Consider the following 47,288-nt stretch of genomic DNA (forward strand, 5'->3'; position numbering starts at 1 on the left):
ACAACACAACACAACACAACACAACACAACACAACACAACACAACACAACACAACACAACACAACACAACACAACACAACACAACACAACACAACCATCTAATCTAATATTTCTATTTTTCAATAAAATCAATCTTTATTTTTTAGCTATAAAAACATATTCCCATAATATTATCTTTATTAATATAGAAAAACACTATTTATTAATATCTTATATAAAAATAATTAATATAAATATTTTAGGAGAATAAATTATGAAAAAATTACTATTTATTATTGTATTGATTATAAGTTTATTTTCTTTATCCTGTAATCATAATAAGTTAAACTCTTCATTAACCAGTTCTATTGGTAAAGTTGGTGAAATAACAGTTAATCCACTTGGGGTTACACCATTATCAGCAGTTTATACAACAGCAACGGTGAATGCTACGCCCATAACAGTAACAGTTAAAGGTCTTTATGGAGAGCCAGACATAATACACACTTATCCAGCAGGTTATGGTACAGAGTTCGAGATACATGGTATGTTTCCAGAGTCTCAAAATACTATTGAAGTTAATGACGGTGGAAGAATTATAACTAAAAATGTTTATGTAGAATCTTTACCAAATGGAATACAAAAAAAATATGATGTAGCAGTTAATAATTTGCCAGAAGAAAAATATCCTAATAATCCTGAGTTATATTTTGTTAGTCCTAATCAAAATTGGAGTGGTTGGAAAGGTGTACTAGGAATATCTGATAATGGATATATAAGATATGCTAATACAATTATTACATATTTTTCAAAAATACATATTAACAATTCAAAAATATCATTTTTTGATACTTATGAAGGAGGAGATACAAATCCTGGCTTATATGATTTGTTTGGTAATAGAATTATAAAATATCCAACTATTGCACACCATGATGTTATAAAAGTTGATAATAATTACATTTACTTATCAATTTCAACTTGGGGATCAGGGGATAGATTAGTAGAAATGAATAGTTATGGTTCTAAAGTAATAGAATTAAGTTTTGGTAAATTAATACAAAATACATTAGACTTGAAAACATATCCTGAAGATGAGGAAGTATTTAAAAAGATAGTATTTGGAGATGATGTAAATAATATCTATGTAGATAGTAGTGGACAGCAAAAATTGATAGATTGGTTTCATGCAAATTCTTTAGTTTATGATTCATCAACTGATATTTTATATGTTTCTTCAAGAGAAAGAGGAGTATTGGCTATAAATTATAGTGAATGGAGATTAATTTGGTGGATGGCTGATGATTCTTTATTGTCAACGGGTAATTATAAACCTTATCAAGTTTATTTTAGAGATTTAAAATCATTGGAACCATACAGAGTAAAAGGTGATGTAATAAATGATGGGCCAAAAAATCAGCATGCTTTATTTTTACATAAAAATGGTAATTTAGGTATGTTTGATAATCAGGGAGATAAAGCAACTAATCCTAATGGTTCAAGATATGTAGAATATAAAATAACTGGTACTCATGGAAATTATACAGCTCAAAAAGTTTATGAGTATAGAGATAGTTCTTTATATTCTAGAATAATGTCTGATGTAGATTTTACAGGTGAAAATTATCAAAATTTATTGTTAACATATGCAGATCCTACTGCTAGAATTTTGGAAGTAGAAAAAAATACAAAAAATGTTTTATTTAGGGTTGATTTACCATTTTATACTTACAGAGTAGAAAAAATGCCATTATATTATGATGAAGGCAGAGTTTATTCAGAGGACTGCAACTTAAAAAATCCTAATTGATTTTAATTTGATTAAATGAAATTAAGGCTTGATTACAGTAATGTAGTTGAGCCTTTTTATTTCATTTTTAATATTATTGTACGAGTAAATTTTTGTAATGAATATCCAACTTTTTTAATTAATTCTTTTAGTGTTCAAGTTTACATTATAATAGCAGTTTATTTTTTTTCAATAAAATAATGTAATTTTTTAAATTTGGTATTTTATATGCTAAAAACATTATTTTTATTTTTTAAAAAAGTTTAATATAGGTATGGTATGTATTAAAAAAACATGTAAAAATCAATTGACAATTTATGTAATTTGTGTTATAATCCAAAACTGTAAAATTTTCACCAAAATTTAAAAAATAGGGTATGTGTATGAATTATGAAATATTAGCTGAAAATGCCCGCTTTTTTACAATATCAGCGGCAATACTCACATTGGCTTTCGCATTCTATTTTTATAAATGGATGCGTAAACAGGACGAAGGTAATGAAACTATGAAAGAAATAGCTTCGCATGTACGCTCTGGTGCTATAGCTTATCTTAAACAACAGTATAAAGTTATAGCTTTCTTCTTTGCAGGAGCTTTTATTATTTTTGCTATTCTTTCTTATGCATTAAAAGTGCAGAACCCTTTCATTCCTATAGGTTTTTTAACAGGCGGTTTCTTCTCAACTCTTTCTGGTTTCTTGGGTATGAAAACTGCTACTTATGCATCTGCTAGAACTGCTAATGCAGCAAGCAAATCATTAAACGAAGGTTTAACAATAGCTTTCCGTTCTGGAGCTGTTATGGGACTTACTGTTGTAGGTCTTGCTTTGCTTGACATCTCTTTATGGTTTATAGTGTTAAATTTATGGCTTGATAATAGTCTTTTCGGTACAGACTTCCTTAATTTGGCTTCTACTGGAATAACCAAAGGTACTGCTGAATATACTGCTGCTAAAATGCACTTTGTAACTACTACAATGCTTAGCTTTGGTGTAGGTGCTTCTTTCCAAGCATTATTTGCACGTGTTGGAGGCGGTATATTTACTAAAGCTGCTGACGTTGGTGCTGACTTGGTTGGTAAAGTTGAAGCTGGTATACCTGAAGATGACCCTAGAAACCCTGCAGTTATAGCTGACAACGTAGGCGATAACGTAGGTGACGTTGCTGGTATGGGTGCTGACCTTTACGAATCTTATGCTGGTTCTATACTTGCTGCTATGAGTTTGGGTTCTGCTGCTTTCGGATATATTAACCCTGATGTAAGCCCAATATATGCTGTATCTCTTCCTATGATACTTGCTGCTATTGGTACTCTTTCTTCTATAATAGGTGTATTCTTCGTTAAAACTAAAGAAGGTGCTACTATGGGAGAATTATTAAAATCTTTAAGAGTTGGTGTTTATATAAGCAGTGCTATTATTATAGTTGTTTCTTTCCTACTTGTAAAAGCACTTCTTCCAAACAATTTGGGATTATTTGTTTCTATCATTGTAGGACTTATAGCTGGTAACGTAGTTGGTTTCTTCACAGAATATTATACAGCTGCTGAATACAAACCTACTCAATGGGTAGCTGAACAATCTAAAACTGGTCCTGCTACTGTTATTATAGGCGGACTTGCTGTAGGTATGCAGTCTACTTTAATACCTGTTGTTACAGTTGTTATCTCTATAATGTTAGCATTTGGTTTTGCTGGCGGTTTCGGTGCTGAAGCTTCTTCTTTCTCTCAAGGTTTATACGGTATTGCTTTGGCTTCTGTTGGTATGTTATCTACTTTAGGTATCACATTAGCTACTGATGCTTATGGTCCTATAGCTGACAATGCAGGCGGTAATGCTGAAATGTCTGGTCTTCCAGAAAGTGTTAGAGAAAGAACTGATGCTTTAGACTCTTTAGGTAACACTACTGCTGCTACTGGTAAAGGTTTCGCTATATGTTCTGCTGCTTTAACTGCTATGGCTTTGATTGCTGCTTATATTGAGGAAATTAAAACTTCTTTGGGAAGAATGATTAACTCTGGTAATCTTACTTCTATAGATATAGGTACTGTTCAATATACTGCTAACAGTGCTAAAGAATTATATGACAAAGTTGTTTATAGTTTGGGTATGAATGAGTTTATGAATGCTTTCAATATTCACTTGATGAACCCTAAAGTATTAATAGGTATATTTATCGGTGCTATGTTAGTATTCTTCTTCTGTGCTTTAACTATGAAAGCTGTAGGACGTGCTGCTGCAGGTGTTGTAGAAGAAGTTAGAAGACAGTTCAGAGAAATTAAAGGCTTACTTGCCGGTGAAAAAGGCGTAAAAGCTGATTATGAAAAAGCTGTTCAAATCTGTACTAAATCAGCTCAAAAAGAGATGATTGTTCCTTCTGTACTTGCTATAATAGTACCTGTTGTAGTTGGTTTCTTATTCGGAGTACCTGCTGTTATAGGTATGTTAGTAGGCGGTTTGACTGCTGGTTTTGCTATGGCTGTTATGATGTCTAATGCCGGCGGTGCTTGGGATAATGCTAAAAAATACATTGAAGCTGGTAATTTAGGCGGTAAAAAAATCATAGATCCAAAAACTGGAGAAAAAATTACTAACCCTAACCATGCTGCTGCTGTTATAGGTGATACAGTTGGTGACCCATTCAAAGATACTTCCGGACCTTCAATTAACATTCTTATCAAATTAATGAGCTTGATAAGTGTTGTATTTGCTGGTGCAATAGTAGCTTTCTCACCAAAAATTCAGGCTTTATTAGGTATAGCTGATCAAATTATTAAGTAATTAATTTATTTAATATACAAGCTGTCTGACTTTAATTAGTTAGGCAGCTTTTTTTATTTAAATATGAACTATAATTCTTTTTATTATACAATAATTATTAAATAATGGTAATTTCATATTTATTTATTTATTTATTTATTTATTTATTTATTTATAATACTAATCGTACTTAATATTATTAATTTTGAGGTAATTTATGAAGTTAATATGTATTTTTATGATTATTTTAACATTATTCAATTTATCAGCATGTACAAAACATGAATACTCGGTATATTATCCAAGCACTCCAGAAACTCCAAGCACTCCAGAAACTCCTTCTATTTATGAAGATATTAATTTTATGTATTTAGATAGTAATTATACCTCTGTAGAAAATAAAACAGATATTATGTGTATATTTTTTAAAGATATTGAAGATATGGTAATTTTTTCAGAAAAAGAAAATGATAATGAGTATTTAGTTTCTGTAATATTAAAAAATAATACTTCTGTTTTAATGAGATATAAAAATAAAAAAATATTTCCTGAAACAATTAGTTTTTATAAAAATAGTACCATAATAAAAGGATTGGTAAAAATGGATTTAGTTAAATATAATAATATTGATGTTACATTTTATATGAATGATACAATGGAGTTAATATCCTGTATAGAACTAAAAAATGATATAAAAAATTATAAAGAAAATTTTAATTTAGATAAAGATGAAAATTATAATCTTAATATAATGATGAATAGTTTATTCATATTAAATTCAATTAATAATCATATTACTAATAATGGACAATTTCAAGCAAGAGCTGGATTTGGTCTCATATTTCAAGCATTAGGTACAATAGTAACAGGTATAGCAGAAGGGATAATGGCTGCTGTTGGAATTCTGGTTGGATTAAGTATAGTAACTGCAATTATTGTTGTTCCATTAATTAGTTTAATTACGGATTCTGCTAAAAAAGCTTTAGAATCAAAAAAAGTTGATGAACAATTTGTTATAAATTATAGAAATAGTTCTGCTGTAATATTGAAAGATAATCAGGATATTGTATTTGATGGTGATTCATTTATTGTTAATAATGTTCTTAATTTGGTGATCCCCATAAAATCTGATTTAGCACCTATAAGATGGTATATAAAACACAAGCCTGATAGTATGAGTTATGCACAAATTGGTCAATATTTTTTGTTTAAAAATTATAATAATAATCCTATATCAATTAAACCAGATGGTTTGATAGTTAATCTTTTAGTTTCAGGAGGAATGTCAGAGGCTACATTTTATATAAAAAATGAAAAAATACAAAATTTGCCGGACGGAGAATCTATAATTATATGTTTTGAATTTCCAAAATATTCTATAGTTAATGGATATTATACTGATAATTTATGTATTGAAATAAAATAATTATAGTTTAATATATTAATAATTGGAGTGATACTTATGAAAATAATTAAATATTTTTTATTTGTAAATATTTTAATTATAACTATTACATATACTGCATTTGCTAGTTTAGAGATAAATTTTAATGGTCATTATGGAATTGCTTTTCCATTTAATTCTATAAAAGTAAATGATAATTATAAAAATACTATTTATGATAGTGTTGATGGTACTTTAGGTTTTGAAGGAACTTTGTTTTTCCAAATAGGAAATTATTTTAAATTATTTGAAGATGATTATACAAGCATTATTAAAGGTGTGAGTTTATTTGGAGATATTGGTTTTAGTATTAATGCTTTGATGTCTGATTATAAAGAAAATAATATAAAATATACAGAGATACTTGGATTTTATTCTATGCTGGTTGGAGCTACTGTAAAGTTAAATTTCAGTAAAATGTCTATAGGATTAGGTACTGGAATAATAGCTCCTTTATATGCTATGGTTGCTTCAAGTAAATACGGAGGGGTTATGGCAGCACCTGATGATTTGAATAATTGGAATGTTAATGATATGAGAAATCTATTTAAAGTTCCAATAATGCCTTATATAAAACTTACTGTTGAAGGGTTTATATATTTAGTTCCTAATTTTGCTGTTACTCTTGGAGGCTATATGATGTATAATTTTGGTATGCAGTACAAAACAGATGTTGTGAATAATAATTTAGGTAATAATATATATAATAAATATAATTTTTCTTCTCTTTCTATCGGATTAGTTTTAGGTATATCTTTGGGCAGATATAATTGATATATTCTTATTTTAGTTTTTATATGAAATTATTAAAAAAAATTTACTTTATACTCTATAAAAGTAAAAAAAATATATTTTTATTTGACTTTATGTGATTATAATTTATAATATATCTCTAAAATAATCAAAAAGTATTCGCTTCTATTTAGAATACTATTTCAACTATTTTTTATTAAAATTCTATTATTAATAATTATTGTTAATTTTTTATAAAAAGGAAAATATATGAAAAAAATTCATTCTATAAGAGTAAAAATGCCTATAGCAATTAGTATTTTAAGTACAATATTTTTAGTTTTAATAGTTGCTATATTATCATACAGATCTCATATTATTATTAAAGATTCTACATTGAATGGATTTAATAATACAGTTAATGGTTATAAAGATATGCTTGATGTTTGGCTTGATGATAATAGGAATTTAATAGAAACTTATGCTGTATCTCCTATAGTAAGAAGTTATCTTCTAAATAGAAATGTAGATATTAGAAGTACACTTACAGAGTTTGAAGCTATTAATGAATATGTGCTTGATATAGGTATTACAGATATTAATGGCATAATTTTAGATAATGTTAATAATGTAAAAATAGGTGAAAATATAACAACGGTAAGACCTAATATTTTAAATATATTAAAAAACAATAATAATAAAGCATCTTTTGATGATGGTATACAAAGATCAAGTGCTGATAACAAATGGTCACTTGCAGCTATTTCTGGTGTTAATTATAATGGGGAATATATAGGAAATGTGTATATGATTTTAGATTGGGAGGAGCTTGCTGTAAAACTTCAGGATTTGAAATTACCTGAAAGAACTAGAATATTTGCTATTGATGATGACAATACTGTTGTATTGGATACTAAAAATGAAATTAATACAAAGGCAAATGAGGCTTATGGAGAAATTATAAATAGCGGTTTATCTTCTGGTATTATGAATTATATATCTTCTGTAAGTAATGATCCAAGAACAGCAGTTTACAGCAGACTTCAAAATTTATCTTGGTATTTAATTATGGCTATGGACGATAATATTATTTATAAAGATAATAATGATTCTATTATAATATCTATAGCTGTATGTATTTTATCAATTATATTTATCAATATATTTGCTTTTATTTATATTAAAAGAGTTACCCACCCTCTAAAAGTATTAATGAGTCATGCTACTAGTATATCAGAAGGAAATATTAGCATAAATACTAAAAGTACTTATGCTAAAGACGAGTTTGGAGAATTAGAGAGGGTTTTTGATATTATGAGCAGCAGGTTGGCAGAGGTTGTTTATAATGTTAATAATGCCTCCAAAGAGATAATGGCAGCAGCAGAAAATATGATGGAAAGCAGCAGTGAATTATCAGCAAGGACAGATATTCAATCATCTAGTTTAGAAGAAACAGCATCTAGCATTGAAGAAATGGTTTCTAATATAAAGATTTCGGCTGAGAATTCTATACATGGTAAGGATATGATGTCAGAGTCTATTACATTTATTGAAGATGCAGCAAATATTATATCTCAAACTGCTTCAAATATAGAAGAGGTTTATCAATCAAGCGAGAAAATAAAAGACATTACAAAGATTATTGAAGATATTGCTTTTCAAACTAATATACTTGCTCTTAATGCTTCTGTAGAGGCAGCAAGAGCTGGAGATCATGGTAAAGGTTTTGCTGTTGTTGCTTCTGAAGTAAGAAATCTTGCCCAAACTACTCAGGCTTCTGTAAAAGATATTACAGCATTAGTTGATAATACTTCAAGTAAAATAGATGTTGCAACAAATACTGCTAAGCAATCGCAGGATATATTTGCAAAACTTCAAAATAAAGTATTAGAAACTTCAAAGCTAATGGAAGATATTACTTCAAATGCCCTAGAACAGCAGTCTGGAACTAATCAAATAAGTACAGAAGTTAATAATATGGAAACTGCCACTACTCAAAATGCTGCTTTGGCTGAAAACTCAAGTGAAATATCAAAAAGCTTAGTTGAAAAGGCTAGATTTTTAGAGAGCAGTATTGAGTTTTTTAAAATTTCTAATAGTTAATAATATACTTATTGCAAAAAAATAATTAATATTTAACTATTTTTGTTTTTATAATTTCAATTTCGTATTACCAAGTTATTACATAATAATAAGCTTATACAACCAACTTGTCAACTACTTTTGGAATAACTCTATTATAAAGATATCTCTTTTTTACCAGTTAATTTGAAAAATATTATTATAGATATAACTGTTGTAATTGTCAGTATTGTAGCAAGTGCAGCAGCAGGTCCATATGTTCCCTGAACAACAGCCTGATAAATTGCAATTGACATAGTCCTAGATTTTACTACATATAATATAACAGAAGAACTAAGTTCATTGATTATTGTTATCCAGCTTAATACGGCACCTGATAAAACTCCCGGAAGCATCATAATTAATGTTATTTTATAAAATGTTTTGATAGGAGAAGCTCCCAAACTTATAGAAGCCTCTTCATAACTATTATCTATTTGATACAATATTGCAGAGCTAGATCTTAAAGTATAAGGCAGTCTTCTTATAGATAATGCTATGATAATGATAATGGGAGTTCCGCTTAATACTAAAGGAGGTTTATTAAAGGCTAAAAGAAGAACTATTCCCAAAATAGAACCTGATATTATATACGGAAGCATTGATATTGTATCTATTATATCAGTAATAATATTTTTTCTCTTTGTAGAAACATATGCCAAAAGTACTGATATTATAATAACTATTAATATGCTTGCAAAGCCATATAGGTATGTATTTTTTATAGCAGAAGAAAATGAATCAAAAATTGTTTTGTAGCTTTCCAAAGAATAACCTTTAAGAAATATAGTTCTGTTCGTTTTCAAAAAAGAAGTATATATTACAGTAATCTGAGGAAGTATAGAGGCTATTACTATAATATATAAAAAAGCATATAGTAATACAGCTTTTATTCCTTTTATTTTTTTAGGCTTTATTGTATTAATAGATTTCATAGAAAAAGATTTTTTATTAATATAATACTTCTGAGTTAAAAACATTATAGTAGTTATAAATACCATTAATGTTGCCATAGCAGCAGAAAAATTAGCATTTCCTCCAACTTCATTAATAAACTCCGAGTATATTAAAGTAGGTATAGTTCTATATCCTTCTCCAATTAACATAGGGGTTCCGAAATCTGATAAAGCATTCATAAATACTATTAAAGAACCTGCAAGTATTGTAGGTGTTATTAAAGGCAGTATAATACTAGTAATTTTTTTAAAAGAAGAAGCTCCCAAACTCTCTGAAGCCTCTATCAAAGAAGAATCCATTTTTCCCAAAGCACCTGAAACATACATAAATATAAAAGGATATAGTTTTAATGTAAAAACTAAAAGTATTCCTGCAAATCCGTATATGTTTGGTATTTTTATTCCTAAAGTTTCAAATGATTTTGTTATAACTCCGTTTCTTCCTAAAAGCAGTATCCAAGAGTAAGCACCTATAAATGCAGGAGACATCATTGATATTATTATTAATATTTCTAAAAATCTTTTGCCTCTTATTTGATAAATGGTCATAAAATATGCCATCATAGTACCTATTATGATAGTTAATATTGTTACAGATATTGTTACAGTGAAGCTATTTATTAAAGATTTATAATAGTATTTCTTTGAAAAAAATATTATAAAATTTTCTAAAGTCCATTTTCCAGTTTCAGAACTTTTAAAGGCACTTACAAATAAATATAATAAAGGATATACTATAAATATAGAAAATATAACAGCAATTATAATAGTAACAATATTCCAAAAATTAAGATATTTATTCATGTTTATTAGTCCCTATTCATAATACTTATACCATTAATATCAAATATATTTATTTTTTTAATATTTGGCTTTAAATACAGAGTTTCTCCTATATCATAAACTTTTTCATCTGATGATGAGCTTTGAGAATATTCTATTGATGACTGATTATCCAATATTTCATTTTTTTCAAAGTATAATGAATAATTTATATATTTTCCTAAAAATGTTTTTGATAATATTTTCGTTTTTACAGCATTATTTTTATCATCAGATATATAAAACTCTTCTGGTCTTATAGAAACTATTACTTTATCATCATGCTTAACAGTATCAATGATATTATCAATTTCAAATTTATAACCATTTGTAAAGCATACAAATGTTTTTGAGTTTTCTTTTGATATTCTTGCATTAAATAAATTTGAATGTCCTATGAATGTAGATATAAAAGTATTTACTGGTCTTGAATATATATCTGTAGGCTTTCCTATTTGCTGTATTACTCCTTTATTCATAACAGCAATTGTATCTGATATAGCCAATGCCTCTTCCTGATCATGAGTTACATAAACGGTTGTTATTCCTATATGTTTTTGTATCTCTCTTATTACATCACGCATTTCTATTCTTAATTTAGCATCTAAATTTGATAACGGTTCGTCCATAAGAAGTACATTAGGCGATATTATAATTGCTCTTGCAAGTGCCACTCTCTGCTGCTGACCTCCTGATAAATGTTCAGGCAGTCTGTTTTGATATTCTTCTATTTTTACTATATTTAGTATTTCATCAACTTTATTTTTCATAGACTGTTTAGGTTCTTTTCTTAGTTTTAATCCGTATTCCACATTTTCTCTAACAGTCATATGAGGAAATATAGCATAGTTTTGAAATACCATTCCTATATTTCTTTTATATGCTGGTATATCATTAATTATTTCATCATCAAATTTTATTGTTCCGCTTTCTATAGAATTGAATCCTGCTATCATTCTTAATAGAGTTGTTTTTCCGCAGCCTGAAGGTCCGAGCAGTGTAAAGAACTCACCATTTTTTATTTCCAATGATAAATTAGGTATAATTGTTGTTTTATCATATTTTTTTAATACGTTTTGAATAGATATAGATACGCTCATATTATGCCTTATATAAATTTATAACATCATTATACTTTTTTTAAATATAATGATGTTATAACTATTTAATTAATAACTAGTAAATAATTCTTTAAATTTATCAAGCCATTTTTTTGTATTAGCTTCTACTACGGCAGGATCTTCAACTATAATATTTATTTGTTCCATAGGAATCATTATATCAGATTTTTCAGTATCGCCTCTTACAGGTCTTCTATTTAATTCTTTAGCAAGCATATTCTGTGCTTCTAAAGTAAGACAGTAATCTACGAATTTTTTAGCATTATCTATATGTTTTGCATTTTTTACTATACAGATAACATCAGGAGTAGATCTTACGCCCTCTTTCATATATACTATTTTTACAGGTGATCCAGACTGCATATATGTAATTCCAGCTTCTTCATATGTAAGTCCTACAGCATATTCTCCGTCAGCAACACCTTTATAAACTCCTGAAGAACCGCTTGCTAATTTACCGTCTAAGTTAGCACATAATTTGTCTACGTAGTCCCAGCCTTGTTCAGGGTCTCCTTTTCCTATAGCATAAAGTATATTTACTAAATGTTCAAAAGCTGATGAAGAAGCAGAAGGATCAGCAAATATAATTTTTCCTTTTAATTCTGGATTAAGTAAATCTTCATATCCTTCTACTTTTATATTTCCTATTAGATTTGTATTGATTATTAATATGCTAGGTACTTGACCAAATCTTGTTAGCGAACCTTCAGTATTTTTTAAGCCTTCCATAACATTGGCATCATTTGTAGATACATAAGTTTCAAATAAATCAGCTTTGTATCTTACTCCGTTTAATGAAGGCCCCCATAAAATATCTGCTACTGGATTATTTTTTTCAACTTCAATTCTTTTTATTAGCTCTCCAGTTACAGCTGTAATTACATCAACTTTAACATCAGGGTTTTGTGCTTTAAAACCATTAACCATACTATTAATAAGTTTTTCTGGGTGAGGTGTATATATCACCAAACTGTTTTCATCATTTTGAGCAGTGGTATCATTTGCCTTATTAGAGCATGAAACTGATAACATAGCAATCGATACCAATAAAAAGCATATTATTTTACTTTTCATTAGTGTTTCTCCTAAATATTTGTAATTTTGTGATTAATATTTTATTGTTAGATTATTTTTTTGTCAATATAAGTAATAAAATAATATTTCGTTTTTTACATGTTTTACATTTTTTATACATATATTTAAAATATTATTAAAAATTTAATATTTTGATGTTTATTATTTCATACTTTTTTGTTTTTCTTTTTTGTCTATTATAGATCTGTTTGCAAGCTCTTCTTTTATATCATTTATTGTAATATTTTTTTCGACCATCAATACTAGGGTATGGTACAATAAATCGGATATTTCGTATATTGTTTCTTTATTTGAATCGTTTTTAGCACCTATTATAACTTCAGTGCATTCTTCTCCTACTTTTTTTAATATTTTATCTATACCGCTGTTAAATAGGTATGTAGTATATGAGCCTTCAGTCTGATTAATTTTTCTTCCTTTTATGAGTTTATAAAGTTTATCTATAGAAAAATCTTTATAATCTTCTTTTGAGAATATATCATTAAAGAAGCAGGATTCACTTCCAGTGTGGCAGGCTGGACCATCTTTAATAACTTCTACAACTAAAGCATCATTATCGCAGTCACTTTTTATAGCTTGTATATGCTGATAATTTTTTGAAGTTTCACCTTTTCTCCATAGTTCTTGTCTGCTTCTGCTGTAGAAACAAGTTTTACCTTCATCTATACTTATTTGCAGACTTTCTTTATTCATGTATGCCAGAGTTAATACTTCTTTTGTATAGTAGTCTACGACTATTGCAGGTATTAAACCTTTATCATCAAATTTTAATTTTTCTATTTGGTCTTGACTTATATTGTTCATAAATTAAATCCTAAATTTCTGCAAATATTATTGAAAGTAATTATGCTATAATTATATTTTTTTTGCAATATTTATTAATGAAGATTTTTTAATAAAATCAGTGTTTTGGGCAAAAATATTATAAACATTAGATTTGTTTCAAAGATACTTATGTACTAGAGAAGATTAACTGCAAAATTATTTAATTTATACATTATAAAATATAATGTTTAACATTCTGAATAATTTATAGTTTGTTTATACAAATATGCAGTTCTTTTAGTTCTTTTGAGTAAGTACCTAAACAGCAAAAAAGTGTGATTTTTGGAAGTGTGCAGAGCGTTTGTAAAGCCAAAGTATAATTAAAAAATATTAAATTAGAAACATATAAATATTAACAAATTAAGTTTTAAAATAAGTCTAATTATAAGTACAATAAGTTCATTTTTTTGTAAAAAAAAGATAAAAAAGTATTAAAGCCTATTGATTTTTTTGTATAGCTGCTTTATAATGCTAGAACTTTCATAAAAGCGATTAAAGCGTATAGTATGTTTTCTCACTTTATTAATTAGGTTTAATACTATAATTGCTCAGTTTGTGAATACTGTTTCGTTTGAAGTTTTAATTTAATTAAAAAGCTGATGGTGTCAATTCGGTTGGATTGGCTTATAAAAAGAAAAAATAAAAAAATTAGAGGTTTTGTATTTTATGCCTACAATTAATCAATTAGTAAGAAAAGGTCGCAAGCGTATGATAAATAAAACAAAATCGCCTGCGTTAATGAAATGTCCGCAAAGAGAAGGTGTGTGTACTCGTGTAACAACAACTACACCAAAAAAACCTAACTCAGCTATGCGTAAAATTGCCCGTGTAAGAGTAACAAATGGTATGGAAGTTACAGCTTATATACCTGGTATAGACCATACACTTCAGGAACACAACCGTGTACTTATAAGAGGCGGCCGTGTAAGAGACTTGCCTGGTTGTCGTTATCACATAGTTCGCGGAAGCCGTGAAGCTACTGGTGTTGAAAAAAGAATGAAAGCTAGAAGTAAATATGGTACTAAGAAACCAAAGGCTTAATGGAGTAAAATAATATGGCTAGAAGAAGAAGAGCACAAACTAGAAAGATAGATGCTGATCCTGTTTACGGCAGCGTTGTTATTAGTAAGTTTATCAATAAATTAATGTATGACGGTAAAAAAAGTAAAGCTGAAAATATATTTTATAAAGCTATGGATTTAGTTAAGCAAAAAACTGGAAAAGAAGGTTTAGCTGCTTTTGAAGAAGCTATAAATAATATTAAGCCTCTTGTAGAAGTAAAATCAAGAAGAGTTGGAGGTTCTACTTATCAGGTTCCTGTAGATGTAAGACCAGACAGACAAAACTCTTTGGCTTTTACTTGGCTTATAGATGCTTCAAGAAAAAGAGGCGGAAAAAGTATGGTAGAGCGTTTATCAAATGAAATAGTAGATGCTATAGACGGAAAAGGTCAGGCAGTTGCTAAGAGAGATACAGTTCACAGAATGGCTGAAGGTAACAAAGCGTTCGCACACTTCAGGTGGTAGTTTTTAAGGAGAGAGTTTAAGTGGCACGTCAAATTTCATTAGAAAACACACGTAATATTGGTATTATGGCTCACATTGATGCTGGTAAGACTACTTTGAGTGAGCGTATTCTTTATTTCACTGGTAAGACCCATAAAATAGGTGAAGTACATGAAGGTGCAGCAGAAATGGACTGGATGGAACAGGAAAGAGAAAGAGGTATTACTATTACTTCAGCTGCAACTACTTGTTTTTGGAATGGACATAGAATTAATTTGATAGATACACCGGGGCACGTTGACTTTACTGTAGAGGTGGAAAGATCTTTGAGGGTATTAGACAGTGCAGTTGGTGTTTTTTGTTCTGTAGGCGGAGTTCAGCCTCAGAGTGAAACAGTATGGAGACAAGCTAGTAATTATAAAATTCCTAGAGCTATATTTGTTAATAAAATGGACAGAATAGGTGCTAATTTCTATGCTGTTTTAGATCAAACAAGAGAAAGATTAAAAGCTAATAGTCACCCAGTTGTTATACCTATAGGTGCAGAAAGCAATTTTGAGGGTGTTATTGACTTAGTAAATATGAAAGAAATAATTTGGGTTTCTGAAGACGGCATGAAAATGGAAGAGAGAGAAATCAGAGCCGAATTAAAAGAAAAAGCAGAAGGATACAGAAACTCATTATTAGAAGCAATTGTTGAATATGATGATGATGCTATGAATAAGTTTTTTGAAGGAGAGGAAATAGATGTTCCTACTATAAAAAGACTTATAAGAACAGCAACTTTAACAGCAGACTTCTTCCCAATGTTCTGCGGTACTGCATTCAAAAATAAAGGTATTCAAGTATTAATTAATGGAATAGTTGATTACTTGCCTTCTCCAGTAGACAGATCAGAGATAGAAGGTACTGATTTAGACGGAAATGTAGTAAAAAGAAAAATATCAGATGATGAGAAATTCAGTGCATTAGCATTTAAAATAATGACAGATCCTCACGTAGGAAAAATAGCTTTCTTCAGAGTTTACTCTGGTATATTGGAAGCTGGTTCTTATGTGTTTAATGCAACAAAAGGTAAAAGAGAGCGTATCGGAAGAATACTTCAGATGCATGCTAATAAAAGAGAAGAGATTGATACAGTATATGCTGGTGATATAGCAGCAGCAGTAGGACTTAAAGAAACAACAACAGGTGATACTTTATGTCCAGAAAATGCTCCTATAATACTAGAAGCAATCAACTTCCCAGAACCAGTAATTAATGTTGCTATAGAGCCTAAAACAAAAGGTGATAGAGATAAAATGTCAATAGCTTTATCAAGACTTGCTGAAGAAGATCCAACATTCAGAGTAACTTTTGATGAAGAAACAGGACAGACAATCATCGCAGGTATGGGTGAGCTTCACTTGGAAATTATCTGTGATAGAATGAAAAGAGAATATAAAGTTGAGGCAAATGTAGGACGTCCTCAGGTATCTTACAGAGAAGGTATTAAGAAAACAGTTGAAGTTCAAGGTAAATTTGTACGTCAGTCTGGTGGTAAAGGTCAGTACGGAGATGTATGGTTGAGAATTGGACCTAATGAGCCTAATGCTGGATTTAAATTTAATAATGAAATCGTTGGTGGAGCAGTTCCAAGAGAATATATACCTGCAGTAGAAAAAGGCTGTGTAGAGTCAATGAATACAGGTGTTCTTGCTAACTATCCTATGCTTGATGTTATAGTATCAGCTTATGACGGTTCATTCCACCCAGTAGACTCATCAGAAATGGCATTTAAAATTGCAGCTTCAATGGGATTTAAAGAAGGCTGTAAAAAAGCAGACCCTTATTTGTTAGAGCCTATGATGACAGTAGAAGTTGTAACTCCAGAAGATTATATGGGTGATATAATAGGGGACTTAGCTTCAAGAAGAGGTCAGGTTCACGGATTTACAGATAAATCAGGTTATAAATCAATCAATGCTACAGTACCTCTTGCAGAGATGTTCGGTTATACAACAAGTATAAGAAACGTTTCTCAAGGTAGAGCAAGCTACACAATGCAGTTCTCTCACTATGAGGAAGTACCTAAAAATGTAGCAGATGAGATAATCGGTGCTAGAATGGGTAATAACAAATAAGTAACTAAAAAAGTTACAAGTTAGATATAAAAATTAAATTTCCTAAAGGATAAATAATTGGAGGATTAAAATGGCTAAAGGAACTTACGAAGGTAAAAAGACACACGTAAACGTTGGTACTATCGGACACGTAGACCATGGTAAAACAACATTAACATCAGCAATAACAGCAGTATCATCTGCTATGTTCCCAGCAACAGTACAGAAAGTTGCTTATGACTCAGTAGCAAAGGCTTCTGAAAGTCAAGGTAGAAGAGACCCAACAAAAATATTGACAATCGCAACATCACACGTTGAATATGAATCAGACAACAGACACTATGCTCACGTAGACTGTCCAGGTCACGCTGACTACATTAAAAACATGATCACTGGTGCTGCTCAAATGGACGGTGCTATATTGGTAGTATCAGCAGAAGACGGTGTAATGCCACAAACAAAAGAACACGTACTTCTTTCAAGACAAGTAGGTGTAAATTACATCGTAGTATTCTTAAACAAATGTGATAAATTAGATGACCCAGAAATGGCAGACATCACAGTAGAAGAAGTAAAAGACGTATTAAATCACTATGGTTTTGACGGCGATAAAACTCCTATTATTAAAGGTTCTGCTATTAAAGCTATTCAAGCTATTGAAGCAGGTAAAGATCCTAGAACAGATCCAGATTGTAAATGTATATTAGATCTTTTGAATGCTTTAGATACATATATTCCAGATCCAGTACGTGAAGTAGATAAAGACTTCTTAATGTCAATCGAAGACGTATACTCAATTCCTGGAAGAGGTACAGTTGTTACTGGAAGAATTGAAAGAGGTAAAATCAAAAAAGGTGATGAAGTTGAAATCGTTGGTATCAGACCTACTCAAAAAACAACTTGTACTGGCGTAGAAATGTTCAAAAAAGAAGTAGAAGGTATAGCTGGTTATAACGTTGGATGTCTTTTAAGAGGTATTGAACGTAAAGCAGTAGAAAGAGGACAGGTATTAGCTAAACCAGGTACTATCACACCTCATAAAAAATTCGAAGCGGAAGTTTATATCTTGAAAAAAGAAGAAGGTGGAAGACACAGCGGTTTCGTAAGCGGTTACAGACCACAAATGTACTTCAGAACAACAGACGTAACAGGTGTAATCAACTTACAAGAAGGTTCACAAATGATTATGCCAGGTGATAATGCTAACTTAACTATTGAACTTATCACACCAATCGCTATGGAAGAAAAACAAAGATTCGCTATACGTGAAGGTGGTAAAACAGTAGGTAATGGTGTTGTAACAAAAATATTAGAATAATTAAAGTAGAGAAATAAAAGGGTATACCTTTTTTATTAAAGATATACCCTTTAATAAATTAAGAGAAAGCGAGTAATTCAAGCTATGAAAGAACAGAAAATACGAGTTAAACTAAAAGCCTTTGATATTGAGCTTATTGATCAATCAGCTCAGTCTATAGTAGCTAGTGTAAAGAAAACAGGTGCTAGAGTATCAGGACCTATACCATTGCCTGCAAGCATACGTAAGGTAACTGTAATAAGAAGTCCGCATGTAAATATTAAATCAAGAGAACAATTTGAGATGCGTATATATAAGAGATTAATAGATATCTTTGATGTAACTCCTCAAACAACAGAATCTCTTAAAAAATTAGCGCTTCCAGCTGGGGTTGATGTTCAGCTTAAATAAGCGTTTAATTAAATATTAAAGATAAAGCTCTTTACTACGTTTTATCTGTAATAGTTTGAAACAATAGAAAAGTAGTAAGTAAAATCATTATAGAGGATTCGCCGATGGTAGGAATAATTGGCAAAAAATTGGGCATGACAACAGTTTTTGATGAAACTGGTAATGCAATAGCAGTAACAGTAGTAGAAGCTGGTCCATGCACAGTTATGCAGATAAGAGATAATGAGAAAGATGGCTACAGTGCAATTCAATTAGGTTATGGTGCCGTAAAAGAAAAGCATTTGAAAAAGCCACAAATAGGTCAATTTAAAAAAGCAAATTTAGAGCCTAAGAAATATCTAAAAGAGTTCAGAATGGACAATACTAGCTCATATACAGTAGGTCAGGAACTTAAAGCAGATGTATTTCAAGCAGGCGATTTTATAGATGTTAGTTCTTTGAGTAAAGGTCGCGGTTTTGCAGGCGTAATGAAAAGACATAATTACGACGGTGGTCCTATGAGCCATGGTTCTAACTTCAGAAGAAGAGCTGGTTCTATAGGTTGTAACAGTTACCCTGCAAGAGTATGGAAAGGTAAAGGTATGCCTGGACATATGGGTAATGCTTTGACTACTATTCAAAACTTGAAAGTAGTTGAAATAAGACCAGATGATAATTTGATTATGATTAAAGGTGCTATACCTGGTGCAGTTAATAGTATAGTGAAATTAACATCAGCAGCTAAAAAACGCAACAAGAAAAAGAACTCAATGAATTAATTTAGAGTAATAACAGGATGATAAAATGGAAGTAGTAATACTAAATGAAAATGGAGATAGCGTAGGCAATTTAGAGATTGTTGATGAGATATTTAAATCAGAAGTTAACAATAATCTACTTTACGAAGCAATCAAAAATGAATTAGCTAACAGACGTCAGGGAACGCACTCTACTAAAACCAGAGCAGAAGTTTCAGGAGGCGGTAAAAAACCTTGGAGACAAAAAGGTACTGGTAGAGCAAGAGCAGGTTCTACACGTTCGCCAATTTGGGTAGGCGGTGGTAAAACACATACACCTAAACCACGTGATTATAGCTATAGATTGCCAAAGAAAATGAAGCGTAAGGCTCTATTGTCTGTTTTATCTTTAAAATATGGAAGCAATGTTCTTAAAGTTTTTGAGGACTTCACTTTTGATGCTCCTAAAACAAAAAGAATGGCTAGTTTTATAAGTAAGGTTAAAGAACCAAATACAAGAAAAGTGGCATTTGTAGTAGGTAAAGATGAATCTTTAGGTGATAATTACAATAAATTATTATTATCATTAAGAAACATTAAAGATTTAAAGCTTGTAAATGCAGACAGTATGTCTATACATCCTTTATTTTATGCTGATGAGGTATATTTTACTAAAACAGCTTTATCTAAATTAAATGCTAGAATTAAGGGTTAAAAAATATGAGCATGTATTCACTTTTAATTGAGCCTATACTTACAGAAAAAAGTAATATGCTTAGAACTGAGCCTAGAGGAACAGAAAAGCGTTATTATGTATTTAAAGTAAGACAGGACGCTAATAAAACAGAATTAATGAAAGCGGTTGAAAAAATATTCAATGTACATCCGCTAGATTGTAAGATAATAAATGTTAAGCCAAAAAAGAAAAATCGCAGAATGAGCAGACGCGGATACACACGCAGCTATAAAAAAGCGATAATAGTTCTTGACGGCAAAGAATCAATAGATATAGTAAAATAATGAGGGATACCGATGGCTATTAAGAAATTTAAACCGACAACACCAAGTTTACGCTATCGTACAGTAGTAGATTTTTCTGATATTACAACAAATGAGCCTTGTAAATCATTAGTATGCGGAAAAAAACGTATAAGCGGACGTGGTTCAAATGGTCGTATAACTATGCGTCGTCGCGGAGGCGGACATAAAAAACTATTTAGATTTGTAGATTTTAGAAGAGATAAACATGACATAGAAGCTAAAGTGGTTTCTATAGAGTATGATCCTAACAGAACTGCTCGTATAGCTTTACTACACTATACAGATGGCGAAAAAAGATACATAATATGGCCATTGGGACTTAATGTAGGCGATAGAGTAGTAAGCGGTGAAAATGCAAAAGTTAAAATTGGATGCACTTTACCATTGAAAAAAATTCCATTAGGTACTATAATACATAACATTGAAATAACTCCTGGAAAAGGTGGTCAGCTTGTTAGAGCAGCAGGCGGTGGTGCTCAGATAACAGCAAAATCAGGCGGTTATTGTGTAATAAGACTTCGCTCAGGTGAAGAAAGAAGAATACTAGAAAATTGTTATGCTACTATAGGACAAATAGGTAACCTAGATCATTTCAATACTACAGATGGTAAAGCTGGAACTACAAGACATAAAGGCAGAAGACCAAAAGTAAGAGGTGTTGTAATGAACCCAGTAGATCACCCACACGGTGGTGGTGAAGGTAAAAGCGGTCAAGGTAATCCGCACCCAGTTTCTCCAACAGGTGTACCTACTAAGGGTTACAAAACTAGAAAGAAACATAAGTATTCTGATAGATTAATAATCAAAAGAAGAGGGGGTAAAAAATAATGTCTCGCTCTATTAAAAAAGGACCTTTTGTAGATAAGAATCTTTTTAAGAAAATACAAGCTGGAGATAATAAGCACCAAATAAAAACTTACAGCCGTGCTTCAACAATTATTCCAGAAATGATAGGCTTTACTATAAATGTACATAATGGTAAAACATTTGTAGCAGTTTATATACAAGAAAATATGATAGGTCATAAATTAGGCGAATTTGCACCAACAAGAAAATTTATATCTCATGCAGGTGCCGCTAAAGTAGGTAAGAAATAAGGATTTAGACTATGGATTATAAAGTAAAGGTACGTTATTTACGCATTGGCCGCAGGAAAGTATCAAGATTACTTCCTTTTGTTAGAGGAGAGTATGTGAATCATGCTATATCTAATCTTGCAACAATGCCACAGATGTCATCAGTAGTTCTAAGAAAGGCTATTAAAAGCGGAATAGCTAATGCAATATTCCAATCAAGAAATATCAATCCAGATACATTATGGGTAAAAACTGCTTATGTTGACAAAGCACCTACTCTAAAAAGAATACGTGCAGCAAGCAGAGGCAGTGCTGACCCAATATTAAAAAGACTTTCACATATTACTATAATATTAAGTGATGATAAAAAACCTGAAAAGAAAAAATTAAAAGTAAAAAGTGCTAAAGTAGAAGAAGCACCTAAAGCAGCGGAGGTATAAACTATGGGTCAAAAGGTTAGTCCAATAGGTTTAAGACTCGGAATTAACAAAACTTGGTCTAGTAAATGGTTTGAAGATAGCAGAACTTATGCAGACAGCTTGCATGAAGATTTATCTATCAGACGCTATATAATGAATTATTATTATAAAACATTAAAAGAAGAACAAAAGAAAATCGGCGGAAAAAAAGAGTCTTTTGACCCTGCTATATCTGATATACAAATAGTACGTTTCCCAGATAGAATCAATATTTTCATCTCTACTGCAAGAGCAGGTGTTGTAATAGGACCTAAAGGTCAGAGAGTTGAAACTGTAAAAACAGCAGTTCAGAAAATGGTTAAAAAACCAGTACATTTCTCTATTACAGAGATAAGAGATGCAGAGTTAGATGCAACATTAGCAGCACAAAGCGTAGCACGTCAATTAGAAATGCGTGTTGCTTTCAGAAGAGCTATGAAAAGCGTTATAACTCAAGCTATGAAGAAAGGTGCTAAAGGAATAAAAGTTATGTGTTCTGGACGTTTAGCAGGAGCTGATATTGCTAGAACAGAACAATATAAAAATGGTTCAGTACCATTACATACATTAAGAGCTAATATAGATTACGGCACTGCAGAAGCACTTACTACATTCGGTATTATCGGAATAAAAGTGTGGATCTATAAGGGAGAAATTCTTGATAAAAAAGAACATAAGCAAGATGATGCAGGTAAAGTTATCAGTGCCAAAGGAGATAGATAATGTTACAACCATCAAGAATGAAATATCGTAAACATCATAGAGGCAGAATGAAAGGCAAATCAAAAAGAGGAAGTAATCTTACTTTCGGAGATTATGGTTTGATGGCATTAGAACCTGTATGGCTTACAGATAGACAAATTGAGGCTGCACGTATTGCTATATCAAGACATGTTAAACGTGTAGGTAAGATGTGGATAAAAGTATTTCCAGATAAACCTTATACTAAAAAACCAGCTGAAACTAGAATGGGTAAAGGTAAAGGTAACGTTGAATATTGGGTAGCTGTAGTTAAACCTGGAAAAGTAATATTTGAAATATCAGGTGTTCCAGAAGAATTGGCTCAATCAGCTTTTAGATTAGCTGGTTTCAAGCTTCCTATAAAAACTAAGTTCATTAAGAGGGAGGCTATATAATGGCTAAAAATAAAAAAGATTATAAGTCATTGCCTTTAGAAGAGCTTAAAAGTGAACTTCTAAAATTAGAAAAAGAATATCAAGAGCATAGATTTGAAAAAGTAGTAGGCGATGCAAGACAAACACATCAGCTAAAAAAAGCTCGTAAAGATATAGCTAAAGTTAAGACATTTATTCGTCAATATGAACTTGGCATAAAAAAATAGTGAGGTATTACTGTGGAAAGCAAAGCAAAAAAATATAAAAGAGTACTTGAGGGAATTGTAGTTTCTGATAAAATGGATAAAACTATAGTTGTAAAAGTAGAAAGCAAGCAGAAACACCCGCTCTATGGTAAAACTATTAGTAAAAATAAACGCTATAAAGCTCATGACGAAAAAAACGAATGCCATGAAGGCGATTTAGTAAGAGTAATAGAGTGCAGACCTCTTAGTAAAGATAAAAAATTTAGATTGACTAAAATAATTAAGAAAGCAGAACGTCTAGAGAAAGATTCTATAGACAGCGATGTAGAAAGCGTATTAAAACGTGAAAAACATGCTCCAGAAGCAGCAGTTTCTTCACAGGTTGAAGGAGAGTAAGAATTATGATACAAGTACCAAGTACTCTTAATGTAGCCGACAATACTGGCGTGAAAAAGTTAAAATGTATTAAGGTATTAGGCGGAAGCAGACGCAGATATGCTACTTTAGGTGATGTAATTGTTTGCTCTGTAACAGATATAATACCTACTTGCTCTATAGAAAAAGGTAAAGTTGTTAAAGCCGTAATAGTGAGAGTTAAAAAAGAAGTTAGACGTCCAGACGGTTCATATATACGTTTTGATGAGAATGCTGCTGTTATAGTAGATGATAAAAAAGAACCTAGAGGTAAACGTATATTCGGACCAGTAGCACGCGAGCTTAGAGACAGAGGCTTTATGAAGATAGTATCACTTGCACCAGAGGTAATATAATTATGATAAAAAAACAAGATTTAAGTAAGACAAAATATAAAGTAAAAAAAGGCGATACTGTTGAGGTAATAGCTGGAGAGCAAAGCGGCGAACGCGGCGAGGTATTGTCTATAGACAGAAAAAAAGGTAGAGTTGTAGTAAAAAATATCAATATGGTTAAAAAAACTATGCCTAAAACTCAAGAGAATCAAAGAGGCGGTATAGTTGAAAAAGAAGCTTCAATAAATATATCCAATGTAATGGTAGTGGACAAAGGCGGTAAAGCTACTAGAGTTGGAAGAAAAGAAGCAGACGGAAAATTAAAAAGATATTCTAAAAAATCGGGCGATTTTCTTGATAAGTAAGTAGGAGAATAAATTATGTCAGTATTGAAAGATAGGTATGAAAACGAAATTAAACAGTCTCTGCTAAAAGATATGAATTTAAGCTCTACAATGGCTATCCCTAAAATTGAAAAAATTATCATAAATATGGGAGTAACTCAGGCTGTAACAGACAAAAAATATGTTGATTCTGCTGTAGAAGAATTAACTCAAATAGCAGGACAAAGAGCTGTTGTAACAAGAGCTAAAAAATCTATAGCTAACTTCAAATTAAGACAAGGTATGCCTATAGGATGCCGTGTAACTTTAAGAGGCGAGAGAATGTATGACTTCTTAGAGAGATTAATATTCATAGCATTACCAAGGGTAAGAGACTTCCAAGGTATTCCTAGAAGAGGATTTGACGGTAAAGGTAATTACAATTTAGGAATAAAAGAACATACTATATTTCCAGAAATAAGTTTTGATAAAACAGATGCTGTAAAAGGCTTAAATATAACAATAGTAACTACTGCAGATAATGACGATATGGCACGCACTTTATTAGAAAGAGTAGGTTTGCCATTCCGTGCTGCACCTAAAAGTCAGGAGAATAAATAATGGCTAGATTGGCACTTAAAGTTAAAGCTACAAAAAAACAAAAATATAAAACAAGACAATATAACAGATGCCCAATATGTGGTAGACCTCGTGCTTACATAAGACAGTACAAGATGTGCAGAATATGTTTCAGAGATTTAGCTAATAAAGGTTTAATACCGGGCGTAACTAAGTCTAGTTGGTAATTTAAGGAGTTATATAAATGAGCGTACATGATCCAATAGCAGATGCTTTAACTATAATTAGAAACGGATGTAGAGCAAAAAAAGAAGCTGTTACTATACCTTTTTCTACAAAAATGGAAAATATACTTGCAATTTTGAAGAAAGAAGGATATATTAATGACTTCAAAAAAGTAGAAGTAAAAGATAAAAATTTCTTCCGCATAGAAATAGACTTGAAATATTATGAGGGAAGTTCAGTAATAGAGGGCATTCAAAGAGTATCAACTCCTGGTTTGAGAGTTTATACCTCAGTAGACACTATACCTCAAGTAAAAAATGGTTTCGGTATATCTGTAATATCTACAAGCAAAGGCGTTATGACAGATAAAGAAGCTAGAAAAGAAAATGTTGGCGGCGAAGTTTTATGCTACGTTTGGTAATAAATTAAGAGGGTATTAATAATGAGTAGATTAGCAAACAAACCTATAGCGATACCTCAGGGCGTTGAAGTAAAAGTAGACGGACATAAAGTAATCGTAAAAGGTAAAAGAGGGGAGTTGACAAGAGAGTTTTTTGATTATATAATACTTGAACTTGAAAATAATTCTCTTTGGGTTAAACCTCCTAAGATTGAAAGTACTGACGAAAAAGCTATTAAAGAAAATAAAGCTAAATATTCTGCACAATTAGGTTTGGTGTGGAAACTTATTTCTAATATGATAGAAGGTGTAAATACTGGATATAAAAAAGTGCTTCAGTTAGAAGGTACAGGTTACCGTTCTAATGTACAAGGAGATACTATAACTTTACAATTAGGTTTTTCAAGTGATGTTAAAATGAAAATACCTGAAGGTGTTAAAGTAACAGTAGAAAAAGACACAAAGATAGTTATCGAAGGTAATGATAAAGAACAAGTAGGCGAGCTCGCTATGAATATTAAAAAGAGAAGACCTGTTGAACCTTATAAAGGTAAAGGTGTTAGATTTGAAGGCGAGCATGTAAAAATGAAAGAAAGTAAAAAAGCTGCTAAGTAAGGGGTAAGCTATGGGTTTAAGAGAAAAAATTAAAGCTCAACGTGAAAGAAGAAAAAGAAGTATACGTATAAAAATAGAAGGAAGCTCTGAGCGTCCTAGACTTACAGTTTATAAAAGTCTTAAATATGTATCTGCTCAAATAATAGATGATAGTAAAGGTGTTACTTTAGTATCAGCATCTTCTCAGGAAAAAGATTTAAAAAGCGGTAAGAATGTTGATATAGCTAAAGAAATAGGAAAAGTTTTAGCCGCTAGAGCAAAAGAAAAAAATATTAATGAAGTTGTATTCGATAGAAACGGCTATATATATCATGGAAAAATAAAATCCTTGGCTGACGGTGCTCGTGAAGCAGGATTGAAATTTTAAGGAGTATGACCTTGGCACACGATATAAACAACAACGAAGAAAAAAGTATGTACGAAGAACGCCTTATAACTTTAAACAGGGTTGCTAAAGTTATGAAAGGCGGAAGACGTTTTAGATTTGCCGCTTTAATGGTTTTAGGTGATAAGAATGGTCATGTTGGTTTAGGTTATGGTAAAGCAAACGAAGTACCAGATGCTATTAGAAAAGCTATAGAGCAAGCTAAGAAAAACATGATAGAAGTTAACTTAAAAGGTGAAACTATACCGCATAATACAGTAGGCGTATTTAGAAGCAGCAGAATTATTATGAAACCAGCTTCTAAAGGTACTGGAGTAATTTCAGGCGGTCCTGCACGTGCTGTATTAGAATTGGCTGGTGTTAAAAATATTCTTTCTAAGTCTTTAGGTAATAACAATTCAATGAACCTAGCTAAAGCTACTTTTGAAGGTTTGAAATCTTTGAAAACAGTAGAGCATATGGCTAATAAAAGAGGAATTAGTATAGACCAGATTTATGGGAGGGCAGAATAATGGCTAAAGTTGTAATAACATTAGTTAAATCTCCTATAGGCTATGAAAAGTCTCAAAGAGATACTGTTGTAGCTTTAGGTTTTAAAAAGGGTAAAAGAGTTGTAGAACATGAAGCAACTCCTCAAATAAATGGAATGATAAATAAAATATCACATCTTCTTAAAGTAGAGTATAAGTGAGGTTCTTAACAATGGCACAAGAAAATACAAAAATATTAAGAGCTCCTAAAGGTTCAAGTAAAAAACGTCACAGAGTAGGACGTGGTCAAGGTTCTGGTTGGGGCTGTACTGCAGGCAGAGGTGATAAAGGTGCACAGTCTCGTGCTGGATACAGCAGAAGAGCTGGTTTTGAAGGCGGACAAATGCCTTTGCATAGAAGAATCCCTAAAAGCGGATTTACTAATGCAGCTTTCAAAAAATGTGTAAATGTTATCAATGTTGGTGATTTAGATTCTATTGGTAATGAAATAAGCAGAGAAACTTTACTAAAATTAGGTTTCCTTTCATCTAAAAGAGATTACATCAAACTTCTTTCTATGGGTGAAGTTAAAAATGCTGTTACTATTACAGTTGATATGGCTAGCAAAAAAGCTATAGAAAAAATTGAGAAATCTGGCGGTAAAGTTATAATACATGAACGTAAAAAATATATTAGAAAAAAAGAAGATAAAAAATCTTAAGGTAAATAATAATGTTGAAATCATTAGCTAATATATTTAAGGTACAGGAATTAAGAAGCAGAATATTATTCACTGTTATAGCTATTTTAGTTTATAGAATAGGAAGCCATATTCCTACACCTGGTATAGATCCTACAGCCCTTTTAGGCTTTTTATCCTCATCGCAAGGCGGTGCAGGACTTTTGACTATAATGGATTTATTTTCAGGCGGTGCTTTATTTAGATTTTCTATATTGGCACTTGGTATAATGCCTTATATTTCTGCTTCTATTATAATGCAGCTTCTTGGGGTAGTAATACCTGCACTCGAAAGAATGCAAAAAGAAGGTGAAAGCGGTCGTAAAAAGATAAATCAGTATGTTAGATATTTAACACTTGTTCTTTGTATAGTACAATCTGCAGCTATGGCTAGTTGGATACAGAGCATAAATGAAGGTGCTATGATATTTATGAACCCTGGTATAGGATTTATATTATTAGTAGTTGTAACAGCTACTGCTGGTACCATGTTCTTAATGTGGCTAGGTGACCAAATTACAGAACGCGGCCTTGGTAACGGTATATCTGTTATAATTTTTGCTGGTATTGTTGCTCGTATTCCTGCTGGTGTGTATGATGTTATACAGAAAAGAGAAAGTGAATATTTAAACTCTTTAGTTATAGTTCTTTTCTTCATAATTTTCGCAATAGTTATATTCTGTGTAGTTTATGAAGAAAGCGGACAGAGAAGAATACCTGTTCAGTATGCTAAACGTGTGGTTGGAAGAAAAGTATTCGGAGCTCAATCAACTCATATACCTTTCAAAATCAACCCATCTGGAGTTATACCTATAATATTCGCTTCTGCTTTAATGGCAATTCCAGCTCAGATAGCTAGTTTAACTAGAGGTGTTCAATGGAGATGGCTTGATGCTTTACTCAGATTCTTCTCTTATGGAAGCTGGGCATACATTATTCTCTATTGTCTTTTAGTTATAATGTTTGCCTATGTTTATACATCAGTACAGTTTAATCCAGATGATATAGCAGAGAATCTTAAAAAGTCTGGCGGTTTTATACCTGGTTACAGACCTGGTACGCAAACAGCAGAATATCTTAAGACAGTATTAAGCAGAATAACTATAGGCGGTTCAATATTCTTGGCAGCTATAGCAGTATTTCCAGACTTAATGTCTAAGATACCTATATTTGCTCCTTTCAGAGGTACAAATAATTCTCTTGTTTATTTGATGGGCGGAACATCAGTAATGATTAGTGTAAGTGTTGCCGTTGAGTTATTAAAGCAAATAGAATCCTATTTACAAATGCATAACTATGATGGCATATTGAAGAAATCTAAGGTTAGAAGGTAAACAATATGGCTGATAGAGAAACTATAGAAGTAGAGGGTACAGTTGTAGAGCCTCTTCCAAACGCTACTTTTAGAGTAGAGCTAGAGAATGGTCATAAGATATTGGCTCATATATCAGGCAAGATGCGTATGAATTTTATCCGCATACTTCCAGGTGATAAAGTAACTATAGAAATGTCTCCCTATGATTTAACAAAGGGCAGAATAATTTATCGTTATAAGTAATAAATTAATTGGAGATTAGTTACAATGAAAGTAAAAAGTTCTATAAAAAAACGCTGTAATGACTGTCAGATAGTTAAAAGAAAAGGCGTAGTTAGAGTTATATGTAAGAAAAACCCAAGACATAAACAAAAACAGAAGTAATTAATTTAAGGAGATAATTAATATGGCACGCTTAATGGGTGTTGAAATTAGAAACAATAAAAGAATAGAAATAGCCCTTACTGATATATACGGTATAGGTCGCACTCTTGCTCATGTTATTTGTGATAAAGCTAATATAGATTATTCTATTAAAGCTAAAGATTTAACAGATGCACAAATTACAGCTTTAAGAGATGCTATAGAAGCCACTACTAAAGTAGAAGGTGATTTACGTACAGAGCTTTACAATAATATAAAGCGTTTAAAAGATATTCACTCATATCGTGGAATGCGTCATATTAAAAGGCTTCCAGTACATGGTCAGCGTACACGTACTAATTCGCGTAATGCTAGAGGCGGCGGAGCTAGAAAAGCTATTGCTGGTAAGAAAAAAGCACCAGGTAAAAAATAATTAATGGGGGAGAATAGTGGCTACTCAAAAAGGTAAAAAAACTCTAAAAGATAAAAAAATTAAAAAAGATAGAAAAGTTGAAGCTTTTGGTATAGTACATATAAAAGCTAGCTTTAATAATACAATAGTTACTATAACAGATAGAAATGGAGACACTCTATCTTGGGCTAGTGCAGGTTTAGACGGAGATTATAAAAGCAGTAAAAAATCTACTCCTTTCGCTGCACAGGTTGCTAGTGAAAAAGCATCTAAAAAAGCTTATGAAATGGGTGTTAGAGAAGTAGAAGTTTATGTAAAAGGTCCTGGAATGGGAAGAGAAAGCTCTATCAGAGCCGTTGAAGCTTCAGGTCTTAAAGTTAAACTTATTAAGGACGTTACTCCAATGCCTCATAACGGCTGCCGTCCTAGAAAAAGAAGAAGAATATAATATTTGTATTTAAGTTGTATTAAATAGGAGATAAATAATATGGCAAGATATAGAGATGCTAGTTGTAGATTATGTCGCCGTGAAAAAATGAAACTTATGTTGAAAGGCGAAAGATGTCTTACTGCTAAATGTGCTATAACAAAAAAGAGAGAAGTACCAGGTCCTGTTAACCGTAAAATGAAACAGTTGTCAGAATATGGTATTCAGATGAGAGAAAAACAAAAAGTTAAACGTATTTACGGCGTTTTAGAAAAACAATTTAGAAATTATTATCATGAAGCTATACGTGTGGCTGGTGTATCTGGTGAAAACTTACTTAGATTATTAGAATTACGTTTAGATAATGTTGTTTACAGACTTGGTTTTGCTAAAAGCAGAAATCAGGCTAGACAATTCGTAGCTCATGGTTTTATATCAGTTAATGGTAAAAAAATGTCAATTCCTTCATACAGTACAAAAGTTGGAGATAAAATTTCTTTTACTGAAAACGGTAATGCTGTAGGTGAAGTTAAAACTATAGCAGAAGGTTTAAAAAGTGAATATGTTCCAGCATGGTTAAGTTTAGATCTTTCTTCTAAAACAGGAGAAATAGTTACTTTGCCTATAAGAGATCATATAGAGTATCCTATCAATGAACAGCTCATCATTGAGTACTATTCTAAGTAATGGAACTCTTTTATAAGGGGTATTATAAGAATGGCATTAAAAGAAATATTAGAATCTATTAAACATCCTCATAGGGTTACTTTTGAGAAGAAAGATTTAACTCCTACTTACGGCAAATTTATTGCTCAGCCTTTTGAAAGAGGATATGCGGTTACTGTTGGTAATGCTTTAAGAAGAGTATTATTATCTTCTATACCTGGTTATGCTATCACTGCTATAAAAATAGATGGTGTAAGCAATGAATTTGAGAATGTACCCGGCATGAAAGAAGACACTATAGTGATGATTATGCATCTTAAAAATGTTGTAGTTTCGCTTCCAGATCGTTTGGAAACAAAAACTATTCATATGAAAAAAGATGGCCCTTGTACTATTACTGCTGCAGATTTGGTGGCTAATGACAATGAGGCTCAGGTTCATAATCCTGATTACTATATTGCTACTATTGCAGAAGGTTATACCTTTGAAATGGATATTCAGATTGAAGGCGGATACAGTTATGTACCTGCTGATGATGAATTGAGAGAAGATATTAATGCTATAGTTATCGATGCTATATACTCGCCTATTGTCAGCGTTAAATATAATGTTGACCCTATAAGAGTAGGTCAGCGTATAGATTACGGAAAACTTACTCTTGAAATAGAAACTAAAGGTAATATAGCTCCAGAAAAAGCTCTTTCACAAGCTGCTAAAATCTTAAGAGATAATTTAAAACATTTTATGGATCCTGAAGAGGCTAATGGTGATGATGAAAAAATAGAAGAAACCCCTAAAGATTCTGTTCTTGATTCTCTTAAGGGAAAACATATTGAAGAAGTGGAATTCTCTGTTAGAACAGCTAATTTCTTGATGTCTTCCGATCTTAAAACTTTGGATAAGGTTGCTGTAAAAAGTGAATCTGATTTGTTAAGACTTATGGGTTCTAATGAAATGATCATTGAAGAAATTAAAGAAAAACTTGCAGAGTATGGTGCTCATCTTGGTATGAGAGGTTAATATAAAAGGTAATAAACTTTTAAGGATAGTAAAATGAGACATAGAGTTACAGTAAAAAAATTTAATAGAACAAGTGCACATAAAAAAGCTATGCTTTCTAACATGCTTACTTCTCTATTGAAATATGAAAAAATAGAAACTACTAAAGAAAAAGGCAGAGCTATAAAACAATTGGCTGATAAAATTATATATAAAGCTAAAGTTGATAATGTTCACAATAGAAGAATGGCTGCTAAGTATGTTAAAGATGAGACTATACTTACTAAACTTTTTAAAGATATAGCTCCTAGATATGCTGATAAAAACGGCGGTTATGTAAGAAAAATTTTGTCATATAAAAGATTCGGTGATGCTGCAGATATGTGTGTAGTTATGCTTTGTGAATCTGATAGCTCTTCTGTTAAAACTGAAAATAAATAATTAAATAAAAATAAACAAATCGGTTTATAAATCTTAATATAAGCAAATTTTATATAAATAATATCTATAGTTTTGTTATAGCGAATACTCGCTATAACTTTACGTAGATGTTGTTTATGGAGGAATTATTATGCCTTTCCAAAAAAAACGTGTAAAAGTATCTAATGAAAATGAAGAAATGGAAACTCCTGTTTCACAGCCTAAAAAAGTTGTTAGAAAAAAAGTGGTTAAACAAGTTGAAACTGCACAAGATAATAATGATACAGTTTCAAAAGATGAACAAGATATTAATATTAATGAAAATTATAATAATGATATAAGTAATGAAAAAGTGAATAAACCTGTTGAGGATATTCACATTAGTAAATTAAGCTGTTTAACTTTTGAGGAACTTTTAGAATTTGCTGAAGGCTATGGTATAAAAAAGGATACTTCTAATAATATCAGACGTCAAGAACTTATGCAGGCTATAGTTAGAGCTCAGCATGCTATGGAAGGTAAAATAATTGCTGAGGGTACTTTAGAAACTTTGCAAGACGGTTTTGGTTTTTTAAGGTCTCAAAATAGTAATTATTTGGTTGGTCCAGACGATATATATATTTCGCCTGCTCAAATTAGACTTTTCGGTCTTAGAACTGGAGATATTATTACAGGTGAGGTAAGACCGCCTAAAGATAATGCTGGAGAGAAATTTTTTGCTTTGCTTAAAATTTTAACTGTTAATGGGGAAGAACCTAATAATCTTTATAAAAGACCGCATTTTGATAAATTAACTCCGATTTTTCCTAATGAACGCATAGACTTGGAGTTTGCACCAAATAAAATATCTACACGTATTATTAATCTTGTTTCTCCTATAGGTAAAGGTCAAAGAGGTTTAATCGTAGCACCTCCTAAAGCTGGTAAAACTATGATGCTTCAGGAAATCGCTAATGCTATATGCAGAAATTATCCAGACATCAAACTTTTTATACTTCTTATAGATGAACGTCCTGAAGAAGTTACCGATATGAAAAGACAAGTTCCAGAGGCTGAGGTTATTGCTTCTACATTTGATGAAACCCCAGATAAACATTGTCAAGTTTCTGAAATGGTGCTTGAGAAAGCTAAACGTTTGGTAGAAAATAAACATGATGTTGTTATAATACTTGACTCTATTACAAGACTTTCAAGGGCTTATAACTTAGTTGTACCTGCAAGCGGTAAGGTTTTAACAGGAGGTGTTGACTCTAATGCTCTTCATAAACCAAAAAGATTCTTTGGTGCTGCTAGAAATATCGAAGAGGGAGGATCCCTTACTATAATCGCTTCTGCTTTGGTGGATACTGGAAGTAAAATGGACGATTATATATACGAAGAGTTCAAAGGTACTGGTAATATGGAGCTTCATTTGGATAGAAAACTTGCAAATAGAAGACTGTTCCCTGCTATTGATATTGATTCTTCTTCTACTAGAAGAGAGGATTTACTTCTTACTGAAGAAGAGAAAAATAAGATGTGGGCTTTAAGAAAATATATGCAGTCTCAGGGTATAGATGAGGATCAGTTAATAGAAACTGTTATTGATAAAATGAATTCAACTAAAGATAATGCTGAGTTTTTAAAATTATTAAATTCATAATATTATTATTTTAGGATTCATTATATGTCAAAAAAATCTGAAGAAGAAGATAGAAAACTGTTTTTATTTTTTTTAGAACATGGATATTTTCCTGATGATTTTGATTATAAAAAAAATAATGAATACATAAAAAAAGAAAATATATATAAAAAAAATAAAGAAATTTATAAAAATAATAATAAAGAATTAGAAGAAAATAATTTTTTAAAAGAAGAATTAGCTTATACAAAAGAAGATGAAGAAATGTTTTTAAGTGCAATTGAGAATCTCGATTGCACTAATCATTCTAAAAAATCTATTTATGAAAGAAAGATTAATACCAAATTCAAACCTAATATAAAAAATGCCGTTCCAAAAGACAGACTAGATTTACATGGACTTACTAGCGACAGAGCTTTGATAGAAGTCAAGCATTTTATTTATGAATGTAAGAAAAATAAGATAAGCCCTATTCTTATAATACATGGAAAAGGTTTCGGAAGTGAAAATAGGATACCAGTATTAAAAAATTTAGTTGAGTATTATTTAGCAACAGAAGGAAAGAATCATATAAAATATTTTTCTGATGCTCCAATAAATCTTGGAGGAAGCGGTGCTAAGATAATTTATTTGGATATATAGATTTTAAATAATTATGAGTTTATGATATCTTAAATTTTTTAAAAATAAAGTTATATTTTACTCTTAATATATAGAGTTACTGCCAGCAATCATAATAAAATTAGTTTAGAAACAATTATATTGAAAAATATTAAAACCAAAAACTATTTATGCAATACTTTATACAAGAAATCTTTGACTCTTTCATGTTTAGGATTAGAGAAAAACTCATTAGGCTCTTCATCTTCTAGTATTTTTCCGTCATTCATAAAAAGTATTCTAGTAGCAACATTTTTGGCAAATCCCATTTCATGAGTAACTATAAGCATAGTCATACCTTCTCTTGCAAGCTCAACCATAACGTCCAAAACTTCTTTAATCATTTCTGGGTCTAATGCTGATGTAGGTTCATCAAAAAGCATAATGTCTGGCTCCATTGCTAATGCTCTTGCTATAGCTATTCTTTGTTTTTGTCCGCCAGAAAGTTTATTAGGATAAACATCTTTTTTATCTACTAATCCTACCTTTTTTAATAATTCAATAGCTTTTTTTTCGGCATTCTCTTTTGAAATCTTTTTTACTTTCATAGGAGCTAAAGTAATATTGCTCATAACTGTTTTATGAGGAAACAAATTAAAATGCTGAAATACCATTCCTAATTCCTGACGCATAAGGTTAATATCAGTATCTTTGTCCATAATATTTTTGCCGTTTATAACAATGTCGCCTTCTGAAGGCTCTTCAAGACGATTAATGCATCTTAAGAATGTTGATTTACCGCTTCCAGAAGGTCCTATTATGGCAATGATTTCCCCTTTTTTAACATCTACATCTATACCTTTAAGAACTTCCAGTTTACCGAATTTTTTATGTAAATTTCTTATCTTAATCACTTTCTCTTAAACCCTCCTCAACTTTTCTCATAAACATAGCAAATATTGAAGTTAGTATAAAATATATTATTCCTACAGCAATTAAAGGTTCAACTCCTCTATAGGTTTGGCTTGTAATAATATTGGCAGATCTAAGAAGGTCAACTCCTCCTATAAATCCTACAACAGAAGTTTCTTTAAGAAGTGCTATAAACTCGCTTACAAGTGGAGGAAGTATTTTTTTGATGGCCTGAGGTATTATAATTTCTTTCATAGAAAGCGAATAATTCATACCTAAAGCTCTCGCTGCTTCCATCTGTCCTTTATCCAAACTCTGTATACCAGCTCTTATAATCTCAGCAACATAAGCTCCAGAATTAATACCGAAAGCAATGGCCGCTATAATAAGTATAGGAGTATCTCTTAAACTATCAACAAATACCACATTAGCCCATATCATAAGCTGTACAACAACTGGTGTTCCTCTTAAAATATTAACGTATAAAAATGCTATTTTTGAGAGAGGATTAAACTTGCTTAATTTTTTTGAGTTTTTGAATGGATAAAATTCTGAAAGCTGAAGCAAAGCTATAAAAATACCTAATATAATACCTATAACAGTAGCAAGGGCAGTTGTTCCTACAGAAAATATTAATCCCTTTAGAATATAGATATATCTGCCATTGGATATGAATATTACTTTAAGAAGTTCCAAATATTCAAGCATATATGTAAACCTTTATAGAAAATATATCTTCTCTTTAAGTTTTTCAGGTATGTATATTTTATTTATATTATTAAAATTAATTAAAAAATAAAGAGAAGACATATTACTTTTAATTATAATTAATTTTCAAAATACTTACTTAGTAAAGTTTCATAAGTTCCATTTTCATTAATAGTTTTTAGAGCATCATTTACTTTAGTAAGAAGTTCCGTATCATCTTTTCTCATAGCTATAGAATACTCTTCAGTAGCAGAATCAGTTTCTATTAATTTTAATTCTTTATTTTGAGCAACATAATTTTTAGCAGGTTCATAATCTAAAACTACAGCATCAACTTTTTGTGATTTTAAAGCCAATATGGTTTCAGAAGTAGCATTGAATTTTTGAACTTCTACATTAGTCATTTCACTAACCAAAATATCTCCAGTATATCCTAATACAACACCAACTTTTTTTCCTGCAAAATTATCAAAAGTTGTTATATCAGTATTATTTGAAAGTACAACTATAGACTGTTTAGAATTATAATAAGGTTCAGAGAAATTAACAAACTGTTTTCTTTCTTCTGTTGCAGTCATACCAGCTATTATAAGATCTATTTTTTTAGCTTCTAAAGCTGGAAGAAGTCCGTCAAACTGCATATCTACAACTTCAATTTCAGCTCCTATTAATTTAGCAATTTCATTTATCAAATCTATATCAAAACCAACAATATTATCACCTTCTCTGTATTCAAAAGGTTCAAATTCGGCATTTGTACCTACATAGAGTTTATTTTTGTCTTCTTTTTTCTGACAGCCTATAAATACGGTTAGAATAATAGATAAGGCTATAATTATTTTAAAAATATTATTTTTAAGCATAAAGTTCTCCTGTATTATTATAATTTTAATTAATTTTTTACATTAAAAATACTACATGTAAAATTTTTTTATTGCAAATAATTTTATATAAATAATAGAAAAAAGTCAAGGTGAAAATAAAAATACTGATTACAAAATGTATTATTAACTGTTTAAGAGTATATAAATAAAATAAATTTGTATAAAAAAACTATATAGTATATAATTCTAGCAATTTATAAAAAATAGGAGTATTAATGCGTGGTTCTGCTGTAGCAATAATATTTATAGTAGTAAACATAATAGCAGTAAGTATATTTTTAATAGTATCTACAACATCTATTAAGACTTCTATCTTAACAGAAGAGAAATTATCAAGAGAATCTTTAAACACTATTATAGATATATATTATAAAAAAAATATAGCATCTGAGAATTATTATAAAGCAGTATCTGTTATACCCAGAATAGATATATATACGCTTCATTCTTTAAGCAATTATATACAAAGAGTAAAAACCATAGAAGCTGATGCTACACTTATAGAAAAGCCATTAACATTTCAGGAATATCAGTATCTTCAGGCCAGAATAACAGAAAATATTGATAAAATTAACTATACAGCAAGAAATTATCCAGTTCTTAGAACAAATCAGAATTATATATCAGCATTAAGTGAGATGCGTCCTATAATAGAAGATGAAAAAAAATCTATTTCACTTTATAATGATTATGTTGCAGAATATAACAAATTAACTACAACCCCTCCTTCAAGTATAGTAGCTGGAATAATGGGAAAATTTCCTTTTTTAAGATTTGAAACAGGTACCAATATTATAGCACAAACCGCACATATGTTTCAATAATTATTAATAAAATATAAAAAATATATTTATTGATTATTATTGTATTTGCAAAAAATGTAAGTTTTACTATAATATAGATATAATGCAGAGCAAATATATGGAAACATACAAACTTTATGAATATAGACAATATAGAAGATTTGAAAAAACTAAAAAGAGTAACTCAGAAAGAAATAGCAAAAAGACTTGGTATAAGCAGAACTACGGTTGCTAGGGCTATAAATGGCAGTGAGTTCATTAAAGAAGAAACAAAGTCAAAAATACTTGAATTAGCTTCAAAGCTCAATTACGAAAAAAATTATATAGGAAGTTCTCTAGCCAATCAAAAAGAGAAGGTTGTTCATTGTTTAGTAGCATATTCTTTTAATGAGTTTTATACCAGTGAAATTATACGGGGATTAAATACAGTATCGAAAGAGTATTCAATATACAATTATAATCTAAAAATAACAGCTACAGAAATACATTCTCCTGATAAACAGATAGAACTCCTCAAAAAAATATTAAAAGAAGATGATGATATAGAGGGACTTATAATAACTCCTTTAAATAGAGATGTTATTTATGATATTTTAGAGCCTTATTTTAATAAGATAAAAATAATATCTATAGGTACAAGGCTCTCTGAAAGTATTGCCCATGTTGGTCCTAATCATATAAAACAGGGTGCTATGGCGGCAGGTATAGTTTCTAATCTGCTTAGAGATGATGAGGGACTTCTTATAATAGATAACGGCGATGATAAAATATCTTCTAGAATGTATTTAGAAGGTTTTTTAGAGAGAATAAAGCATACAAATATAAGTATATTAGGTCCTATACTATGCGGTAATATAGAAGATAGTATTCATACAATTAAAGAAATGTGCGGCAAATATGATATTAAAGGTATTTATATAAACAGATATGCTCAGGAAATATACGATATAATAGATAAAAATATATTAAGGGGTAAAAAAATAGTTACGCATGGTATGGCTAACAGTATAAAATCATTGATAAAATCTGGTATAATATCATTTACTGTTATGGAAGAGGTATTTATGGAAGGATATGAAGCTGGTAAAATGATGTTTGAAATGATATATAAAAATCATATAACTAATAATTGGAAAGTATCTGATTCTAAAGTGATATTTTTTGAGAATTTGAATATTTTATAAGTTATGTATTTATCTATTTATACATTATGCTTCTTGTAGGCAGAAAAATTTATTTGATAATTTCACTTGATAAAATTAACATATTATGCTAAAATAGCACAACTATATTATATGATGTTATATTTGTTTATTTTTTTAAAATTAGAAATTAAATAATATTAATAAATTTATTAGGAGATATAAAAATGGATCAAAAGATAAGACTAGTAGAAGCAAAATATAAAAAAGAAGCTATTTTGCCTTTTGAAATAGGTGATACAGTAAAAGTATGGGTAAAAATCATAGAAGGCGACAGAGAAAGATTACAGGCTTATGAAGGTACTGTTATTTCTATACGCGGCAAAGGTATTAATAAAAGTTTTATAGTAAGAAAAATCTCTTACGGAGTAGGTGTTGAGAGAATATTCCTTCTTAATTCTCCTAGAATAGATCATGTTGATATTATACGTAAAGCTAAAGTAAGAAGAGCTAAACTTTACTATTTAAGAAAGAAAGTTGGTAAAAAAGCACGCTTAGTAGAAAGATTGGGTGTTAAAATTCCTAAACATTCAGATTTGATTAAAAATACTGCAGAAGAAAATAAAGCTGAGGAAACTGATTCTTCAAAAGCAGAATAATATTTTTTAATTTTGTTATTTTTAAGGAGAATTTTTATGGGTTATAAAATAGTTGCCAAAGAGCAATGGTCAGAAAAAGTATTTATGATGAAAGTTGTAGCTCCTGATATAGCTAAGCATCGTAAAGCAGGTAACTTCATTATTTTTAGATTAGATGAAAAAGGCGAAAGAATACCTCTTACTATAGCCGATGCTGATACAGAAGCTGGAACTATTACTATAGTAACTCAAAGTATAGGATATTCTACTTCTAAACTTATGCAGCTTAAAGTGGGTGATGAAATATTAGACGTTATAGGACCTTTAGGTCAGCCTACTCATATTGAGAAAAAAGATGGTATAGTTTTGGGTGTAGGCGGCGGTGTTGGTATTGCTCCTTTACATCCTATCATGGAAGCTCATCATAAAGCTGGAAATAAAGTTATATCTATATTAGGTGCCAGAGATAAATCACTTATCATTATGGAAGATATGATGAGGAAAATATCCGATGAAGTACTTATTTGTACTGATAATGGAAGCTATGGAGAAAAAGGTGTTGTTACTAACATGATAGAAAGAATCTATGACAGAGGAGATAAAATATCTGAAGTTATAGCTATAGGACCTGCTATTATGATGAAATTTGTAACTATACTTACTAAAAAATATAATCTTCCTACAGTTGTTAGTTTGAACCCTATTATGATAGATGGTACTGGTATGTGCGGATGCTGCAGAGTTAAAGTTGGTGATCAGACTAAATTCGCATGCGTTGAAGGTCCTGAATTTGACGGACATTTAATTGATTTTGATCTTCTTATGAAAAGACAGGCTATGTACAAAAAAGAAGAGCATGAATGTAATTTGAAATTAGCTAATTAATTTTATTATTAGTTTATTATTTAATAATAAGTTATAACTTAATTTATATTAGGTTATAACTTTTTTATTGCATTTTTATAAGTTTTGATATATTATAATAAAGAATTATTAAAATATTGGATAAATAATTATGGATATAAAAATTAAAACAAGTATAAACAAGGTTGGGCTTGAACATTTTTCTTGGGACTTCACAGATTTAAATATAAGTGTAAGTATTTATAATGGATATGGTTTTAAAGTTAAATTGAAAAATATAGATGTACGTATGCTTAATATTAAAAGAAATAATGAATATTTCGGTCATGGAGTTTGTAAAGATACAATAATAGTTCCTGCCAAAAGTTATTATAATTTTACACTTAATACAACTTTATTTAATAATGAGATGTCAAAATTTTTTTGGGGCAGTGTATTTTCTTTTGATTCTAGATTTGAAGCTGATATAAGCTGTAATGTATATTTACTATCTATAATTCCTATAAAAGTAAAAATGAGAGATATGATGAAAATTATATAATAATATTAACTTTACAAATATTGTTTTATGTTTCGGTGTTAATAAAAAAATATTTTATTTAGGGTATAATTGTGAAATTACCAGTACATATATTAGAATGGAATATTAAGAAAAAGAATTTTGAGTGGGACAAAACACATTTAGAAGTACTTCTTTATGTGAAAAATAAATATATCGTTCCCATTTCAGCAGAAAATTTGAATATTCATCTTATAAGTAAAAAAAATAAAATATTAGTTAAGGCATCTATTAATAATATAAAAATATCAGCGTTAGGTACTGAGAATATCATTATAAATGTGTTAATAGAAAATAAAGAAACTGCTGAGTTTATATATGATTTTTTTAACTTAAAAAAGTCTTTTGTTACATTAAAAATGTTAAGCGGAAAGGTAAAAATATTTTCTATATTAAAGATAAATCTTGCTAATAAAACAAAAGATTTGGATGTTTTTAATCTTATAAAATCATTATCTAAATAAATACTATACTTCTATCAAAACTATTTTAATAATAATTCTAATAAGCTGCTGTATTTTTGCAGATGTATATAGATGTATTATTATATAATAAATAATATTAAAACAAAATATAAAAAAATCATAATATATTTTAATACCTGAACCGTATAAAATACGAAATTGCAGCATTTTAATATATAATTTACAGTGATATATACTTGGTTATTTAATTGTAAGGTCTATAGTTTTACATAGATACTTCTGATATTATCAAACATTTATATCATTCTTAAAAATATTACTATTTATATTTATATTTGTTTTATAAACATAATATATAAAAAGGTATGATCTATGGTAAAAAATACAGTATATTTTGCATTAATATTGAGTATAATGTTTTTTGCATCATCTTGCGAAACATTACAGAAGTCAGCAACAGAAATTACAAGAAGCTATATAGAGGAGCATAAACCAGATATAAAAATAAAAAAATCCTCTATTTCCGAAGTTAAATTAACGGATATGACTTTAACTACACTTGTAGAAATAAAAAATAATCTTCCTCTTGAGGTTCCAATAGATAAAGTTCAGATAGATTTAGTTAATACATCTGGTAAAACATTTGCAACAGCAAATTCAGTAGAAACCTTAATAATACCAGCGAATGAGGCTAGAGAAGTCAATATTGATTTTAATGCTAAATATTTAGATGTATTTACTACAGCATTTAGTGCCGTAAAAAGTAAAAGTTTTAAATGTACTGCTAAAACCACTTTAACATTTACAATATACGGAATGTCATTTAATTTCCCTTATGATAAAGAAATAACATTTGTAGAATAAATTTTGTAGAATATACTGGAATGATTTCATTTTGTCAACTAATGCACTTTATATAGAATTAATTAACTATTTTCCGCACAAAAAAGTTAATAAAGATGTAATTGATAGAACTTTATATTTTAAATATATGTATTAAATGTATGGTAATATCTGAAATTTAGGCTACACCTAAAGGTGGACTTCGTCAATGCAGTCTTTTTGCTTCTTTGGGTCACCAAAAGAAGTGGGGGGCGGGGGCTAGTCCCCGCAATTATAAAAAAATAGTTTTAAAACAAGTATAATAAATTTTGTAAATAAATAACAAAAAAGAGTGCTATTTTTTAGCACTCTTATTTATATTTGTTAATATAATTAATTTTTTTAGCTCATTTTTTTGTTATCAAGCCAATTTTCATTGATTTTTATTACTTCCATAACAGCATTTTCATTAGGGCTGCCCAACATATTTTTATTAGCAATCTGTGCTTCTGGAGTTATAAAAGAATATATATCATCTTCAAATAGACTGCATTCTTTTTTATACTCTTCTATATTTAGAGAAGAAAGATTTTTGTTATTATTAATGCAGTATACAACAAGCCTTCCAGATATACCATGAGCATCTCTGAAAGGAATACCTTTTCTTACAAGATAATCAGCGACCTCTGTAGCATTCAAAAATCCTTCATTAACAGAATTAAGCATATTTTCTTTATTAATCTTCATAGTTTTTAATACATTAGGAAGTATAGATAAACAGTTTTCAACATTTTTTAAAGAGTCAAATATTCCCTCTTTATCCTCCTGCATATCTTTATTGTATGCCAAAGGTAGAGATTTCATTACTGTTAGTATAGAAAATAAGTTTCCATATACTCTTCCAGTTTTTCCTCGAATAAGTTCAAGTATATCTGGGTTTTTCTTTTGAGGCATAAGGCTGGAACCTGTTGTAAACTCATCATCAAACTCTATAAACTTAAACTCAGAAGTGGAATATAAAATAAGCTCTTCAGAAAATCGGCTTAAATGCATCATAATTATTGATAAATCAGCTTCAGTTTCAATAACAAAATCTCTGTCAGATACAGCGTCCAAAGAGTTGAGCATTACATTTTTGAAGTTTAATGTTTCAGCAGTTTTTTTATTGTCTATATTGTAAGTAGAACATGCCAAAGCACCAGCTCCAAGAGGCATTATATCTATACGTTTATAAGTGTCATTTAATCTTTCAAAATCCCTTTTAAACATCTCTACATAAGCCCCTAAATAATGTGCAAATGTAATAACCTGTGCCCTTTGAAGATGAGTATAGCCGCTCATATATGTTTTTGTGTTTTCTTTTTGAATGCTTATTAAAACAGAAATTAAATTTAGTATAAGAGATTTTATATTTTCTGTTTCGTTTTTTAAATACATTCTAAGGTCAAGGGCTACCTGATCATTTCTGCTTCTTCCAGTATGTACTTTTTTACCAACTTCGCCTACTTTTTCTATAAGCCATTTCTCTATCTGAGTATGTATATCTTCAAGTTCAAAATCAAATTGAAGTTTATTATTTTCTATTTCTTCTAAAATTTGTTTTAAGCCGTTTATTATAGTTACGCTTTCATCAAGAGGTATAATAGAGCATTCGCCAAGCATTTTTGCATGTGCTATGCTTCCTAATATATCCTCTTTATACATCTTACAGTCAAAAGATAATGATGAATTAAAATCATTAGCTTCTTTATTAAGAGCTTTTGAAAAACGTCCCCCCCATAATTTTTCTTTCATAAACTAATTATTTAACCCCATTTATTTTATTTTGTTCTTTCATTAAGGCATTAACTTTCAAAGGAAGTCCGTATAATGTTATAAAGCCTTCAGCATCTTTGTGATTGTATAATTCGCCTGTAGTAAAGCTAGCCAAACTCTGATTATAAAGAGAATAAGGAGAAGAAGCTCCTGCAGGTATAATATTGCCTTTATATAGTTTTAATTTTACTTTTCCAGTTACAGTTTCCTGAGTTTTATCAACAAAAGCACTCAAAGCCTCACGAAGAGGAGTAAACCATCTTCCGCTATATACAAGGTCTGTTAATTTGTTTGCAACTATAGCTTTGAATGATAAAGTTTCTCTGTCTAAGCATAGATGTTCAAGCTCTCTATGTGCAGCATAAAGAATAGTTCCGCCCGGAGTTTCATAAACACCTCTTGATTTTATACCTACTACGCGGTTTTCTACCAAATCAACTATACCTACTGCATGTTTTCCGCCTATTTCATTTAAATATTTTACCAAATCAGCAGGGGCAAACTCTTTCCCGTCTGCTTTAACTGGTATTCCTTTTTCAAACTCTAATTCTACAAATTGTGCCTCATTAGGAGCATTCTCAATAGTATTTGATAATTTCAAAAGTTTTTCGTAATTAGGCATATTAGCAGGATCTTCAAGCTCTAATCCTTCATGTGATAAATGCCAAAGGTTTTTATCTCTGGAATAAGAATCATCTTTTTTCATAGGTACTGGTATATTTCTTTCTTCCAAATATTTTATTTCATCTTCGCGTGATGATATATCCCATATTCTCCAAGGGGCTATTATTTCAAGATTAGGTGCCAATGCTTTTACTGTTAATTCAAATCTTACTTGGTCATTTCCTTTTCCTGTAGCTCCATGTGCTATTGCAGAAGCTCCTTCTTTTAATGCTATTTCAACAAGTTTTTTTGCTATTAGAGGACGTGCTGCTGAAGTACCTAAAAGATATTTATCCTCATAAACTGCATCAGCTTTTAATATAGGATAAATATAATCTGTAACGAATTCATCTTCACATTTTACTAGATAATATTTTGAAGCTCCTGTTTTTATAGCTTTCTCTTCTAGTCCGTCTGTTTCTGTTCCCTGACCTACATCCACACATGCAGCAATGATATCATAGTCATAATTTTCTTTAAGCCATGGTATAATAACTGTAGTGTCTAATCCGCCTGAATAGGCTAGTACTAATTTCTTTTTCATAGTTAATTTCCTTTTTTATTAAATAAAATATTTATAAAATTTTTTAAATTATAATATTTTCTATTATTTTTTATTATTCTTTTATTATGCTGCTCATTATAGCCATTTGGGCATGCATTCTGTTTTCAGCTTCAGTATAAATATATTCAGAGTTTATCTTAAATATATCTTCATTTATCTCTTCGCCTTTATGAGCAGGAAGACAATGAAGTGCTATAGCATTTTTATCTGCAAGAGAAAATAATTCTTTAGTGAGTGTAAAACCCTTAAAATCATTAAATCTCTTTTCCTTTTCTTTTTCTTTTCCCATAGAAGCCCATACATCAGTGTATACTATATTAGAACCTTCTACTGCTTTTTTTACATCATTAATAATATCAACAGTGCATCCATTTTCTTTTGCATAATTTTTGGCTAGTTCTGTGATTTTTGAATCAGGTTCATAGCCTTTTGGAGTTGCTGCTTTTATATTAAGCCCAAGCATAGAACAGCCTATTAAAAGACTATTGCATACATTATTACCGTCTCCTATAAATGAAAGAGTTAAGCCTTTTAGCTTTCCAAAATGTTCTTTGATGGTAAATAAATCGCCCATAATTTGGCAAGGGTGCGAAAGATCTGTCAATGCATTTATAACTGGTACTTTTGAATATTTAGCGAAATCTTCTACATCGCTATGAGCAAATGTTCTTATCATAATTAAATCGCAGTATCTTGAAATAACATTTGAACTGTCTTCAATACTTTCTCTCTCTCCAAGTATAATTTCATCTTGTTTTAATACAAAAGCATCTCCGCCCAATTTTTTCATTCCTATTTCAAAGCTTAAACGTGTTCTTAAACTAGGTTTTGAAAAATACATTACCATAGTTTTATTTTTCATTATATTTATTTCTTCATTATTTTTTATTTTTGCTTTAAGTTCAAAAGTATAATCAATTAATGCTGATAACTCTTCAGGTGTGAAATCTTCTAAATTGATAAAATGTCTTCCAGATAAATTTACTTTTTTTGTACTATTCATAATTTTTACCCATAAATAAAATTTAAACATTATTTTTTTAAGTAATACTATATACCGTTTTTGTAATATTGCAATAATTTATGAGTAAAAAATAATATAGTTGTTTTGACAAAATATAATTGTTTAAGTATATACTGAAAATTTTTAAGTTTGTTAACAGCGAGTTGCTGCACCTTCCCGCACGGTATTATATACATTTATCAAATGTCAACGATACGTGCGGCTGATTATCTATTATTATAGTAAATAAGTAATCTATTATACATCTAAAACATATTTTATTGATTGATAAAAATATCTTATATTATAAATAATAACTACATTCATAGACAACTAAAATTTGAAAAAAATATAGTTATTTACCTATATACTGAAAATTTTTAATTTTAACGAATTTTCTAAGACTTTTGAAAGCGGTACGAGTTTTACAATCTTCGTTCATAATAAAAATCGACACAATAAAAAATCTAGTATGCGTAAAAAGCATACTAGATTTAAAACAACAACAATCTTTAAAAATCTCGATAATAATTGCAACTAAAAAGTTATGCTTGACTTTTTTAGATAAAGAACAGAGTTTATTTCATCAATTAGCATTCCTGCTAAA

At 30.2% G+C, this 47,288-nt stretch carries 58 protein-coding genes; 48 read left to right on the forward strand and 10 right to left on the reverse strand.

The features are described 5' to 3' along the window. The 6 genes from F811_RS16860 to F811_RS0107240 form a co-directional block, all read left to right on the forward strand. Positions 1-250, forward strand: a 250-nt coding sequence (locus F811_RS16860; RefSeq protein WP_211216976.1) for a hypothetical protein, incomplete at its 5' end; no start/stop codon positions are given. A gap of 3 nt (positions 251-253) precedes the next feature. Then, positions 254-1,789: an aryl-sulfate sulfotransferase gene (locus F811_RS0107220; protein WP_020004598.1), complete on the forward strand. Its 1,536-nt coding sequence runs from the start codon at positions 254-256 to the stop codon at positions 1,787-1,789. Positions 1,790-2,151: 362 nt separating this feature from the next. Further along, entirely contained in the window at positions 2,152-4,548 is a 2,397-nt protein-coding gene (locus F811_RS0107225; protein ID WP_020004599.1) for a sodium-translocating pyrophosphatase, read from the forward strand. A gap of 196 nt (positions 4,549-4,744) precedes the next feature. Beyond that, complete coding sequence (locus F811_RS0107230) at positions 4,745-5,953, forward strand: hypothetical protein (protein ID WP_020004600.1); 1,209 nt, start codon at positions 4,745-4,747, stop codon at positions 5,951-5,953. Positions 5,954-5,989: 36 nt separating this feature from the next. Further along, entirely contained in the window at positions 5,990-6,745 is a 756-nt protein-coding gene (locus F811_RS0107235) for a hypothetical protein (RefSeq protein ID WP_020004601.1), read from the forward strand. Between the two features lie 228 nt (positions 6,746-6,973). Further along, on the forward strand, positions 6,974-8,806 hold the full coding sequence (locus F811_RS0107240; RefSeq protein ID WP_020004602.1) for a methyl-accepting chemotaxis protein: 1,833 nt from the start codon (positions 6,974-6,976) through the stop codon (positions 8,804-8,806). A gap of 134 nt (positions 8,807-8,940) precedes the next feature. On the opposite strand, the gene F811_RS0107245 is transcribed toward F811_RS0107240, so the two are convergent. The 4 genes from F811_RS0107245 to hisIE all read right to left on the reverse strand — a co-directional run bounded on the left by F811_RS0107245 (position 8,941) and on the right by hisIE (position 13,622). Continuing rightward, positions 8,941-10,584: an ABC transporter permease gene (locus F811_RS0107245; RefSeq protein WP_020004603.1), complete on the reverse strand. Its 1,644-nt coding sequence runs from the start codon at positions 10,582-10,584 to the stop codon at positions 8,941-8,943. A 5-nt stretch (positions 10,585-10,589) separates the two neighbouring features. Then, positions 10,590-11,702 (reverse strand): ABC transporter ATP-binding protein, encoded by a 1,113-nt coding sequence (locus tag F811_RS0107250; RefSeq protein WP_020004604.1) that lies wholly within the window; start codon positions 11,700-11,702, stop codon positions 10,590-10,592. A gap of 69 nt (positions 11,703-11,771) precedes the next feature. After that, positions 11,772-12,797, reverse strand: coding sequence for an ABC transporter substrate-binding protein (locus F811_RS0107255; protein ID WP_020004605.1), 1,026 nt, complete (start codon positions 12,795-12,797; stop codon positions 11,772-11,774). A 162-nt stretch (positions 12,798-12,959) separates the two neighbouring features. Further along, positions 12,960-13,622, reverse strand: a complete 663-nt coding sequence (gene hisIE, locus F811_RS0107260) for a bifunctional phosphoribosyl-AMP cyclohydrolase/phosphoribosyl-ATP diphosphatase HisIE (protein WP_020004606.1) — start codon at positions 13,620-13,622, stop codon at positions 12,960-12,962. A gap of 687 nt (positions 13,623-14,309) precedes the next feature. Here hisIE and rpsL point away from each other — a divergent pair. From rpsL to F811_RS0107435, 35 genes are all read left to right on the forward strand, one after another. Beyond that, positions 14,310-14,684 carry a 30S ribosomal protein S12 gene (gene rpsL / locus F811_RS0107265; RefSeq protein WP_020004607.1) on the forward strand — a complete coding sequence of 125 codons (375 nt, stop codon included), beginning with the start codon at positions 14,310-14,312 and terminating at the stop codon, positions 14,682-14,684. A 14-nt stretch (positions 14,685-14,698) separates the two neighbouring features. Beyond that, on the forward strand, positions 14,699-15,169 hold the full coding sequence (gene rpsG / locus F811_RS0107270; protein ID WP_020004608.1) for a 30S ribosomal protein S7: 471 nt from the start codon (positions 14,699-14,701) through the stop codon (positions 15,167-15,169). 20 nt (positions 15,170-15,189) lie between these two features. Beyond that, positions 15,190-17,271, forward strand: a complete 2,082-nt coding sequence (gene fusA, locus F811_RS0107275) for an elongation factor G (protein WP_020004609.1) — start codon at positions 15,190-15,192, stop codon at positions 17,269-17,271. A 70-nt stretch (positions 17,272-17,341) separates the two neighbouring features. After that, the gene (gene tuf, locus F811_RS0107280; RefSeq protein WP_020004610.1) at positions 17,342-18,568 is read left to right on the forward strand and encodes an elongation factor Tu; all 1,227 of its coding nucleotides are present in this window, start codon (positions 17,342-17,344) and stop codon (positions 18,566-18,568) included. Positions 18,569-18,652: 84 nt separating this feature from the next. Continuing rightward, positions 18,653-18,958: a 30S ribosomal protein S10 gene (rpsJ, locus tag F811_RS0107285; RefSeq protein ID WP_020004611.1), complete on the forward strand. Its 306-nt coding sequence runs from the start codon at positions 18,653-18,655 to the stop codon at positions 18,956-18,958. Between the two features lie 104 nt (positions 18,959-19,062). Beyond that, positions 19,063-19,716 carry a 50S ribosomal protein L3 gene (rplC, locus tag F811_RS0107290; protein ID WP_013114302.1) on the forward strand — a complete coding sequence of 218 codons (654 nt, stop codon included), beginning with the start codon at positions 19,063-19,065 and terminating at the stop codon, positions 19,714-19,716. Between the two features lie 25 nt (positions 19,717-19,741). Then, on the forward strand, positions 19,742-20,389 hold the full coding sequence (gene rplD / locus F811_RS0107295) for a 50S ribosomal protein L4 (protein ID WP_012671620.1): 648 nt from the start codon (positions 19,742-19,744) through the stop codon (positions 20,387-20,389). Between the two features lie 11 nt (positions 20,390-20,400). Continuing rightward, positions 20,401-20,694, forward strand: coding sequence for a 50S ribosomal protein L23 (gene rplW, locus F811_RS0107300; protein ID WP_187287622.1), 294 nt, complete (start codon positions 20,401-20,403; stop codon positions 20,692-20,694). A 12-nt stretch (positions 20,695-20,706) separates the two neighbouring features. Next, positions 20,707-21,543 (forward strand): 50S ribosomal protein L2, encoded by an 837-nt coding sequence (gene rplB, locus F811_RS0107305; protein WP_013114304.1) that lies wholly within the window; start codon positions 20,707-20,709, stop codon positions 21,541-21,543. Then, positions 21,543-21,812: a 30S ribosomal protein S19 gene (rpsS, locus tag F811_RS0107310; RefSeq protein WP_008723378.1), complete on the forward strand. Its 270-nt coding sequence runs from the start codon at positions 21,543-21,545 to the stop codon at positions 21,810-21,812. The genes rplB and rpsS overlap by 1 nt, the downstream gene beginning before the upstream one ends. An 11-nt stretch (positions 21,813-21,823) precedes the next feature. Then, entirely contained in the window at positions 21,824-22,231 is a 408-nt protein-coding gene (rplV, locus tag F811_RS0107315) for a 50S ribosomal protein L22 (RefSeq protein WP_020004612.1), read from the forward strand. Between the two features lie 3 nt (positions 22,232-22,234). Beyond that, complete coding sequence (rpsC, locus tag F811_RS0107320) at positions 22,235-22,972, forward strand: 30S ribosomal protein S3 (protein ID WP_020004613.1); 738 nt, start codon at positions 22,235-22,237, stop codon at positions 22,970-22,972. Beyond that, entirely contained in the window at positions 22,972-23,385 is a 414-nt protein-coding gene (rplP, locus tag F811_RS0107325; protein ID WP_008723384.1) for a 50S ribosomal protein L16, read from the forward strand. The genes rpsC and rplP overlap by 1 nt, the downstream gene beginning before the upstream one ends. After that, a complete protein-coding gene (gene rpmC / locus F811_RS0107330) occupies positions 23,385-23,591 on the forward strand; it encodes a 50S ribosomal protein L29 (protein WP_013114307.1) in 207 nt (68 codons plus the stop codon). The genes rplP and rpmC overlap by 1 nt, the downstream gene beginning before the upstream one ends. 12 nt (positions 23,592-23,603) lie before the next feature. Next, positions 23,604-23,966 carry a 30S ribosomal protein S17 gene (gene rpsQ / locus F811_RS16980; protein ID WP_020004614.1) on the forward strand — a complete coding sequence of 121 codons (363 nt, stop codon included), beginning with the start codon at positions 23,604-23,606 and terminating at the stop codon, positions 23,964-23,966. Positions 23,967-23,971: 5 nt separating this feature from the next. Continuing rightward, positions 23,972-24,340 (forward strand): 50S ribosomal protein L14, encoded by a 369-nt coding sequence (gene rplN / locus F811_RS0107340; RefSeq protein ID WP_013114308.1) that lies wholly within the window; start codon positions 23,972-23,974, stop codon positions 24,338-24,340. Between the two features lie 2 nt (positions 24,341-24,342). After that, positions 24,343-24,684, forward strand: a complete 342-nt coding sequence (gene rplX, locus F811_RS0107345; protein WP_020004615.1) for a 50S ribosomal protein L24 — start codon at positions 24,343-24,345, stop codon at positions 24,682-24,684. A 15-nt stretch (positions 24,685-24,699) separates the two neighbouring features. After that, the gene (gene rplE, locus F811_RS0107350) at positions 24,700-25,263 is read left to right on the forward strand and encodes a 50S ribosomal protein L5 (protein ID WP_013114310.1); all 564 of its coding nucleotides are present in this window, start codon (positions 24,700-24,702) and stop codon (positions 25,261-25,263) included. Beyond that, positions 25,263-25,448, forward strand: a complete 186-nt coding sequence (locus F811_RS0107355) for a type Z 30S ribosomal protein S14 (RefSeq protein WP_008723403.1) — start codon at positions 25,263-25,265, stop codon at positions 25,446-25,448. The genes rplE and F811_RS0107355 overlap by 1 nt, the downstream gene beginning before the upstream one ends. A 17-nt stretch (positions 25,449-25,465) precedes the next feature. Further along, complete coding sequence (gene rpsH / locus F811_RS0107360) at positions 25,466-25,867, forward strand: 30S ribosomal protein S8 (protein WP_013114311.1); 402 nt, start codon at positions 25,466-25,468, stop codon at positions 25,865-25,867. A gap of 21 nt (positions 25,868-25,888) precedes the next feature. Next, positions 25,889-26,461 carry a 50S ribosomal protein L6 gene (gene rplF, locus F811_RS0107365; protein WP_020004616.1) on the forward strand — a complete coding sequence of 191 codons (573 nt, stop codon included), beginning with the start codon at positions 25,889-25,891 and terminating at the stop codon, positions 26,459-26,461. Positions 26,462-26,471: 10 nt separating this feature from the next. Beyond that, positions 26,472-26,828 carry a 50S ribosomal protein L18 gene (gene rplR / locus F811_RS0107370; protein ID WP_020004617.1) on the forward strand — a complete coding sequence of 119 codons (357 nt, stop codon included), beginning with the start codon at positions 26,472-26,474 and terminating at the stop codon, positions 26,826-26,828. Positions 26,829-26,839: 11 nt separating this feature from the next. Further along, positions 26,840-27,358, forward strand: a complete 519-nt coding sequence (gene rpsE / locus F811_RS0107375) for a 30S ribosomal protein S5 (RefSeq protein ID WP_013114314.1) — start codon at positions 26,840-26,842, stop codon at positions 27,356-27,358. Then, a complete protein-coding gene (gene rpmD, locus F811_RS0107380) occupies positions 27,358-27,537 on the forward strand; it encodes a 50S ribosomal protein L30 (RefSeq protein ID WP_008723411.1) in 180 nt (59 codons plus the stop codon). The genes rpsE and rpmD overlap by 1 nt, the downstream gene beginning before the upstream one ends. 11 nt (positions 27,538-27,548) lie before the next feature. Beyond that, entirely contained in the window at positions 27,549-28,037 is a 489-nt protein-coding gene (rplO, locus tag F811_RS0107385; protein WP_020004618.1) for a 50S ribosomal protein L15, read from the forward strand. Positions 28,038-28,048: 11 nt separating this feature from the next. Beyond that, entirely contained in the window at positions 28,049-29,389 is a 1,341-nt protein-coding gene (gene secY / locus F811_RS0107390) for a preprotein translocase subunit SecY (RefSeq protein ID WP_020004619.1), read from the forward strand. Positions 29,390-29,394: 5 nt separating this feature from the next. Beyond that, complete coding sequence (infA, locus tag F811_RS0107395) at positions 29,395-29,613, forward strand: translation initiation factor IF-1 (RefSeq protein ID WP_008727096.1); 219 nt, start codon at positions 29,395-29,397, stop codon at positions 29,611-29,613. A gap of 24 nt (positions 29,614-29,637) precedes the next feature. Then, on the forward strand, positions 29,638-29,754 hold the full coding sequence (gene rpmJ / locus F811_RS0107400; protein WP_008723415.1) for a 50S ribosomal protein L36: 117 nt from the start codon (positions 29,638-29,640) through the stop codon (positions 29,752-29,754). Positions 29,755-29,776: 22 nt separating this feature from the next. Next, positions 29,777-30,166 carry a 30S ribosomal protein S13 gene (rpsM, locus tag F811_RS0107405; protein WP_008723417.1) on the forward strand — a complete coding sequence of 130 codons (390 nt, stop codon included), beginning with the start codon at positions 29,777-29,779 and terminating at the stop codon, positions 30,164-30,166. 16 nt (positions 30,167-30,182) lie between these two features. Beyond that, the gene (gene rpsK / locus F811_RS0107410) at positions 30,183-30,593 is read left to right on the forward strand and encodes a 30S ribosomal protein S11 (protein ID WP_008723418.1); all 411 of its coding nucleotides are present in this window, start codon (positions 30,183-30,185) and stop codon (positions 30,591-30,593) included. 39 nt (positions 30,594-30,632) lie between these two features. Further along, positions 30,633-31,259, forward strand: coding sequence for a 30S ribosomal protein S4 (gene rpsD / locus F811_RS0107415; protein ID WP_020004620.1), 627 nt, complete (start codon positions 30,633-30,635; stop codon positions 31,257-31,259). Between the two features lie 30 nt (positions 31,260-31,289). Beyond that, positions 31,290-32,258 carry a DNA-directed RNA polymerase subunit alpha gene (locus tag F811_RS0107420; RefSeq protein ID WP_020004621.1) on the forward strand — a complete coding sequence of 323 codons (969 nt, stop codon included), beginning with the start codon at positions 31,290-31,292 and terminating at the stop codon, positions 32,256-32,258. Between the two features lie 33 nt (positions 32,259-32,291). Then, a complete protein-coding gene (gene rplQ / locus F811_RS0107425) occupies positions 32,292-32,678 on the forward strand; it encodes a 50S ribosomal protein L17 (RefSeq protein ID WP_020004622.1) in 387 nt (128 codons plus the stop codon). 130 nt (positions 32,679-32,808) lie between these two features. Further along, positions 32,809-34,299, forward strand: a complete 1,491-nt coding sequence (gene rho / locus F811_RS0107430) for a transcription termination factor Rho (RefSeq protein WP_020004623.1) — start codon at positions 32,809-32,811, stop codon at positions 34,297-34,299. Between the two features lie 24 nt (positions 34,300-34,323). Then, complete coding sequence (locus tag F811_RS0107435; protein WP_020004624.1) at positions 34,324-34,920, forward strand: Smr/MutS family protein; 597 nt, start codon at positions 34,324-34,326, stop codon at positions 34,918-34,920. Between the two features lie 143 nt (positions 34,921-35,063). On the opposite strand, the gene F811_RS0107440 is transcribed toward F811_RS0107435, so the two are convergent. The 3 genes from F811_RS0107440 to F811_RS0107450 form a co-directional block, all read right to left on the reverse strand. Next, complete coding sequence (locus F811_RS0107440; protein WP_020004625.1) at positions 35,064-35,792, reverse strand: amino acid ABC transporter ATP-binding protein; 729 nt, start codon at positions 35,790-35,792, stop codon at positions 35,064-35,066. Next, on the reverse strand, positions 35,785-36,498 hold the full coding sequence (locus F811_RS0107445; RefSeq protein ID WP_020004626.1) for an amino acid ABC transporter permease: 714 nt from the start codon (positions 36,496-36,498) through the stop codon (positions 35,785-35,787). The genes F811_RS0107440 and F811_RS0107445 overlap by 8 nt, the downstream gene beginning before the upstream one ends. Before the next feature lie 119 nt (positions 36,499-36,617). After that, positions 36,618-37,361 (reverse strand): basic amino acid ABC transporter substrate-binding protein, encoded by a 744-nt coding sequence (locus F811_RS0107450; protein WP_020004627.1) that lies wholly within the window; start codon positions 37,359-37,361, stop codon positions 36,618-36,620. 236 nt (positions 37,362-37,597) lie between these two features. Here F811_RS0107450 and F811_RS0107455 point away from each other — a divergent pair, with 236 nt between their 5' ends. The 7 genes from F811_RS0107455 (at position 37,598) to F811_RS0107485 (ending at position 42,677) form a co-directional block, all read left to right on the forward strand. Then, entirely contained in the window at positions 37,598-38,206 is a 609-nt protein-coding gene (locus tag F811_RS0107455) for a LemA family protein (RefSeq protein WP_020004628.1), read from the forward strand. Between the two features lie 116 nt (positions 38,207-38,322). Then, positions 38,323-39,369 carry a LacI family DNA-binding transcriptional regulator gene (locus F811_RS0107460; RefSeq protein ID WP_020004629.1) on the forward strand — a complete coding sequence of 349 codons (1,047 nt, stop codon included), beginning with the start codon at positions 38,323-38,325 and terminating at the stop codon, positions 39,367-39,369. A 185-nt stretch (positions 39,370-39,554) separates the two neighbouring features. Next, positions 39,555-39,986 (forward strand): 50S ribosomal protein L19, encoded by a 432-nt coding sequence (gene rplS, locus F811_RS0107465; protein WP_020004630.1) that lies wholly within the window; start codon positions 39,555-39,557, stop codon positions 39,984-39,986. 36 nt (positions 39,987-40,022) lie between these two features. Further along, positions 40,023-40,850 (forward strand): sulfide/dihydroorotate dehydrogenase-like FAD/NAD-binding protein, encoded by an 828-nt coding sequence (locus F811_RS0107470; protein ID WP_020004631.1) that lies wholly within the window; start codon positions 40,023-40,025, stop codon positions 40,848-40,850. Positions 40,851-40,980: 130 nt separating this feature from the next. Beyond that, positions 40,981-41,370, forward strand: coding sequence for a hypothetical protein (locus F811_RS0107475; protein ID WP_020004632.1), 390 nt, complete (start codon positions 40,981-40,983; stop codon positions 41,368-41,370). A gap of 71 nt (positions 41,371-41,441) precedes the next feature. Next, a complete protein-coding gene (locus F811_RS0107480; RefSeq protein WP_020004633.1) occupies positions 41,442-41,852 on the forward strand; it encodes a hypothetical protein in 411 nt (136 codons plus the stop codon). 333 nt (positions 41,853-42,185) lie between these two features. After that, the gene (locus tag F811_RS0107485) at positions 42,186-42,677 is read left to right on the forward strand and encodes a hypothetical protein (protein WP_020004634.1); all 492 of its coding nucleotides are present in this window, start codon (positions 42,186-42,188) and stop codon (positions 42,675-42,677) included. Positions 42,678-43,037: 360 nt separating this feature from the next. Here F811_RS0107485 and argH read toward each other — a convergent pair whose 3' ends face one another. The 3 genes from argH to argF all read right to left on the reverse strand — a co-directional run bounded on the left by argH (position 43,038) and on the right by argF (position 46,681). Next, complete coding sequence (gene argH / locus F811_RS0107490) at positions 43,038-44,429, reverse strand: argininosuccinate lyase (RefSeq protein ID WP_020004635.1); 1,392 nt, start codon at positions 44,427-44,429, stop codon at positions 43,038-43,040. A gap of 7 nt (positions 44,430-44,436) precedes the next feature. After that, positions 44,437-45,657: an argininosuccinate synthase gene (locus F811_RS0107495; protein WP_020004636.1), complete on the reverse strand. Its 1,221-nt coding sequence runs from the start codon at positions 45,655-45,657 to the stop codon at positions 44,437-44,439. A 73-nt stretch (positions 45,658-45,730) separates the two neighbouring features. After that, positions 45,731-46,681, reverse strand: coding sequence for an ornithine carbamoyltransferase (gene argF / locus F811_RS0107500; protein ID WP_020004637.1), 951 nt, complete (start codon positions 46,679-46,681; stop codon positions 45,731-45,733). Positions 46,682-47,288: the final 607 nt, after the last annotated feature.

The organism is Brachyspira innocens ATCC 29796 (assembly GCF_000384655.1).
Classification (GTDB): domain Bacteria; phylum Spirochaetota; class Brachyspiria; order Brachyspirales; family Brachyspiraceae; genus Brachyspira; species Brachyspira innocens.

Excerpts from the sequence above, each read along its gene's own strand:
- F811_RS0107220 (WP_020004598.1), top strand. The coding sequence starts at position 254 with ATGAAAAAATTACTATTTATTATTGTATTGATTATAAGTTTATTTTCT.
- F811_RS0107225 (WP_020004599.1), top strand. The coding sequence starts at position 2,152 with ATGAATTATGAAATATTAGCTGAAAATGCCCGCTTTTTTACAATATCA.
- F811_RS0107230 (WP_020004600.1), top strand. The coding sequence starts at position 4,745 with ATGAAGTTAATATGTATTTTTATGATTATTTTAACATTATTCAATTTA.
- F811_RS0107235 (WP_020004601.1), top strand. The coding sequence starts at position 5,990 with ATGAAAATAATTAAATATTTTTTATTTGTAAATATTTTAATTATAACT.
- F811_RS0107240 (WP_020004602.1), top strand. The coding sequence starts at position 6,974 with ATGAAAAAAATTCATTCTATAAGAGTAAAAATGCCTATAGCAATTAGT.
- F811_RS0107245 (WP_020004603.1), bottom strand. The coding sequence starts at position 10,584 with ATGAATAAATATCTTAATTTTTGGAATATTGTTACTATTATAATTGCT.
- F811_RS0107250 (WP_020004604.1), bottom strand. The coding sequence starts at position 11,702 with ATGAGCGTATCTATATCTATTCAAAACGTATTAAAAAAATATGATAAA.
- F811_RS0107255 (WP_020004605.1), bottom strand. The coding sequence starts at position 12,797 with ATGAAAAGTAAAATAATATGCTTTTTATTGGTATCGATTGCTATGTTA.
- hisIE (WP_020004606.1), bottom strand. The coding sequence starts at position 13,622 with ATGAACAATATAAGTCAAGACCAAATAGAAAAATTAAAATTTGATGAT.
- rpsL (WP_020004607.1), top strand. The coding sequence starts at position 14,310 with ATGCCTACAATTAATCAATTAGTAAGAAAAGGTCGCAAGCGTATGATA.
- rpsG (WP_020004608.1), top strand. The coding sequence starts at position 14,699 with ATGGCTAGAAGAAGAAGAGCACAAACTAGAAAGATAGATGCTGATCCT.
- tuf (WP_020004610.1), top strand. The coding sequence starts at position 17,342 with ATGGCTAAAGGAACTTACGAAGGTAAAAAGACACACGTAAACGTTGGT.
- rpsJ (WP_020004611.1), top strand. The coding sequence starts at position 18,653 with ATGAAAGAACAGAAAATACGAGTTAAACTAAAAGCCTTTGATATTGAG.
- rplC (WP_013114302.1), top strand. The coding sequence starts at position 19,063 with ATGGTAGGAATAATTGGCAAAAAATTGGGCATGACAACAGTTTTTGAT.
- rplD (WP_012671620.1), top strand. The coding sequence starts at position 19,742 with ATGGAAGTAGTAATACTAAATGAAAATGGAGATAGCGTAGGCAATTTA.
- rplW (WP_187287622.1), top strand. The coding sequence starts at position 20,401 with ATGTATTCACTTTTAATTGAGCCTATACTTACAGAAAAAAGTAATATG.
- rplB (WP_013114304.1), top strand. The coding sequence starts at position 20,707 with ATGGCTATTAAGAAATTTAAACCGACAACACCAAGTTTACGCTATCGT.
- rpsS (WP_008723378.1), top strand. The coding sequence starts at position 21,543 with ATGTCTCGCTCTATTAAAAAAGGACCTTTTGTAGATAAGAATCTTTTT.
- rplV (WP_020004612.1), top strand. The coding sequence starts at position 21,824 with ATGGATTATAAAGTAAAGGTACGTTATTTACGCATTGGCCGCAGGAAA.
- rpsC (WP_020004613.1), top strand. The coding sequence starts at position 22,235 with ATGGGTCAAAAGGTTAGTCCAATAGGTTTAAGACTCGGAATTAACAAA.
- rplP (WP_008723384.1), top strand. The coding sequence starts at position 22,972 with ATGTTACAACCATCAAGAATGAAATATCGTAAACATCATAGAGGCAGA.
- rpmC (WP_013114307.1), top strand. The coding sequence starts at position 23,385 with ATGGCTAAAAATAAAAAAGATTATAAGTCATTGCCTTTAGAAGAGCTT.
- rplN (WP_013114308.1), top strand. The coding sequence starts at position 23,972 with ATGATACAAGTACCAAGTACTCTTAATGTAGCCGACAATACTGGCGTG.
- rplX (WP_020004615.1), top strand. The coding sequence starts at position 24,343 with ATGATAAAAAAACAAGATTTAAGTAAGACAAAATATAAAGTAAAAAAA.
- rplE (WP_013114310.1), top strand. The coding sequence starts at position 24,700 with ATGTCAGTATTGAAAGATAGGTATGAAAACGAAATTAAACAGTCTCTG.
- F811_RS0107355 (WP_008723403.1), top strand. The coding sequence starts at position 25,263 with ATGGCTAGATTGGCACTTAAAGTTAAAGCTACAAAAAAACAAAAATAT.
- rpsH (WP_013114311.1), top strand. The coding sequence starts at position 25,466 with ATGAGCGTACATGATCCAATAGCAGATGCTTTAACTATAATTAGAAAC.
- rplF (WP_020004616.1), top strand. The coding sequence starts at position 25,889 with ATGAGTAGATTAGCAAACAAACCTATAGCGATACCTCAGGGCGTTGAA.
- rplR (WP_020004617.1), top strand. The coding sequence starts at position 26,472 with ATGGGTTTAAGAGAAAAAATTAAAGCTCAACGTGAAAGAAGAAAAAGA.
- rpmD (WP_008723411.1), top strand. The coding sequence starts at position 27,358 with ATGGCTAAAGTTGTAATAACATTAGTTAAATCTCCTATAGGCTATGAA.
- rplO (WP_020004618.1), top strand. The coding sequence starts at position 27,549 with ATGGCACAAGAAAATACAAAAATATTAAGAGCTCCTAAAGGTTCAAGT.
- secY (WP_020004619.1), top strand. The coding sequence starts at position 28,049 with ATGTTGAAATCATTAGCTAATATATTTAAGGTACAGGAATTAAGAAGC.
- infA (WP_008727096.1), top strand. The coding sequence starts at position 29,395 with ATGGCTGATAGAGAAACTATAGAAGTAGAGGGTACAGTTGTAGAGCCT.
- rpmJ (WP_008723415.1), top strand. The coding sequence starts at position 29,638 with ATGAAAGTAAAAAGTTCTATAAAAAAACGCTGTAATGACTGTCAGATA.
- rpsM (WP_008723417.1), top strand. The coding sequence starts at position 29,777 with ATGGCACGCTTAATGGGTGTTGAAATTAGAAACAATAAAAGAATAGAA.
- rpsD (WP_020004620.1), top strand. The coding sequence starts at position 30,633 with ATGGCAAGATATAGAGATGCTAGTTGTAGATTATGTCGCCGTGAAAAA.
- F811_RS0107420 (WP_020004621.1), top strand. The coding sequence starts at position 31,290 with ATGGCATTAAAAGAAATATTAGAATCTATTAAACATCCTCATAGGGTT.
- rplQ (WP_020004622.1), top strand. The coding sequence starts at position 32,292 with ATGAGACATAGAGTTACAGTAAAAAAATTTAATAGAACAAGTGCACAT.
- rho (WP_020004623.1), top strand. The coding sequence starts at position 32,809 with ATGCCTTTCCAAAAAAAACGTGTAAAAGTATCTAATGAAAATGAAGAA.
- F811_RS0107435 (WP_020004624.1), top strand. The coding sequence starts at position 34,324 with ATGTCAAAAAAATCTGAAGAAGAAGATAGAAAACTGTTTTTATTTTTT.
- F811_RS0107445 (WP_020004626.1), bottom strand. The coding sequence starts at position 36,498 with ATGCTTGAATATTTGGAACTTCTTAAAGTAATATTCATATCCAATGGC.
- F811_RS0107450 (WP_020004627.1), bottom strand. The coding sequence starts at position 37,361 with ATGCTTAAAAATAATATTTTTAAAATAATTATAGCCTTATCTATTATT.
- F811_RS0107455 (WP_020004628.1), top strand. The coding sequence starts at position 37,598 with ATGCGTGGTTCTGCTGTAGCAATAATATTTATAGTAGTAAACATAATA.
- F811_RS0107460 (WP_020004629.1), top strand. The coding sequence starts at position 38,323 with ATGAATATAGACAATATAGAAGATTTGAAAAAACTAAAAAGAGTAACT.
- rplS (WP_020004630.1), top strand. The coding sequence starts at position 39,555 with ATGGATCAAAAGATAAGACTAGTAGAAGCAAAATATAAAAAAGAAGCT.
- F811_RS0107470 (WP_020004631.1), top strand. The coding sequence starts at position 40,023 with ATGGGTTATAAAATAGTTGCCAAAGAGCAATGGTCAGAAAAAGTATTT.
- F811_RS0107475 (WP_020004632.1), top strand. The coding sequence starts at position 40,981 with ATGGATATAAAAATTAAAACAAGTATAAACAAGGTTGGGCTTGAACAT.
- F811_RS0107485 (WP_020004634.1), top strand. The coding sequence starts at position 42,186 with ATGGTAAAAAATACAGTATATTTTGCATTAATATTGAGTATAATGTTT.
- argH (WP_020004635.1), bottom strand. The coding sequence starts at position 44,429 with ATGAAAGAAAAATTATGGGGGGGACGTTTTTCAAAAGCTCTTAATAAA.
- F811_RS0107495 (WP_020004636.1), bottom strand. The coding sequence starts at position 45,657 with ATGAAAAAGAAATTAGTACTAGCCTATTCAGGCGGATTAGACACTACA.
- argF (WP_020004637.1), bottom strand. The coding sequence starts at position 46,681 with ATGAATAGTACAAAAAAAGTAAATTTATCTGGAAGACATTTTATCAAT.